Genomic DNA, 57671 nt, shown 5'->3' on the forward strand with positions numbered 1-57671 from the left:
ACAACGCCAGGGCGATCTCAGCGCCGATCCGGCCTGGGAGAAAGACTTCCTCAAAGAGCTGGAGCGTCTCGAGTCCGATGATCTCCCGCGCTTCGAACAGCGCTTCCGGGAGATGCTCCGCGACCAAACCCACAAACATCTGGGAAGGTTGCGGCGGCTCATCCGGGATGCGGCGGCAAAGACTCGCAACTCGATTCAGATGATTAACAACTCACTGGCGGAGGTGGAATTCTACCCAGGCACGCATCTCACCATCGAGGTGCGCGAAGCGCAGCCAGCGATCACCCGCGACTTTGTGCAGCTTCTCGATGCCGCAATGGAGGGCATGATCAACGACGCCGACCAGGAGGAAAGCGAAAACCGCTTCCACAAACTGCGCGCGGTGATTGACGCGGTGACGGTCTCCGACAACACCTCGCCGCGCGAGCGCCAGCTGCGGCTGGACACCCGCGAACATGTGAAGTTCCTGGGTGTCGAGTACAGCCCCGACGGGGTGCGCGGCGCGGTCTACGACTCAGCCGAGGGTCTGTCCGGTGGCCAGGCCCAGAAGCTCTCCTCGTTCTGTCTCGCGGCGGCCTTGCGTTACCGGCTCACCGGCACCGGGATGTCCGCCTCCCAGGCACGCAACTCGACGGTACAGCTGGACGGGGAGATCTACCCGCGCTTTGGCACCATCGTGCTCGACGAGGCCTTCGACCGAGCCGACACCGAGTTCACCCGCGCCGCCATGGGAGCTTTCCGCCAGTTCGGGTTCCACATGATCTTGGCCACCCCGGAGAAGCTACTGCAGACGGTGCAGGACTATATCGGGGGAGTGCTCATGGTGGAGTGCCCCGACCGGAAGCGCTCTCGGACGAGTTCCCTGACCATCGAAGAGGATCCCATTGAAAACCCCTGAGCAGGTGCGCGCTCGCGCCGCAACGTTTTACGCGCGCAACCACCGCGCGTGGCTCGATGGCGATTTCTCCGGGCTGACTATCAATCTCCAGCCGCCGACGGGCAGGGCCGCAGAGCGTGACGACGGCCTTTCGGTGCGCTCCTGGATCGACGAGTGGACCCGCAGCGCCATCCCCGCCGAATGGGAAGACAAGAAACTCGGCTACCTGGGCACCTACTCACTGCCCGCGCGCGTGGTGCTCTCCGACGCGGCAGTGGCCGCAGAAGCGGCAGGGAGGTCCTCGCACTGGCGTCGCGTCAACGAATTACTGTCTTTGTTCTGCCACGAGCTGGGGGAAGAAGTTCGAGCCGGCCTTGCCGCAAAGCTCGCATACTGGGAGGGCTGGGACAACGTGGTCGCCGCGCAGTTCATCGATGTGGTGCGCTGGCTACGCACTCACCATGTCGCCAAGCACTACGCACGCGAGCTGCCGATTTTCGGTATCGACTCCAAGTGGATCGAAACTCGCCGCGCGGTGATCTCCGCGGTGGTCGGCGAAATTAGCTTCCGTGAGGCACCGTCGATGGTGGAGCTGCGCATCCTGGATCCCACGGACAACTTCTGCGGGATGCGTCACTGGTCGTGCCCCGTCTCCGCGCTCTCCGACGTGCCCGGTGCGCGGGTGTTGATCGTCGAAAACCGCCAGACCTTTCTCGCGCTGCCCAACCTGCCGAACACGATCGCGGTGTACGGCGGCGGGCTACGGGCGCACTCCCTCGTGCGCGATATCCCCTGGCTGGCGACGAAAGAGTTACTGTACTGGGGAGACTTGGACTCGCACGGCTTCTATATTCTCGAGCTGGTCCGTCGGCACGTCTCGCCCGTGCAGTCAGTCCTCATGGACCTAGACACCGCCCGCCGCCATCTGGACCTCGCGGTCGAGGAACCCCAGCCCAGCAGGTTTGTGCCACACCTCTTAACCCCCTCCGAGACGATGGCCCTGGAGTTCCTGCGCAGCCACTCCACTAGCGGATGCATGCGGATCGAGCAGGAGCGGATCGTGTTCGACCACGTGGAGAAAAGACTCAGGGAGATTGGCTAGTGTGGGCTTCGTCAACCTCTCCGGAGGTTAGCCGTCCCGCCCTCACGGCACTTGTCGGCGCCCACCGCTAGCCGCAAACCCGTCCGACAGCGTCAGAACCTCGACCGCCCGCCAGGCGCGGGTGCACTCGTCCAGCCTCACAGAGACCGACACAAATGGTGAGGATGTGAAGATTTAGCGGGTCGTATTTTCCAATTGCCGGATTAGATAAGGTTGCGGGTGACTCACTCCATCCTGGAATAGCCCTGTTCGATTTCCGAAATCTGTTCGTTGCGATTCGTCTGTCCACGGCCCCGCAGCGGCTTATAGGGCGGGTAAGAGAGGGGGTCAGGAACACGTCTCGCGACGCATCGGCTCGTTCCGCTGAGGTTGCGATGCTCCTATATTGTGTCAAGAGCTTTTCAGAAATTTTTCGTAGGCCGATGCTAATTCCGTCAATGGACGTTTTCCAGTCTCGATGTCACTGATCCTCGCCGGGGCACACCCCAAATGCTTCGCTACAACCACCTGGGTGAGATGCTTCGCGATACGCAGTTCTTTCAACTCATCCCGACGAAGATCCCTGGGCTGTGACGTACTGCGCCTGGTGCATATGACCCGGTAGATCTCCCGGACGATCGCGCGCTTCAGGCAGCGAATAATCTCCCTTTTCGACAACCCCTCCTCGGTACGCCGGGCGACGTACTCCCTGGTGCGCTGGTCACACTTCATCCTCACCATAGCGATTCGGTACAACGCTGAGTTCGCCCGCCGGTCACCACCACGATTGAGCCGGTGCCGGTTGGTTCGCCCAGAGCTTGCCGGCAGTGGAGCCACTCCACATAAGTGCGCCAGCGCTGCTTCGGAGTGGATGCGCTCCGGATTATCGCCGATGCTGATCAGCAGATCAGCGGAAACAAGAGCCCCACATCCCACGATGTTGCTGACATGGGGATTGATCACTGACACCAGGGCAGCGATCCGGGTTTCCAGCTCATCGCACTGCACCCGCAATGCGCGGTAGGTCGTGGCCAGAATCTTCAGGCTGGTCAGCACACCATTTCGCGGATCAGTAACATCCGACGACGGTCGGCAGTACACCAACGCGTTGACCAGAGCGTGGTTGGTCATCGTGGCGTAGCGGGTGCGGATGTCATCAGGGGCTGTGACCAGCAACGACTTCATCGTTGTGATGAGTTTCGCGGTGGTGGACACCAGCTGTTTCCGGGTGATCTGTAACGCTCGTAACGACTCCACCGGGCCCGTAGAATCTTTAGGCGTGCTCAGCCCTTCCCCGGTCAGGACCTGTCGCGCGGCGGCAAGGGCATCCACCGGATCTGATTTCCCGTCCCGGCGTCGAATGCTGCGGGCCGGGCGCAGGACTTCAACGACCGTGTAACCACGGTCTATGAGGTGCCGGGTTAATCCGGCACCGAAGGAGTTGGTTCCTTCTACTCCGACGGCGCAGACACCGTGCTTGCTGAGGAACTCGGCGAGGTGCGTGTAACCGGGCCTGGTGGTGGGGAAGGTTTCGGTGGCCAGGTGCCGGCCGGTTGGGGTCACCGCGGCGACGGTGTGGGTGTCGGTGTGGGTGTCGACCCCGGCGACGGGGCTTGCGGAGAGGTCGATGTCTGTGGTCATGGCTGTCAACGCTTTCGCATAGGGAAGTGATGAAGGTAGCCGCTGATCCGAGGGTTCGAGCAGACGAGGGTGTCCGATTCTTTGTGTGCGGGGGCTTGGTTTACAAGTAGTCCGCGAATCGGTCGGGGTATGCCACGGCTAGTTGGTTGATGGCTTGTTTCCACCCGGTGGCTTTCGCTCCTTCAATATAGCCGCTGCATTCGATGGCGCGCTTCGCTTTCTTCGCTCGCTGGGCAGCGCGCTTGTCCTCGATGTTGCAGATCATCAGCCACAGCGTTTTCAGCGCCGCAGTATCGTTCGGGAACTGGCCGCGGTTGCGGGTGGCTTTCCGCAGCTCAGCATTCAGCGATTCGATCGAATTCGTGGTGTAGAGTACCCGCCGTGCCGCAGGCGGGAACTGCAAAAACGGCACAAACCGGTCCCAGGCGTCGCGCCAGACTTTGACCGATTGCGGATACTTCCGTCCCAGCTCGGACGCCTCGAACGCGTCCAGGGCGGCGCGGGCGGTGTCCTCATTCGGCGCGGTGTAGACCTCCCGCAACGCGCTGGATACGGGTTTGCGGTCTTGGTAAGACACCCACCTATTTGCCGCCCGGATCAGATGCACGATGCAGGTCTGCACCATGGAATTCGGCCAGGTTGCCTCCACGGCGTCCGGCAGGCCTTTGAGCCCGTCGCAACAGACGATGAACACGTCTTGGACCCCACGGTTGGCAAGGTCAGCGCACACGGATGCCCAAAAACTGGCGCCTTCATTGTCTGCGATCCACAATCCCAGGATGTGCTTGATGCCGTCCATGTCGACGCCTACCGCCATGTAGCAAGACTTGTTGACCACGCGGTGGCCATCGCGGATTTTTACGCGTAGCGCGTCGAGGAAGATCACCGGGTAGAACTCGTCCAACTGGCGGTTCTGCCACAGCATCACCTCATCAAGCACCGCGTCAGTAATCGTGCTGATGGTATCCGGGCTCATGTCCACCCCGAGGGTGGTGGCGAGGTGGTGCTGAATATCGCGCACGGTCATCCCACCGGCGTACAGCGAGATGATCATGTCGTCGAGCTCGGTCAAACGGCGCGACCCCTTCGGCACCATCTGCGGGGTGAACGTGCCGGCACGATCCCTGGGCATGGTGACCTCTAGTCGGCCGTAGCCGGAATCGACGGTCTTGGTGTACGACCCGTTGCGGTGATTGCTCTCCTGTGCGGTTTCCAACCGGGCTTTCGCCTTACGGTCGGCATGGCCGTAGCCCAAATGTGCATCCATCTCCGCCTGCAGACCGGCGTTGATCGATGCCTGCAACAGGCCTTTGACCAGATCGCTTGCATCATCTGCAGAGGTCGACAGTTCGCTGATCAAGCTGGCGAGCTCAGGATTTTCCATCAGCTTCTCGCTGATCTCATTGACCCTTGCCGGGTCGTGGCCTTTCTTCGGTGACACCTTAGTCATTATCGGTGAAACTCCTTCTAGATCAGAGCCTCACACACAAACTTCCTGACACCCTCGAGCAGACAGGACACTGATGGGACTACTACTATGGCACCTGCCGGGGTGGTCACGGTGAGAGGTCACGCTCCTATGAGGTCATGACCGAATCGCCGGATCGCGGTGCGGGGCGAGAACCAGCCCGGAAGACAGATCGCAACGAAGGCACACAATCAGATTGTGGCCAGTCCGTTAGTGGGTCATTCCGGATGGTTCTTGTCCCGCACTCCCATTATCAGTGTCCTTTAGCGTGGTGTATCTGTGACTGCCGGTGAGGGGCCTCATGAATGCGTGAGGCGACCACCGCAGTACCTTTCGAATCCGTAACCACACTTCCTCGAAAGGGAAACCACGATGGCCGCTGGACCCTATTCTATCGACCCCACCACCTACCTCGACGAATTGCTCGCCCAAGCATCCCCCGATCTCATGCGAGAAATGCTTCAAGGCTTCATCAACCAGATCCTCTCCACCCAGGCCGACCAAGTCTGCGGCGCCGACTACGCCACCGTCAGTGATGCGCGCACCAACGTCCGCAACGGCTACCGCCACCGCGACCTCGACACCAGAGTCGGCACCATCGACGTCGCCGTGCCCAAACTCAGAACCGGCTCGTTCTTCCCGGACTGGCTGCTCGAACGACGCACCCGGGCCGAACGGGCCCTGACCACCGTGATCGCCACCTGCTACCTCAAAGGCGTCTCCACCCGCAGGATGAACGACCTCGTCGCCACCCTGGGGATCAACAATCTCTCGAAATCGCAGGTCTCAGAGATGGCCAAAGATCTCGATCAGATGGTGGAGGACTTCCGCACCCGACCCCTGGATACCGGCCCCTACATCTATGTTTCCTGCGACGCGTTGACCATGAAGGTGCGTGAGGGCGGACGGGTCGTGAAAACCTCCGTGCTGCTGGCCACCGGCGTGAACGCGGAAGGCTACCGCGAACTACTCGGCATGCAGGTCGCCACATCCGAGTCCGTGGCCTCCTGGACCGGTTTCTTCCGCGACCTGAAAGCCCGCGGCCTAAACGACGTCTACCTGGTCACCAGCGACGCACACTTGGGCATCCAGCACGCCATCGGCGAGGTCCTGCCGAACGCCTCCTGGCAACGGTGTCGCACGCATTTCGCGAAGAACCTCTCGTCGATGGTGCCGAAGACCCAGTGGCCGACTGTGTCGGCGATGTTCCATACGATTTTCCAGCAACCCGACTCGCAAGCGGTGTGGAAACAGGCCCACGACGTGGTGGAATTCTGCCAGCAGAAATTCCCGCACGTGGCCGACTACCTGGAGGAATCACTCGACGAGCTGCTGGCGTTCACGAACACGCCAAGGACGGTGTGGACGAAGGTCTGGTCGAACAACCCCACTTCAGCGGTTGAACCGGGAGATCCGCCGGCGCACCGACGTCGTGGGGATCTTCCCGAACCGAGATGCCGTCGTGCGCCTGGTCGGGGCGGTGCTGGCTGAGCAGCACGAGTGAGAAGGATCCAGCAGAAGCGCTACATGTCGCTGACGGCCCTGGACCAGACGAAGACCATGATGAACGCCAACGTCATCGACGCCGGCGAAGCCACTCAGGAGGTCGCATGAGCCAGTCGCAACACCGGGCTCGTGCCGGTCCCTGAGATCGTCATGCTGCCTGTTTTATCGAAAGGGCAGATACACCACTCGCGTGGACTTGACCCATTTAGCTCACGATGCACGATGCTAGGGGTGACCCAATCGATGGCAGCGGTGGGAACCAGCGCAGACAACGCGCTAGCGGAGTCGTTCAACGCGACATTGAAACGCGAGGTGCTGCAAAACCGGAAATGCTTCGACTCACTGCTGCACGCCAGACGGGACGTCTTCGCGTGGTGTGTGCGCTACAACCAGAAGCGCAGACACTCATGGTGCGATTATCTGTCGCCCCTCGAGTTCGAAAACCGCACCTGCGGTAAACTCACCTTGACCGCATAAGTTCAATTCCCTGTGTCCACTTTCCAGGGGTCGGGCCCCTACCCGCAGTCCATTGCTGCCACCGCTAATAAATACGGCCTAGCCGATACTCACGCAGCACCCCATTAGGGATACAGCACGACCTCGACATACGATTCGACGTTGTTCCTCGAGACCCGCAAACGCGATCACGGCCTAGGAGACCCTATTCTTACGGCGTTGGCCACTGCGACACCCGTGGCTGCCGTCGGTTACCGTCAGGATTATGGAACCGCCCAGCTACCAGGGGTGATCGGCACGAAGTGGGGATGGTCTGACGACCGCACCTCCCTGCACGCCAGCGCCTCGTACGGCGAAGATTTCTCGGTTTCAGCCCATACCTTCGGGCCCGCCGCCCAGCTCACCGCCGACGTGCTCGGCGCCTTTGCACACCAGAACCCGGCGCTGCACCGCGCGATCGACGATACTGCCACCGCGGTGCACCAGGCGGTTGATACGGTCACCAGCTCTGCCGCGCCCGGTGATGTGCACCGCGCAATTGACGACGCCGCCTGGCGCGCGCACGAGATCGTGCCTTAGCGCTGTTTCGCTTCGACTCAACCCAAAAGACTCCTCACACGTTCTTCTGGGAGCGCACGTTGCTCGCGATTTCTTGCGCCACCCGCTTCGCGTACGGCCCTACCCCGGTGATAGTGGCTGAGCCGGGGCCCACCCAATCGCCGTAGCCGACGAGGTAAAGGCCGCGCGGGGCGGCGTCGACAAGCAAGCGCACCGGCCCCAATGCTGGCCGAAAACCGGTGCACCAGATGAGGTGGTCGGCGTCTACCTGATCGAGTGAATCAAAAATCGGCGTTGCTCGAAGCAGGCCCGAATCGCGGGCGTCGCGCACCTGGGGGAGGACCACGATGTCGCCCAGGTCGGAATCGGCGCCGGGGTCCTCCTCGCCGCGCAGAATCGCCAGCATGCGCTCGCGGTTTCGCGTAAACAGAACTCGCCCATCAACGTCATCGGGCATCCATCGCGGCTCATGGCGGGTGTACCAGGTGACCTCTGCGACGGTTGAGAGTTCCGCCGCAATTTGCGCCCCCGAATTGGCCGCACCGACAACGGCGACTCGACTACCGCGGAAGGGATCTGGCCCGGGGTAATTCGCCGAATGCCACTGCATTCCGCTGAAAGCGCCAGGGTAATGGGGAACAAATGGCGCCGACCACGTCCCCGTTGCAGCGACTACATTATCGGCTGTCCATTCCCCCGCATCGGACCGCACATGGAAAAGGCCATCGTAGTCAACGCGGGTGACGCGCACCGGCCGAACGACGGGAATTTCGTAGCGGCGCTCGTATTCCGACAAGTACTTCACGACGTGATCCGCAGGCGGAAACCCCGTGTAGTGGGGCATCGGCCACCCGGGCAGATTGGAAAAGTCTGACATGGAAAACAACGTCATCGATGGCCACACGTGGCGCCAGGCCCCTCCTGGCGCGGGCTGGTCATCCACGACGATGTAGTCCACACCCGCGCGACGCAAGTAAAACGCGGTAGCGAGCCCGGCCTGGCCACCGCCGATCACAACGGCCTCATGGTGCGCACGTTCACCCAATGTCCAGCACCCCCCGGAGCTCCCGGAACACCTCAGGGCGCACAGTATGAAACACGCTGCGGCCCTGTTGGTGACGGGAAAGCAAGCCCGCATCGGTGAGCTTTTTCAAATGGTGCGACACCGTTGGCTGGCTCAGGTCCAGGATATCCGCGAGTTCGCCGACCGTAGTGGGCCCGCAACCCTCGCCGGCGAGGTGGGACAAGATCTGGAGGCGCACCGGCTCGGCGAGCACCTTGAACAGCAAGGCGTACCGTGCCGCGTCGTGGTCGGAAAAGCGCCCCGTAGAAAGGGGGCAGCAGGTGGTGGTGGCGTCGGCAAGCACGGGTGAAGGCATAGGTACAGCATATATTGACGGCAATCTATATTGGAAGTATATTTCCATCGATAGATGTCAATATGACCCGAAAGCGAGACATGTCACTCCTCGATCGCCTCCTCCCCCTATGGATCCTGCTCGCCATGATCACAGGCCTTCTGCTTGGCCGCCTCATTCCCGGCCTCGACACCTTCCTCGATTCAATGAGCGTCGGCGGAATCTCTTTGCCCATCGCACTGGGACTTCTCATCATGATGTACCCGCCACTGGCCAAAGTGCGCTACGACAAGACGAAGGAAATCGCCGCTAACAAGCGCCTCATGGCGATCTCCCTAGTGCTGAACTGGATCGTCGGTCCCGCGCTGATGTTTGCGCTGGCCTGGATCTTCCTTCCCGACGCCCCCGAACTGCGCACCGGCCTGATCATCGTCGGCCTCGCGCGGTGTATCGCCATGGTGCTGGTGTGGACCGACCTGTCGTGCTCCGATAGGGAAGCCACCGCAGTCCTAGTGGCGATCAACTCACTCTTCCAGGTCCTCATGTTCGGTGTTCTCGGGTGGTTTTACCTGCAGATTCTTCCGTCCTGGCTCGGACTGTCCACCACGACGGTGAACTTCTCCTTCTGGGCGATTGTCGGTTCAGTCCTCGTCTTCCTCGGCATCCCGCTGGTCCTAGGCGCGCTCTCGCGCGTGGTGGGGGAGCGGCTGCGCGGGCGAGCGTGGTACGAGAACACATTCGTGCCGGCGATCTCACCCCTCGCACTTGTGGGTCTGCTCTACACAGTCGTACTGCTGTTTTCCCTGCAGGGGGAGCAGATCACCTCCCAACCGCTCACCATCGCGCGCATGGCCCTGCCCCTCCTGATCTACTTCGTGGGCATGTTCTTCATCGCCCTGTTTGTGTCCAAGGCCGCGGGGCTGAACTACGCGCAATCCGGTGCCGTTTCCTTCACCGCCGCGGGCAACAACTTTGAGCTGGCCATCGCGGTCTCCATCGGCACCTTCGGCGCCGCCTCAGGTGAGGCGCTCGCCGGTACGATTGGACCCATGATCGAGATCCCGGTCCTCGTCGGACTCGTCTACACCATGCTCTGGCTTGGACCCCGCCTCTTTCCCAACGATCCCACTCTGCCCGAAAGGACCACCGCATGACATCCATACTGTTCGTCTGCGTCGGCAACGGCGGCAAATCTCAGATGGCGGCAGCACTCGCCGAGAAGTACGCCGCTGGCAGCCTGGACATCCACTCCGCCGGCACCAAGCCCGGCACCAAACTCAATTCGGAATCCGTCGAGGCTATCTCCGAGGTCGGTGCGGACATGTCCCAAGGCACTCCGAAACCCATCGACCCTGAGCTGCTATCCACCGTCGACCGGGTGGTTATCCTCGGCGAGGACGCGCAGCTAAACATGCCTGACGACGCCCAAGGCGCGCTCGAGCGCTGGGTCACCGACGAGCCTTCCCAGCGCGGCATCGAGGGAATGGAACGCATGCGACTAGTACGCGACGACATCGACGCGCGCGTGCGGGGTTTGCTTACTGAGCTTGGTGTTGGGGCGGAATAGGGGTTTGGAGAGGGTCAACAACCTGCCCAGGAAAGGTTCCCAGCCTTTCTGAGAACATCTACCTCCTAGTTAGAGACGCATCGGCGAGGGGAAATGAGAAGTACTGGTACTCGCGGTTCATCCAAGTGCGCGAGTCACACTCTGGGAGACTGCGGAGGCGGGGTTCGGTAGCCTGGAATTTATCGTCGCAGGTAGCGGAAAACGTTTTTAAGGGAGAGAAACCGTGGAGGCTGACACCAAACCGCTTAAGAGGATCATGTCCGTCGAAGGGAGGTACGTGATCCCCACTTTTCAGCGTGATTATGAATGGACAAAGGACGGGCAGTGGGAGCTCCTCTTTGAGGATCTTGACTCTTTAGCCGGCCGACTAGGATCCGCCAGGGCAGAAGCAGAAGCCACCGGTTCTTCACGAGCCAGGGCAGAAAAAAGTGTTGCCCCCCACTTTCTGGGTGCGGTGGTGTGTGACCAGCTTCCCTCTCCGACCGGTGGTCTCACTCTGTCAGCGGTTATTGATGGACAGCAGCGCCTGACGACTCTGCAGTTGCTTCTACGCGGGGTGCTCGACGTTCTACAGGAGACAGGATCTTCACGACTGCGGCAGGTCAAGCGCCTACTTGAAAATCCTGAAGATGTTATTGATCACGACCATGAGCGCTACAAGCTATGGCCCCGGCGAAAAGACCGCGACGTTTGGCCGGTGGCCATGTCTGATACCGTGCCGGCCTACGGCCCTGAGGACCATCTATATCTGCAAGCCCGCCAGTATTTTGCGGATTCCGTGCGTAACGCGTTAGTGGATGACCACGGGAGGGATCGTACTGATGATTTTGTTGATGCCTTACTTGATTTATTTAAGCTGGTGGTCATTGATTTGGACGATAATGACGACGCCCAGGTCATTTTCGAGGTTCTCAACGGTCGCCAAACTCCGCTATCCGCTTCGGATCTGGTTAAGAACCTCTTGTTCCTGCGCGGAGAATTAGCCGATGAACAGGAGCTTGACGAGCTCTATGACGCTTATTGGGCCGAGTTTGATGAGCCGTGGTGGAAGGGGAAGATTGGTGTCGGCCACGCAGCTCGTGCCCGACGCGATGTCCTTCTGTCCGTATGGCTAACTGCTGCTTCTGGGAAAGAAGCAAATGTGGGCCACCTTTATGGCGAGATCCGTCAGTTTCTGGCTGGGGGCAACTATAAAACTAAGGACATCTTGATGGAGCTGTCTGAGTACAGACAGGCCTACAAAGCCATCTACGGAGTCGCCGACGCGGGTTCGACCCGTCTGGCCCAGTCCTATCGCAACCTGGTGGCTCTCAAGCTACTGACCGCGGTCCCTCTGTTGGCATGGATGCGGACACTGCCCGCAAGCAGGTTGTCCCTCGCGGACCACGAAAAGACTGTTGGGGCGGTGGAGTCCTGGGTAGTACGGCGAATGATGCGGGGAGACAATACCCGTGGTTATGGCGCAGCTTTCCAAGGCGTGCTTAAAAATGCACAAGCTGCTGCGTGTGATCCAGAAGCTGATATCGCTGCTACCGTCGTTGCGACTCTAATGGCGAGCCCCAACTCATTGGCCTGGCCTTCCGATGCCGAGATCACGTCAGCTTTCACTCAGGATCGTTTTTATGATCGGTTCACCCAGGAGCGTATCCGTCTCATACTAGGTGCCATTGACATGCAGATGCGTTCCGAAAACCCGAAGACGGAACCAGCTGTATTCGACTATTCACGGTTGCAGATTGAACACCTTATGCCCCAAAGCTGGAAGACGCACTGGCCATTGCCATCGAGTGTGAATGAGAATTCCGCCCGGCGGGATCTCGCCACCGCTGAACGCGCGCTGGCGGTGGACCGTATCGGCAACCTAACGTTAGTCACCTCCGCGTTCAACCAGGGTGTTTCAAATCTCGGGTGGGAGCAGAAGCGCCCTGAATTAGCTGCTCAATCCGCCCTACAGTTGAACATTCCTATTGCCGCTGCCCAGCACTGGGATGAGGCGACGATCACTGCGCGAGGGGCTGACTTGGCGGAAATCGTCTGTAGGATTTGGCCCCGCTAGGACGGGGAGAAGCCAATTCAGCGTTGGGTAAAGGCGCGCCAGAACTGCCACTTGGTTTATCCCATTTGAGCCGCCACGAACGCCCCCCATGTTTCACGTGAACCATATGCTTGGAGTGACCGGCGGAACGCCCCCGCCAAGCCCACCACTCGGAGGATTTCACCATGAAGTTTGACCGGTTACCCCTCGCAGCCAGTGCAGCACTCGCAGCCCTCGCGCTCACGGCTTGTGGCCCCATTGACACCCGAGACCCGGCGACGCACACAGTGACGTCCAGCGTCACCATGACAACCGCGACCTCCACGACCGCGGCCACCCAGCCGAGCCCCACCACCTCAGCCCGCACCCCGAAGCCCGCCGCGCCGCCGATCACCGAGCTTCAGACGGACATCGGCGGAAAGATCACCGTGAACGGGGAGCCAGCCGTGGTCTGCGTATTCGGGGACGGCTTCGGCATCAACACCGTCGCAGCTGGGTCCAATACCTCCTGCGAATTCGCCACGGCCACCCTCAACGCTGCTACCTCCAGTCTCAACGCCACCTACGACAACGTCAGGGACATCCTGCCCGCGACTGTCACCGCGCACAGCCCCGTCACCGGGCAGGACTACCGGATGCAGTGTGCCGTCGACCAAGACAAAGTCATCACCTGCCGCGGCGGCGACAATGCCGCGGTGTTCATGTACTAGCCTTTGCGACGCACCGCGGCAGCGTTAATCCCCGCCACCGCCACCAATAGCAGCGCGTCAACGCCAAACCCAAGGACCGGAGTGACGCCGTAGAGAGGCAGCAGTGTTAGCGGTGTCAGCGCGTTACCGAAGAATCGGAACGCCTGAACGGTGGAGAGGAGCTGCCCGCCAGCGGGTGAGGCAAGCACCAACATGTTCACGGCAACCTGCGCGCCCTGCGCCGCGAGCACCGCGACGCCCCACAGCACCGCCAGCACCAGCATGGACGGACTGAACGCGATACCCAACACGGCCGCAGCCGCAACGAGGAGTGAGACGACCATGACGGGGCGCGGGCCGAAGCGGTCAGCCAGCCCGCCCACAGGCCGCGCCAACACGAACGCGGTCAGTCCGCCGGCCATCACAATGAAGCCACGTGTGAGAGGTGGGGCGTCGAGAAGCGAACCAGCGTGAAGCGCGATCATGAAAGACAGCCCGATCACACCCGTCCCTACGGCGAGCAGCGTGAGGCAGGCACGGATGACGGGCCACCCCAGTACCCGGGAGACGTTGCTGCCGCCCGGCGCGGGCACGGCGGGTAGGCCCACGAGCACGATGATGACCGCGAAGACCAGCAGCACGACGTACATCCAACGCCACGAACCGAGCGTGACGGTCGCGCCCCCGACGAGCGGGGCGGAAAACAGCCCGAAGGATTGCATCGCCGCGTACGTGCCCAGCGCCTTACCCAGCTGCTCCGGCGGGGTGATGTGGCGCAGGATGAGCTGCAGCAGGGGAGCGGTGAACGCGTTCGCGATACCCGCGGAGATATAGGCCGCGAGGAACAGCCACCACACCGGGGAGAACACCAGAACCACCGAGGCGCAGGCGATGACGACGTACGCGGTGCGCACCACCCGCGTGGGCTGGAGGTTTCTCACTATGTAGGTGAAAAAGAGCTTAGTCACGGCGAACGGCAGCATGTACGCCGTCATCGTCAGCGAGGCCAGGTGCAGGGAGATGCCGAAGTCGGAGGCGAACTCAGGCAGGACCACCGACAGTGACTGGCCGGCGAACGGCCCCAGAAAGCCGCCGATCATGATGCAGAGGTAGCGCAGTCGGTGAAGATTCGGCATGGGCAAGATTATGCCCCGCTGGCCGATTTCGCCCGCCGCGTAATCGGCCAGCAGAGAAGCTTAGGCGAAAGCCCCGATCCCGGTCATCTTCTCACCGAGGATCAACGTGTGCATCTCGTCGGTTCCCTCGTAGGTGCGCACGGATTCAAGATTCGCCGCGTGGCGCAGCGGGGAGTAGTCGTGGACGATGCCGTTGCCGCCGAAGATGGTCCTCGCCTCGCGGCAGATGTCGATGGCGGTGCGGCAGTTGGCTAGCTTGGCCACCGAAATCATGGGAATTTCCAGCGTCCCGGCGTCCTTGGCGCGCCCCACGTGGAGAGCGAGCAGCTGCCCCTGGTTCAGCGCCACGGCCATCTCCACCAGCTTCTTCTGCGTCAACTGGAACGAGGAGATCGGCCGGCCGAACTGGGTGCGCTCACCGGCGTACGCGACCGCCTGCTCAAGGCTGTCGCGCGCGGCACCCAGCACGCCCCAGCCGATGCCGTAGCGGGCCTCGTTAAGGCACATGAGCGGGACCTTTAATCCGAAGCACCCAGCCAGGAGGTTCTCCTCGGGCACGAGGACGTTCTCGAGCACGATGTGCGACTGCGTGGACACGCGCATGGACAGCTTGTTGTCGATCGGCTGCGGGTTGAACCCCTGCGCGCCCTTGGGCACGAGGAATCCCGCGACCGTTTCCTCCCGGTCCGGCCTCGCCGCGTCTTCGTGGCCGGCCTCGATCAGGTCAGCGGTGCTCACCTTCGCCCACACCACAGTGATGTCGGCGAGGTGGGCGAGCCCGATCCAGCGCTTCTCACCGTTGAGCAACCAGCCCTCGCCCTTCTTCAGCTCGGCTCGGGTGATCATGGACGCGGGATCGGACCCAGCGGTCGGCTCGGTCAGACCAAAGGCGCCGATCAGCTCACCCGCGGCCATCTGCGGCAGGTACTTCTGCTTCTGCTCCTCGGTACCGTGCTTGTGAATAGAGGTCATCGCCAGCGAACCAAGCACAGACAAGATGGTACGCAGCCCCGAATCGGCGGCCTCAACCTCCATCATGGCCAAGCCGTATTCCACCGCGCTGCGCCCCGGGCAGCCGTAGCCCTCGAGGCGCGCGCCGATCATGCCCATCTCCGCGAAACGGGGGACGAGCTCGAGGGGGACGTAAGCGTCCTCGAACCACTGGCCCACGTGCGGTTTGACATTTGACTCGATAAAGCTGGCGATGTCGTCGCGCCACTCGATCTCCTGGGCCGAGAGCAACGAGTCGAAGTTGATGAGGTCAGAAGCGTACGTGTTATCTGCCACGATGTCTCTCCTTAGCGAACCGTAAGTTTCTGACCCCACGATACGCCGTATTCTTGCCACCCCTAGTAGCTGCTCGAACCACCCCCGCCTGAGAAGCCAGAGCTAAACGACGTGTTCGTGCCCGACGAGGAGGAGGATTGAGCGGCCTGGACGTTGGACGAGTGCCAGCTGCTCATAACCACGAAGGGCACGTACCCGGAGTAGTAGTAGTTGGAGTCGTACAGGGCGGGGCGCTGCAGCTCGTTGTGCTCCTCGACGTCGCTGAACTTTGTGCGCTTCACGACCTCGAGGAGCGTGCGGTAGTCGCCCAGCACGCGCACGAAGGAATCCATGAAGTCGGGCGCGGTGGGGTTGCGGTCGAGCTCGTTGACCCGGGCCTCGAGCTGGGCGATCTCGGCCTCGATCTCCGCATCGTCGATCTCAAGCCTGGCCTGCATCAGGTCCTCGCGGATGGCGGTCAGGTCCGAGCGGCGCGCCGCAGCGTCGCCGTTTTCCACCTTGAACATGCGGTTGATGTTGTCCTCGGCGTTGTTGGTGTGGCGCACGGCCTCGGCGGCGTCGGCAAGCTGCTCCTTGTTCGCCAGGACCTGCTTGTCGTCGCCGATGTCGATGCTGCCGATCCCGCCCGCGCCGGACACCGCGTCGTGCATATTCAGGAAGCGGTCCCGCACCTCGGCCCACTGTTTGCGCATCTCATTGTCGGCAAAAGCGCTGGTCAGGGAGTTAGCACGCACGTCGATCTCGTTGAGTCGCTGGGCGAGCTGCGAGTACTCGCGGGTGACCAGCTCGTAGTCCTCGCGGCCCTGTGCAAGCGTATTCCTGCGGCTGTTGGTCATGGCGACGGCAATCGATCCCACTGCCAAAGAGAGCCCGCCAGCGGCGGCGCCAGCGCCGATACCGGACATGACACGATCTCCCTGCGCGTCGTTGAGCTCGTACTGCTGGATATCATGCGCATCCATCGCGGCCCGAGCGCCGGCGAGCAACGCCCCCGGGATGTTGTTGTCGCGCATCCCGGGCTTGATCTCCTCGTTGACGGCCTCGAGCCGCTCTCCCTCTTTCAGGTGGAGCTGCTCTAAAACGTCCAACCCGGCAAATGTGAACACTTTGCGGTTCTGCGTCCCGGCACCGATGATGAGCACCCCGTCCGCGAAGTGATCTGCACCGATCTCATCGGGGTAGTTGTCGCGCATGAAGTTCTCAACGGTGTCGTTGATGTTTTCGTCGCTCTCGTTGAACACTATCCAGTGCAGGGTGCGCACGGTGTCGGGGGCGTCGAGAAGCTGAGCGTCGCGCGTTAGCCGCGCTTCGTCGTCGGGGGTAAGGAGGTCGTGGGGGTCGTCGATAACAACAGTGGGCGCGCCGACGGTGTTGACCACCACCGCCTCGGGGGAGGGGACATTTATCTGGCTCATGGTGGCACCCGCCGCACCCAACCCAAGCAGCGCGGAGACCGCCACGACGGCACCGATTTGACCGAAGTTCGCCATGGCGCTGATTTTACTAGAACGGCTCCGCTACAACCCGCCCAATAACGACCATGCCTGGCTCGATAATCTCGGTCAGGTTCGCTTCGACGGTCTCTGGAGAGTCGCCGGTGAGGAACCACCCCGACCAGGCCTCCTTGCCGGGGGAGTAGAAGCGGTCACCCTTGCCGATGATGTTCAGCGTTGCGTCGCGCAGCCAGAGCGGTCCGACGAGGGAGGAATGCTCAGTGCCCTCAAGCAGCGCGAGCTCCGGTTGGTAGGCGATGACGTGGGAGCGCGTGATCAGGGCGTCGAAAAGCGAATGCACGTGGGGGACAGCCGCCTCGGTGCCGAGGTAGACGACGGTGATGAGCGAGAGCTCCGCCGTGCCGACTCCGTCGCGCGTGCTCAGGCTGGTCAGGCCGCCCAGGGCGGAGGGGAAGCGGGTGGTGGCGAGGTTGTCGTCGATGAAGAAGGCCTCGATGCGGTCGTCGCGGTCGATGCCGTGGAAGTCGACCAGCGCGTTGAGCTCGTAGAGCCCCATCGAGGCGGGGTCGCGGAGGTTGCCATAGGCGGCCTCGGTGCGCAGGTCCCAGAGGATGAAGTCGTCGTCGATCGGGTGCGGGCGCGGGGAGAACGCGAGGATCTCGGCCCCGCTGGCCTCCGTGCTGGCGCGCCACGCCTCGTATGCGGCGCCGAGGTCCTCATCGTGCGCGATGAAGTGCGTGGTGACGATCTCGGCGGCCATGGTCCAGAGGATAGCGCCGCCGGCGATGTTTCACGTGAAACATCGCAATCCCTACCTCTAGGCAGGCCCCTCAGGCGCCGCTTTCCGTCCCCCGAGCGCGTGTACGCTGGCGCGTGTCAACCACCCACACAAGGAGAACGCCATGAACACAATCACCACCACCGACGGTGAACGCCTCGCCGTGTACGCCTACGGCGATAGCAGCCGCACGCCCCTCGTCCTCGTGCACGGTTATCCCGACGACCACTCCGTATGGCAGCGGGTTATTCCGCACCTCACCGACGACTTTTACGTCGTTGCTTACGACGTCCGCGGGGCGGGCGAGTCCACGACTCCCGCCTCCAGCGATGCCTACACGCTCAGCCAGCTCAGCCACGACCTCGCGACGTTTATCGACGAGGTTCTCGAGGGCCGCCCCTTCCACCTCGTCGGCCACGATTGGGGCTCGATTCAGAGCTGGGAATCCGTGACCTCGCAGGAATTCGAAGGCAAGATCCTCAGCTACACGTCGATTTCTGGGCCGAACCTTGATTACTCGGCGCTGGTGATGCGCCAAAGGGCGTCCCGCCCGCTCGATCTTGCGCGGGCGTTCGCGCCGCAGTGGTACGTCGGTGTGCTCTACGTCCCGTTTCTTCCGACGCTGCTGTGGAACTCGATTACGCCGGAGAAGTGGCAGAAGCGCGTTGCGGCGGAGGAGAACGACGACACGATCCCCGTCAACCCGAACGTCTCCGACAACGGCCGCAACGGGTCCCACCTCTACCGCGCCAACTTTGGCAGCCGCTTCTCCTCGCCCCAACCCCGTAAGCCCATCTGCCCCGTGCAGGCCATCGTGGCCGTGGACGACAAGATCGTCCACCCGTCGCTGATCAACGAAATGCGCCGCTGGAGCGACGACTACACCCAGACCTACGTCGACGGTGGGCACTGGGCCGCACTGGGCAACCCCGAGGGAGTCGCCGAAGCAATCGCGTCCTTCGCCAAAAAGGTGTAGCGCCGCTGGCGATGTTTCACGTGAAACATCGCGTGTAGGTTAGGGGGACACCCGCCACTAAGGATCGTTCGGCGCGTACCCGCCGATGGAGGAGAACCACACATGGCTACCGTCAGCTTTGACAACGCAACGCGCGTCTACCCGGGGGCGGACACACCCTCGGTCGACGCGCTCAACCTCGATATCGCGGACGGGGAGTTCCTTGTCCTCGTCGGCCCGTCCGGCTCGGGCAAGTCCACGGCCCTGCGCATGCTCGCCGGCTTGGAGGAGACCAACAGCGGCCGCATCCTGATCGGCGGCCGCGACGTCACCGCCCTGGAGCCGAGGGACCGCGACATCGCCATGGTGTTTCAGAACTACGCGCTCTACCCGCACATGTCCGTGCGCGAGAACATGGGCTTCGCGCTCAAGCTCGCCGGCATGGACAAGAATCAGATGAACGAGCGCGTCGAAGAGGCCGCCCGCACCCTCGACCTGACCGAGTACCTCGACCGCAAGCCGAAGGCGCTCTCCGGCGGCCAGCGCCAGCGCGTGGCCATGGGCCGCGCAATCGTCCGCGAGCCGCAGGTCTTCCTCATGGACGAGCCGCTGTCCAACCTCGACGCTAAGCTGCGCGTGCAAACCCGCACCCAGATCGCCAGCCTGCAGCGCCGCATGGGCGTAACCACCGTCTACGTCACGCACGACCAAACCGAAGCCCTGACCATGGGCGACCGCATCGCCGTGCTCAACTTCGGCGTCCTACAGCAGGTAGGCACCCCGCGCGAGCTTTACGATGCCCCCCGCAACGTCTTCGTCGCCGGCTTCATCGGCTCCCCGGCCATGAACCTGGCCACCTTCACCGTCGATCGAGCCTCCCGCACCGCCCGCGCCGGCGCCGCGAGCATCCCGCTTGACGACGCCCACCTCAACGCCGCCGAAGACAGCATCGTCCTGGGGTTCCGCCCCGAGGCCCTCGAGCTCGTCGGCGCCAGCGAGGCCGGCACCCTGCCGATCCGGATCGACTTCGTCGAGGAGCTCGGCTCCGATTCCTACCTCTACGGCCACCTCGACGGCGGCGGCTGGGTCCCCGTGGGCCAGGCCGACGACTCCACCGGCAGCATCGTCGTGCGCACCCCGCCGCGCAGCGACGTGCGCGAGGGCGAACTCATCCACGCGCGCGTCACCCCGGGCGGTCTGCACGCGTTCAGCGCGTCAACGGGGGAGCGCATCTAAGCCCGGCTCTCCACAGCGGTGGGGGCGTCGTCAAGCTTGTAGCCCTCGATGCGACCGGCCGCGAAGCGGTTGAGGATCATCGCGATCGCGCCGTCGCCCGTGACGTTCGCCGCGGTGCCGAAGGAGTCGACCACGATGTACGCGGCGATCATCAGCGAGATCGCGGATTCGTCGAAACCGAGGTTGGCCTGCAGGAGGCCGACCGCCGCCATGATCGCGCCGCCCGGCACGCCCGGCGCGGCGACCATCATGATGCCGAGCAGCAGGAGGAAGCCGAGGATCTGCGCGGGCGCGACATCCATTTGCCCCATGTAGACGATCGCGAGCGCGTACAGGGTGATCTTCATCATCGACCCCGACAGGTGGATCGTCGCGCACAGCGGGACGACGAAGCCGGCGACGTTCTCGTCCACCTTGTTCTTCAGCGCAGAGGCGTAGGTCACCGGGATCGTCGCGGCGGACGAGGACGTGCCCAGTGCCGTGAAGTAGGCCGGCAGCATGTTACCCAGCGCGGTCAGCGGGTTGCGGCCGGCCACGACGCCCGCGACGACGTAGAGCAGAAAGATGATCACGAGGGTCATCACCACGGACAGCAGCAGGACGGTCCCGAAGGCGGCCATGGTGGAGCCGAGGTTGTCGTTCATGCCCAGGTTCAGGAAGGTGCCGAAGATGTAGATCGGCAGCAGCGGGATCACGAACGAGGTGACCACCTTCATAATCACCGCCTGCAGCTCGTCGAGCACGCGGTACATGGTGGTGGATTTCACCGAGGTCATGGCGATGCCGATGACGAACGCGAGCAGAAGCGCCGACATGACGGCCAGCGGCGCGGGCATCTCCACCTCGAAGTAGGGCGCGAGGCCGCCGGCCTCGGGGTCGGCGACGTCGGTGTTCAGCGTGCGGCCGCCGAGCAGAGTGGGGTAGAGTGCCGTGGCCGTCGCCCACGCGATGAGGCCCGAGACGATGGTGGACACGTAGGCGATCCCGGCGGTAACGCCAAGCCACTTGCCCGCGCCGCGGCCCAGGCCCGCGATCGCCGGGGCGATGAGCGCGAAGATGAGCACGGGCACGAAGAAGCCGAGGAAGTTGGCAAACAGTCCGTTGAAGGTGACAAAGACGCGAGCCAGCCACTCGGGGAAGAAGAGGCTGCACACAATGCCCAGGAGGATCGCGATGACGATCCAGAGCAGCAGCGAGCTGAGGATTTTTGTTTTCATGCATGATATTCTTGCTGATTACTTTGGTGCACCACAACTATCCGCGCCACGGGCGGGGATCTATGCTGGGTGTATGACAGCAAACTTGGTCGTTGGCATCATTTATCTCGTTCTCGCCGTGGTACTCGTCGTCGTCGGCGCGGTGGCGACGGCGGGCAAGCTGCCCGGCAATTCCATCTTCGGGCTGCGCATCGCCGCGGTGCGTAAGGACAAATCAATCTGGGACCAGGCGCACAAGGTCTCCGGCCCCTTCGTCCTGTTCGCCGGGGTGGCCCTCGCGTTCGGCGCGGCGTTCGCGTTCATCGCCTCCGGATGGCTGTGGGTCGCGCCCGTTATAGCCCTCATCATCGCGGTGATCGCCCTGTCCGTCGCGGGAAACTTCGGCGCGAGAGCCGCCACGCTAATCGACGCCGCCCGCAACGACACCGCACCCCAAGAGCAGCCCGCGCCGCAGGTCAACCTCGATGCGCTGCGCAACGCCGCGTCCAAGGCGGACGAGGGCAAGGGCGCCTAGAAGCGGTTGCACCGTCTCACAGCTTGGACTAACATTCCATTGCATGACATCAACGATCTCCTCCACCCAGTGGTGGTGGCGCGCGTAACCGGCGTGCCAGATGCGTAGATGTACCCTTTCGGCCCGCCGGCTTGGATAACCCAAGCACCGCGGGTCTTTTGCTACCAGTACCCTCGGTGCAGAGAACTCGAACCAAGGATGAACTGATGAGCAACCCCCCACCCAAGGTGGCGCGCGTGGACGTCAAGTACCATGCCAACGCCTCAGCCCTCTTCGCCTACCTCGACGGCACAACAGCGACCGATTCGGTGCTTTTAGAGTCCGCTGATATCTCCACCAAGTCGGGGTTGCAGTCCGTGGCGGTGCTGCGGGCGTCGTTACGCGTGACCTGCGACGGCTCCCGCGTCCACGCCGAGCCCCTGACCGCCTCGGGCGAGGTGCTGGCCGCGCGGCTGCGCAAGCAGCTTGCTGAGTTTTACGTCGGAGACGGCGTGTTCGACTTTCCCACCTCCGACGCCGCTGACGAGCGCGAGCGGCTCACCGCCGTGTCCAACGCGGAGGTGCTGCGCGCGCTGTCTACTGACGCGGGCTACCGCCACGGCGACTTCCCCTTCCTCGCCGGGGGGATGGCGTTCGACTACCTGGAGACCTTCGAGCGGTTGCCCGAGGTCGCGGACTCCACCAACGCGTACCCCGACTACCAGTTCGTCGTCGCGGAGACGCTGTTGCGCATCGACCACGAGTCCGGCACCGCTTACCTCACGGGCATCACCCACGACGGTTCCGCCCCGCAGCTCGGCGAGCTGGCTGAGCGCATCCGCGTGGCCGACCCCGACGACGAGCACGCCTACGAGCCGGCGGAGCACCCGGGGGCGACGATCACCGTGACAGCGGATATTACGGACGAGCAGTTTCGTGCGGACGTCGACAAGCTCAAAGGCGATATTTACAACGGCGACATCTACCAGGTCGTTCCCGCCAGGACGTTCAGCACCACCTGCGTCGACGCGTTTGCCGCGTACCGCGCGCTGCGCGAGACCAACCCCTCGCCGTACATGTTCTACGTGCGCGGCACCGGCCGAAACGGCGAGCCCTACGAGCTCTTCGGCGCCTCGCCCGAATCCAACCTGCAGTTCAACGCGGTGACCAGGGAGATCCAGCTTTACCCGATCGCGGGCACCCGGCCGCGCGGGCTCAACCCCGACGGTAGCGTCAACCACGAGCTTGACACGCGCATGGAGCTGCAGCTGCGCACCGACGCCAAGGAGGTCGCGGAGCACACCATGCTCGTCGACCTGGCGCGCAACGACCTCGCCCGCGTCGCCGAGCCCGGCAGCCGCCGCGTGGCGGACCTGCTGCAGGTCGACCGCTACTCGCGCGTGATGCACCTCGTCTCGCGCGTCACTGCGACGCTGGCCGACGACCTCGACGCGCTCGACGCGTACCGCGCGTGCATGAACATGGGCACCCTGACCGGCGCCCCGAAGCTGCGCGCCACGGAGCTGCTGCGCCAGCTCGAGGGCGCCCGGCGCGGGTCCTACGGCGGGGCGATTGGCTACCTCACCGGCAGCGGCGACATGGATAACTGTATTGTCATCCGCAGTGCCTACGTCTCGGGCGGCGTCGCGGCGGTGCAGGCCGGCGCGGGCGTTGTGCGCGACTCGAACCCGCAGGCCGAGGCCGACGAGACCCTGCACAAGGCGTACGCGGTACTCAACGCCATCGCGCTTGCGGCGGGAGCCACATTGGAGGTAGTGAAATGAGCGGGGTCGTTCTCCTCGATAACCAGGACTCCTTTGTCTACAACCTGGTTGACGCGATGCGCCAGTTCGACGCCACCGTCTACCGCAACACTGTGCCCGCCGAGCTCATCCTCGCCACCGAGCCGGACCTCATCGTGCTCTCGCCAGGCCCCGGCTACCCGGTTGAGGCCGGTTCCATGATGGACCTCATCGCCGCCGCCCAGGGCCGCATCCCGATCCTCGGCATCTGCCTCGGCTTCCAGGCCCTCGTCGAGCACTTCGGCGGCCACGTGCAGCCTTGCGGGCCCGTCCACGGTCAGCAAATTGGCATGCAGCTCGACGAGGCAGGCATCGCCAGCGGGCTTTTCGACGGCCTCACCAGCGACGATACCCCCGGAACCCCGGGGCGCACCGTGCCGGTGGCGCGCTACCACTCGCTCGGCACCGTCGACCTCCCCGACGGCCTGCACTCCCTGGCGCGGACGCAGACCCGGCTTGGCGACGTCGTCATGGCCGCGCGCAGCGACGATCGCATGTCGATTGGTTTGCAGTTCCACCCCGAATCCATCCTCACCCCCGCAGGTCCGATCATGATTGAGCGCTGCGTGGCCGAACTTATGAAAGGACGCTAGAAACATGGCCAGCGACAAATCCCTCGAAATCCTGCGGCGGTTCCTCGACAACAAAGCCCCCACCCTCGACGAGGCGATCGAGGCGTTTACTCCCCTGACCATCGGCGATTACGACGACGTGCACATCGCAGCGCTTCTGGCCACGGTGCGCACGCGTGGCGAGACCTTCGCGGATGTCGCCGGGGCGGCGCGCGCCTTCCTCGCGGCGGGCCGGCCGTTCCCCGTCACCGGCAAGGGCATCATGGACTCCGCCGGCACGGGTGGCGACGGGGCGAACACGATCAACATCTCCACCGCGGCGTCGTTAACCGCCGCGGCTGGGGGAGTGAAGATGATCAAGTGCGGCAACCGCTCGGTGTCCTCGAAGTCCGGCTCGGCGGACGTGCTGGAGGCGCTCAACATCCCGCTAGACCTCGACCCGGAGCGCGCGGTGCGCCAGTTCGAAGCATCGAACTTCACCTTCCTGTTCGCGCCCGCGTACAACCCGGCGATCGCGCACGTCCAGCCGGTGCGCAAGTCCCTCGGAGTGTCCACGCTGTTCAACACGATGGGCCCGCTGCTCAGCCCGGCTCGCCCAGAGTTCCAAATAATGGGTATCGCTAAACCGTCGATGGGCCCCATCATTGCGGAGACCATGAAGGAACTGGGCAGGTCACGCGCCCTTGTGGTCCACGGCGCGGGTACCGACGAGATCGCCGTCCACGGTGAAACCGAGGTGTGGGAGCTGCGCGACGGAGAGATCACGAACTTCCGCATCAGCCCCGCCGAACTCGGCGTGTCCACCCACGCGCTCGAGGACCTGCGCGGCGGCGACGGGGTAGAGAACGCCCGGTTCATGCGCGCGACCTTCGCCGGGCGAGGCCCCGCGGCGCACCGTGACGCGGTGGCGGTGAACGCCGGCGCGATGTTCTACCTCGCCGGCATTTCCAACACGATGCGCGAGGGCACCGAGCGCGCTCTGAGCATGCTTACCGACGGCTCCGTGGAAACGTGGCAGCGGACTCACGAGGAGGCCGATTACCGTGACTAAATTACCCACCGTTCTCGAGGGGATTGTCCAGCAGCGTTTTCGTCACCTTGACGAAATTAAAGCGCGTCTCAGTGGCGTCGACCTGAGCGCACTGCCGCGCTCCACGCGCTCCCTGTACGACTCGCTCGCCCGCGAGGGCACGCAGTTCATCATGGAGTGCAAATCCTCCTCGCCGTCTCTCGGGATGATCCGCGAGCACTACGAGCCCGGTGAGATCGCCTCCATCTACTCGCGCTACGCCGCCGGCATCTCCGTGCTCTGCGAACCGGACAAGTTCGGGGGAGACTACGACCACCTGGCCACGGTCGCCTCGATCACCCACCTGCCGGTGCTGTGCAAGGACTTCATCGTCGACGAGATCCAGGTGTACGCCGCGCGCTACTTCGGTGCCGACGCGATCCTGCTCATGCTGAGCGTGCTTGACGACGCGCAGTACCGCGCTCTCTCAGACCTCGCCGCGCGCCTGGGCATGGACGTGCTCACCGAGGTCATCGACGAAGAGGAAGCCGAGCGCGCCAGCCGCCTCGGCGCCAAGATTTTCGGTGTCAACCACCGCAACCTGCACGACCTGTCGATCGACCTTGAGCGTTCCGCACGCCTCGCGCCGCTCGCGCCGGAGGGCGCCCTGATCGTTTCCGAGTCCGGCATCCGCGACGTCGCAACCGTGCGCCGGCTGGGCGGGCACTCGGACGCGTTCCTCGTCGGGTCCCAGCTCACCAGCCAGCCCGACGTGGATTGGGCAGCGCGGATGCTGGTCTACGGCCCGAACAAGGTGTGCGGCCTCAACACCTCCTCGGCCGCCCAGGCCGCCCGCGCGGCCGGCGCGGTCTACGGCGGGCTCATCTTCGAGGACGCCTCCCCGCGCAATGTTTCACGTGAAACATCCGCAGAAATCATGGCGCACGAGCCGCACCTGAAGTACGTGGCCGTCTCCCGCCGCGCCCAGGGCTGGGCCGAGCTCACCGTCGACGGCATCCACGCCGTCCAGGTCCACGCCTCCTACCAGGGCAGCATCGAGGCGGAGCTCGAGCTTGTCGACGCCATCCGTGCCGAGGTCGGCGATGGGGTAGAGGTCTGGCGCGCGGTCTCCATGACCACCCCTGAGGGCGCCCAGGTGGCAACGGCGCTGCTGGGGAGCGTCGATAATCTCGTGCTCGATGCCCACGACGGCGGCACGGGCGAATCCTTCGATTGGGCGGAGATCCCCGAAGAGGTCAAGAACCACGCGCTGCTCGCCGGCGGGATCGGGCCCGATAACGTCGCCGATGCGCTGAGTGCCGGTTGCCTCGGCGTGGACCTCAACTCCGGCGTTGAGTACCCCAGCACGGCGGGGCAGTGGGCCGGGCACAAGGACGCAGGCGCTTTGCGACGCGCGTTTACCACCATCCGAAACTTCCATACGTAAGGAACTGACCATGACGCAGACCAACAAGGACGGCGGACGCACCATCCTGCCCGCCTACTACGGCGAGTTCGGCGGCCAGTACGTGCCCGAATCGCTGCTGCCCGCCCTCGACGAGCTTGAGCGCGCCTTCGTCGCCGCGTTCAACGACGAGGAGTTCATGGCCGAGTACCGCGCGCTGCTGCGCGACTACCTCGGCCGGCCCACCCCGCTCACCGAGTGCCGCAACCTGCCGCTCGACGGCGCGAACGCGCGGATCTTCCTTAAGCGCGAAGACCTCGTCCACGGCGGTGCCCACAAGACCAACCAGGTCATCGGCCAGGCACTGCTGGCGAAAAAGATGGGCAAGACCCGCATCATCGCCGAGACCGGGGCGGGGCAGCACGGCACCGCGACAGCCCTTGCCTGCGCGCTGCTCGACCTAGATTGTGTCGTCTACATGGGTGTCGAGGACATGGCCCGCCAGGAGCCGAACGTCTACCGCATGCGCCTGATGGGTGCGGAGGTCGTCGGCGTGGACTCGGGCTCCGGCACGCTGAAAGACGCCGTCAACGAGGCGCTGCGCGACTGGACGGCCACCTTCCACGATTCGCACTACCTGCTGGGCACCGCCGCGGGCCCGCACCCGTTCCCGAAGATGGTCAAGGAGTTCCACCGCGTCATCTCCACCGAGGCGCGCGCCCAGATGCTCGAGCGCGTCGGCGCGCTGCCCGACGTCGTCGTCGCGTGCGTCGGTGGCGGGTCCAACGCCATCGGCATGTTCGCGGACTTCATTGACGATGAGGGCGTGGAGCTCATCGGCACCGAGCCGGGCGGCGAGGGCGTCGGCGTGGGCAAGCACGGCGCGGCCATCGCCGCCGGCACGATCGGTATCCTCCACGGCACGAAGTCCTACCTGATGCGCAACACCGACGGGCAGGTGGAGGAGTCCTACTCCATCTCCGCGGGCCTGGATTACCCCGCCGTCGGCCCGGAGCACGCCTACCTCGCCAAAACGGGCCGCGCCACGTACGTGCCCGTCACCGACGGCGACGCGCTCAAGGCGTTCCAGCTCTTAAGCAAGTACGAGGGCATCATCCCGGCGCTGGAGTCCTCGCACGCCTTCGCCTACGCTCTCGGGCGCGCCGCCGAGGCCCCGGCCGAAGGCGAGCCGCTGAACATCCTGGTGTCGCTCTCGGGCCGCGGGGACAAGGACATCGCGCACGTGCGCAACAACCTAGAGCAGCACCCCGAGTTCCGCATCGACACCGCAAGGGAGCAGTAAAAGATGAGCCGCTACACCACCACGTTCGCCGCGCTCAAGCAAAAGAACGAGGGCGCCTTCGTCCCGTTTATCATGCTGTGCGACCCCACGCCCGCAGACTCCATCGAGATCATCGTCGCCGCCGTCGAGGCCGGCGCCGACGCGCTCGAGCTGGGCGTTCCCTTCTCCGACCCGGGCGCCGACGGCCCCGCGATCCAGCGCGCCCATGTCCGCGCCCTCGACGGCGGTTCCACCGTGCAGGACGCCCTCGACGTCGTGCGCGAGATCCGCGCGCGCTACCCAGAGCTGCCCATCGGCATGCTCATCTACGCCAACGTCGCCTACGTCCGCGGCCTGGACCGCTTCTACCGCGAGTTCGCCGAGGCGGGAGCGGACAGCATCTTGCTTCCCGACGTCCCCGTGCGCGAGGGCCGCCCCTTCGACGCGGCGGCCGCAGAGGCCGGGATCGAGACCATCTACATCGCCCCCGCCAAGGCCTCGCCGGCAACGCTCGAGGGGGTGGCGCAGCACTCAAAGGGCTACATCTACGCCATCTCACGCGACGGTGTGACCGGCACCGAGCGCGAATCCTCCGTCGACGGGCTGCGCGAGGTCGTGGAGAACATCATCAGCTACGGTGGCGCCGACGTCCTCCTCGGGTTCGGCATCTCCTCGCCCGAGCACGTCCGCGCGGCCATCGAGGCGGGTGCCGCGGGCGCGATCTCAGGCTCGGCGCTGACGCGCATTATCGACGCCCACACCGAGGGCGAGCACCCCAATCCGGGGCGGATCACCGACATGGACGCGCTGAAAAAGGAGCTCGCCTCATTCGTCGCGGCGATGAAACGGGCTACGATTCACTCATGACCTGCTCTCGACGCCTCTTCCTCCTCGGCACCGCGACCACCTTCGCTGGCGCCTTCCTCGCCGCGTGCGGCCAGGAGCCAACCGACGACGTGGCCAAGACCGCTGTCCCGGTCGGCGGCTCCGTGATCCTGGACAAGTTCATCATCGCCCAACCCACCGCGGGCAACTACGTGGCGTACTCCTCGACCTGCCCGCACGAGTTCAAGAAGATCACCGTCGCTCAGGGCGACACCGTGCGCTGCACGGCGCATGGCTCGACCTTCAGCATCGCCGACGGCTCCGTCGTCTCCGGGCCCGCGGTGCGCGGGCTGCGCGAGGTTGCCCTGGAGGATCAGGAGGAGCGCCTCGTCGCCTCCGACCCGCAGTCCTAGACTGTCGGCATGTTCTCCTTCCTTAAAGACCCCCTGATCCAGGGAATCATCCTCGCCTCGCTGCTGGCGTTCTTACTCCCGGCGAGCGGAACCTTCGCCGACGTCTTCGACGTACTAACGAAGCTCGCGATCGCCTTCTTGTTCTTCCTCTACGGCGCGCGGTTGTCGACCTCCGAGGCGATGCGGGGGTTGACGCACTGGCGCCTGCACCTGATCATCCTGGCCTTCACCTTCGTGGTGTACCCGCTGATCGGCCTCGCCGTCCGGCCCACCACGGCGTTTGTCAGCGAGGGCATGTACCAGGGCATCCTCTACGCCATGCTCGTGCCGTCGACGGTGCAGTCCTCGGTGGCGCTGACGGGGATCGCGCGCGGCAACGTCTCCGGCGCTGTCGTCGCGGCGAGCGTGTCCAGCCTCGTGGGTGTCGTCGCCACGCCGCTGCTGGTGATGCTGCTGATGGGCACGGGGGAGGGGATTGCGGTGAACGCCGGGGTGTTCATCGACATCGCGCTCCAGCTGCTCCTGCCGTTCGTCCTGGGCCAGCTCGCGCACAACTTCGCGCCCGCTGTGCGCGCTTTTGCGGCGAAGAAAGCCACCAAGCAGGTGGACCGAATCTCCATCTGGATGGTGGTCTACGCGGCGTTCTCCAAGGCCATGGTCGCCGGTGTGTGGAGCGAGGTCTCGGGGTGGGAGATCCTCTTCCTCGTCGTCTTCTCGCTCGTCCTCGTAGGCGCCATGCTGTGGCTGACGAGGGCGGTGCCTCGGGCGCTGAAGTTCAGCTACGAGGACACCGTCGCCATCCAGATGTGCGGCACGCAGAAGTCCCTGGCCGCCGGCCTTCCCATGGCCTCGGTGATCTTCGGCGGCGCCGCGCTGGGCCTGCTCATCGTGCCGCTGATGATTTACCACATGATCCAGCTCATGATCTGTTCCTCGCTGGCGGCCCGCTACGCAGCCGCATAGGAGAAGGTTTCACGTGAAACACTACGTCCGCCTCGCGTACACCGTCCCGGAGCTCGGCGGCGAGCTGCTCACTGTCGCGGAGCTGGAGGAAATCTCCGCGACGCAGTGCACGATGCTGCGCATGATCGAGTTCGACCCGGCGGAGGCGATCACGGGCGTGTACGTCGACGGCCGCGTCATCGGCCAGGCGAACACCCCCATGGACACCGTCGGCCACCCCGACACCTACAACGCCTACGACGGCGTGCGCTCGACGCGCATCTCCCAGCCCGAGTTCGAGGGGCTGTGGCAAGAGGCGCTACAGATACTCCGGCCGTAGTTTCACATGGAACATCGCCTTAGTTGTCGTCGAGGTTCGCAGGGAAGGTCGCGTACAGCGGCAGAGGCATTGCTTGACGACGCATCACGTCGCCCCACAAATCCGCCGCCGCGGGAGCAACGACGTCCGAGGGGAGCGCGGGCGCGATGAACCAGTCGCCTCGCTCAATCTCCTCGTCGAGCTGGCCCGGAGCCCACTCCGCGTAGCCCAGGAAAAGCCGCATGGAGTCGACCGCCGGCGCCACCTCTTGCGGTTCGGCGCGCAGGTCCACCTGGGCGAGGCGGTTGGCCAGGCGCGTGAGCACCGGCTGGTCGTCGATAAGCACACCGCTGCTGGTGACGCCGATACCGACGACGGACGTCGCACCGACGGGGCCGCCGCGATACATCGCCTGCGGTGCGGCGACGAGGTCAACCCACTCCGGCATCGCGTTGTGCACCGCGATCTCGCTGCGGGAATTCAGGATCACCCCGAGGGTGGAGTCGAGACCGTGGTCGACGATGAGCACGACCCTGCGGGCGAACTCCGGCGAGAGCATCCCGGGCGCGGCGAGAAGCAGCATGCCGGGAGCGGGCTCGCCGCGCTCCAACCCGTTAAATAGGCGGTCAGCGTAGAAGAATTCAGGCATTTTCGCGCTCCCACCAGGCCTTCAGCTCGGCGACGGCCTCGTCGTGTTCCAGTGTGCCGCGCTCTAAGCGCAGCTCCTTCATAAAATTCCACGCCTTGCCCACGTCCGGGCCCGGCGGCAGGCCGAGGATGGACATGATCTCGTTGCCGTCGAGGTCGGGGCGCACGCGCGCCAAATCCTCCTTCGCGGCGATCTCCTCGATGCGCTCCTCCAAGTGATCGTAGGTGCGCTGCAGGCGCTTGGCCTTCTTCGCGTTGCGCGTGGTCGAATCCGCGCGCACCAGCTTGTGCAGCTTGGGCAACAGCTCGCCGGCGTCGGTGACGTAGCGGCGCACTGCGGAATCCGTCCACTGCCCCTCGCCGAAGCCGTGGAACCGCATGTGCAGGTAGACGAGCTGGCCGACGTCCTCGATGACGTGCTTGGGGTACTTTAAAGCGCGCATCCGCTTGCGCGTCATCTTCGCCCCGACGACCTCGTGGTGATGAAACGACACCCCTCCGCCCTCCTTGACGGCGCGGGTGGCGGGCTTGCCGATGTCGTGCATCAGCGCCGCCCAGCGCAGCTCCAAGTCTGGACCGGAATCCTCCAGCTCGGTCGCCTGGCGCAGCACGGTCAGCGAGTGGCGGTAGACGTCCTTGTGCTGCATGTGCTCGTCCGTCTCCAGCTGCAGCGCCGGCACCTCCGGCAGGATATGCTGGGCAATGCCGGTCTCGACGAGCAGGTCGATGCCCTCCCAGGGCAGCGCGCCGAGCATCAGCTTGTCCAGCTCGGCCTGCACGCGCTCGACGGTGATGCGGTTAATCTCTCCCGCCATCTCGCGCATCGCGTCGAAGACGCGATCAGCAACGGAGAACCCGAGCTGGGAGACGAACCGGGCGGCGCGCAGCATGCGCAGGGGATCGTCGCGGAAGGAGACCTCCGGGGCCTGGGGCGTGTCCAGGACTCGGTGCAAAATGTCGTCGAGGCCGCCCACGGGGTCGTGGAACGTGGGGGAGAGGGAGCCGTCGACAAGCGAAAGCTCGATGGCCATCGCGTTGCAGGCGAAATCGCGTCGCACCAGGTCGCCCTCGAGCGTGTCGCCGAAGGTGACCTCGGGGTTGCGCGTCACGCCGTCGTACAGGTCCGAACGAAACGTGGTGATCTCGACCTGCTGGCCGCGCTTGATGCTCGAGACCGTGCCGAACTCGATGCCGGTGTCCCAGGTCTTCTCGCCCCAGATGCCGAGGATCTCCGCGATCACCTCCGGGCGGGCCGAGGTGGTGAAGTCGAGGTCGTTGCCCAACCGCCCGAGCATGGCATCGCGCACCGGCCCACCGACGAGGTAGAGCGACTCGTCGCGCTGCGCGAACAGCGCCGCCAACGGCTCAAGGAACCCAGATAGCTCACCGACCGCCGCCTGCGCCCGAGCCAGCAGCGCCGCGGCGGCGTGCGGGTCGTCGGGAGAGGGCAGTCCGAAAAGCGGTGGGCGGTTCACATCAGTTGTCACCCGCCCAACGATACCCGGCACGCACACGCACCTATAAATACCGAAAACCCCGTGCAGGCGGATACGATAAAGCGGATGACTGACAACTCCCGCGCCACGCCGGGCCAAGGCCCGAAGGAGGCCGGCTCCGGCGGTGGCGGTGACCACGGCTCACGCCCGCGCAAACGGCGCCGGCGTGGCTCCCGCCCTGCCTCAAGCGCAACGGGCAAGTCGGAGAATACGTCTGCTGAGGGCGGCGACAAGTCCCAGCCCACCCGCTCGAACCGGCGCAGGCGGGGCAAGTCCCAGAAGCAGCAGCCCCAGAAGTCTCAAAAATCCCAGAAGGGCCAGTCCAGCAGGCGGCGCAACCAGCGCCCCAACACCACCCGGTATAGGCAGAACCAGCGCTACCCGCAGCGCTCTGACTCAACGATTGAGACGCGCGACGAGACGTCGGCAGGCGGCCTCGTGGTCTCCGGCATGGCCGAGGCCGTGCGCCCCGGCGGCGAGGTTGACCTCTCGCGCATCTACGTCGCGCTGATCGGCCGGCTCGACCGCCGCGGCAGGCTGCTGTGGTCCATGCCGAAGGGCCACGTCGAAAATGGCGAGCACCAGTGGGCCACCGCCGAGCGCGAGGTGTGGGAGGAAACCGGCATCAAGGGCGAGGCCTTCGAGGAACTCGGCGTGATTGACTACTGGTTCGTCTCGGAGGGCGTGCGCATCCACAAGACAGTGCACCACAACCTCCTGCGTTTCGTCGACGGCATCCTCAACGACGAGGACCCCGAGGTCACCGAGGTCACCTGGGTGCCCATGAGCGAGCTGATCGAGCACCTCGCCTACGCCGACGAGCGCAAGCTGGCCCGAATCGCCTACGACCGAATGCCGGACCTGGCCAGAAAGGAAGCCGACGCCGGAAGGGCAACCCCGCGATGAGGCGCCTGAACGCCATGGCGCTCGCGGCCAGCGTCGTCGCCTGCGCCAACCCACCGCTTGGCACCGCGCAGCAGCCCACGATGCCCATCCCGCTGCACCCGACCAACCCCGCCGTCTCCGAAGCGTGGGTCAACCCTGCCGTCCGGCCCGGGGAGGGCGAAAAAGCGCAAATTTCGCTTCTCGACGCCCCCACCACGCTCAACACCCACGAGCCACTCGCCGTGACCCTGCTCGTGACCAACACCTCCAGCGAGCGTCTCGACGGCCTCACCGTCACCCCCCGGCGCGGCCCGGCAACCGGCTCCGTTCTGGACCAGCGGATCGCCACCGTGGCCAGCCCGCTCGACTACGAGGTCGCTGGCCCGGAGGTGGGCGTCGATACGCAGCTGCGACCAGGGGAAAGCACCAAGCTGAAGCTGACTTTTAGCGAGTCCGTGCTGCCCCTGCCGGGCGTGTCCACCTACCCGCTGATGTTCGTGCTCAGCGCCGCCAGCGGCGAGCTGCTCGACACCGAACGCTTCCACCTGTCCATCCGTGGCACCCCGGACGGCGTCCAACCCGCGGGCCTAAGCGCGCTGTTTCCGCTGTCCGCGCCCGTCGACATCGTCCCCGGCGAGACCGGCGCCGCGCCCGGCGAACCGCCATTGATCCTCGCCAGCGAGCAGCTTGCCGACCAGCTCGCGCCGGACGGGCGCTTGAGCTCGCTTCTCGACGTCTACACCAACGCCACCGCCAACCCGTCCGTCGCCGGTGCCACCTGCCTTGCCGTCGACCCCGCCGTGGTCCACACCGTCGCCCGCATGGCCGAGGGTTACACCGTCGCCAGCGATCGCCCGGACCTCGTCGAGCCGCCGCAGCGCCTGCGCGATTCGTGGGGAGGCTCCACCAAGGACGCGCTGGGGGAGCCGGGGCGCGGCGCTGACGACGCGCGGGCCTGGCTGCAGCACATCACAGAGATCGCCGCGACGCAGTGCATCATCGCGTTGCCGTGGGCTAATACCGACCTCAACGCCGTGGCGCGCACCGGCGACGTCTGGCTGATGCGCGAGGCCATCGAGCGCGGGCCCGCCACCCTCGCCGACCTATTAGGCACCGCGGGGGTGACCAACGCCGTTATCCCGCCCGCTGGGTACCTCGTGCCCGGTGCGCCCGCCGCGCTCGGCTGGGCCGACCACTCGCGCTCCACCATCGCCACCGAGGGCATGCAGGGGTCCTGGGAGCGAGCCCAAAGCGCCGATGCTGTCCAGGGCTCTGGGCCGGTGGGTGCGGACGCGCTGCCCTCGCTAGACCGCGGCGACGTTCCCTCCATCGCCGCCGCAGGCGCGCCCGAGCCGGCGCGACCCGTGCGCGTGCTCGTCAGCGACAACACCGTAAACGCCCCGGACCGCTTCGCCTGGACCGCCCCCGGGGTCATGGCCGTGACCTACCAGGACTCGCTGGCCACCGTGCTCGCCACCGTGGGCGAGCACCCCGAGACCACCGGGTATTCCGCCCCGAACCTGCGCTTCGACTACACACAGGACTCCGTCAAGGCGCGCTCCGTCAACGCCGCGAGCGCGGTGCACCTCGCCGCCCAGGCCGCGTGGACGCCCCAGGAGCAGCCGGAGGGCCAACCCGTGCTTGTCAACCCCCCGGCCACCTGGGACGACGCCGCCGCGGCCGATATCATGGGCGCCGTCAAGGATGTCCTGGACACCAAGGTGGCGCGCCCGCTCACGTTCGAGGACTACCTCACCACCCCTGACGAGGTCCCCGCGGCTGACTCGGTCGGCACACCTTTCGCCGACCCGACCGTGTTTAGCGACACCGAGATCCTCACCGCCAGCCAGCAGGGCCGCTTCATCAACGAACTGTCCAGCCTGCTCGTCGCCGACCCAGCGATTGCGCTGTCGCGCTACGGGTTCACGCTTCCGCTGCGGCGCGACCTGCTCATCGCCCTGACTATGAGCGGGCGCCGCTCCTACACGTTCTACCCGGTCGCCGAGGAAGCCACCCGCCGCCGCCTTGCGGGCAGCCGCGACACACTCAACGCGCTGCGCTCCGCGATCGCCCTGATTCCCCCGGGCAATGTCTACACCCGCACCTCGCCCTCGTCGCCGCTGGTAATCGTCGCGCGCAACGGCCTGCCGCTGCCGGTAGACACCACCATCCGCTACCACGGCCCCGACGGCGCGCGGCTCAACGTGCCCTCGACCTTGCGCATCCCCGCCTACGGCTCGCTGACCGTATCCATGACGGCGGACCTGCCGGAACAAAGCGGCGGCACGGACCTGCGCCTCTTCCTCGCCTCACCCCAGGGTGGGCAGATCTCCGAGCCCGTCGACATCACGGTGCGTACCTCCGGCGTCGCTCTGCGCGGCGGGGTCATCCTCACCGCGCTCGCCGGCGCGCTCGCTCTGATGCTCCTGATCACCGTCGGCAGGCGACGCAGGCACCCACCGCCGCACGAACTTCACAACCCCAGGCCCTAACGCACCACCTTGAACAGGAGAACACCCCCAGTGACTCAGCAGGACCCGACCCAGCACCAGTCTGGACTGCGCCGGCGCATTGTCACCCCGGCGCCACCAGCGCCCGTGCCAGCGCCTCGGTCGGCCTCGCCCGCGCAGAGCACAGACACCCTGGACCGAGACCGCTCGGCGCTCACCATCAGCCCCTCCGGCGAAGCGCTTGACGTCCCGCGCGCGCCCAAGGTCGCGGAATCAACCGCCGACGGGGAGCAGGCGCAGTCCTCTTCAAACGACGTGGTGCGCTCCACCGGGTCGATGGCGATTGCCACCCTTTTGTCACGCATCACGGGCTTTATCCGCACCGTGCTCATCGGCGCAGCGCTCGGTGCGCCGGTGGCCTCGGCGTTCAACACCGCGAACACCCTGCCCAACTTGATTACCGAGATCGTTCTGGGTTCGGTGCTCACCGCGCTCGTCGTCCCGGTGCTGGTGCGCGCGGAAAAAGAAGACCCCGATAGGGGAGCGCGGTTCATCCGCCAGCTGTTTACCCTCGCGCTGACCCTGCTCACCGTTGTCACCATCGCGGCGGTCGCGGCCGCGCCGTGGCTGACGCGCACCATGCTTGAGGACGACGGCAAAGTCAACGTCGTCCAGTCCACCTCGTTCGCCTACCTGCTTCTGCCGCAGATCTTCTTCTACGGCATGTTCGCGCTGTTCATGGCCATCTTGAACACCAAGGAGCACTTCCGCCCCGGCGCGTGGGCCCCGGTGGCCAACAACATTGTCTCCATCGTGGTGCTGGCACTCTACATGGCTGTGCCTGGGGCGTTGGACCCGGCCACGCCGGCGTCGGTAAGCAATCCGCACGTGATGCTGCTGGGCGTGGGCACGACCCTCGGCGTGGTCGTGCAATGCGCGATCATGCTGCCCGCGATACGCAGGCTCGGCATTGACCTGCGGCCGCTGTGGGGCATCGACGAACGGCTCAAGTCCTTCGGCGGCATGGCCGCGGCGATCATCGCGTACGTCGCCGTCAGTCAGCTCGGCTACGTAGTCACCACCCGCATCGCGTCTGCCGCCGACAGTGCCGCGCCGTTTATCTACCAGCAGCACTGGATGCTGCTGCAGGTGCCCTACGGCGTGATCGGGGTGACCCTGCTGACCGCGATCATGCCCAGGCTGTCGCGCAACGCCGCCGACGGCGACGACCGCGCCGTGGTGCGGGATCTGACCCTGGCCACCAAGCTCACCTTCATCGCGCTGATCCCCATCATCGTGTTCATGACCGCGCTGGGGCCCGACATCGGCCACGGCCTGTTCGCCTACCGCGACTTCAACGTCGAACACGCCCGCATCCTCGGCCTGGCGATCAGCTTCTCCGCCTTCACGCTCATCCCGTACGCGCTGGTCATGCTGCACCTGCGCGTATTCTACGCGCGCGAGGAGGCGTGGACGCCGACGTTTATCATCGCCGGCATCACCGCGACGAAGGTCGTGCTCTCGCTCGTCGCGCCGATGATCGCGGTGAGCACCTCCTCGGTGGTGATCCTGCTCGCGGCGGCCAACGGCTTCGGCTTCATCGCCGGTGCGGTGATCGGCGCGTTTCTGCTGCGGCGCAAGCTGGGCACGCTCGAGATGGCCTCGGTGATCCGCACCTCCTCCTGGGCGCTGGGCTCGGCGATCGTCGGCATCGCGGTCGTGCTCGGCCTCAAGCTGCTGTTCAAGGAGGTCCTCGGCATCAATGTGCCCGTGCTTCTGGGCTCGGCGTTCGGCAGCACCGGGCTGGAGTCGATCGGCTACCTCATCGAAATCGCGCTCCAGGGCGTGCTCTTCCTCGTCATCACCGGCCTGGTCCTGTCGCGTTCGGGGCTGCCCGAGGTGCAAAACCTCGGCCGCGCCCTGACCCGCGTGCCGGGCCTGGGCCGCTTCATCCGCCCCGACGAGGACAAAGCACTCGAGGTCGGCGAGGTCGACCCACGCGACGTCTCCGCCCAGTTCCTCGCCACCGACTCCTTCAACGCCTCCCCAGTCCCGCCGCCGATGTCCGCCGGTGTGGTGCGCGGCCCGCGGCTCGTGCCGGGCGCTGCCGTGTCCGACGGGCGCTTCCGCCTGCTGCGCGACCACGGCTCGACCCAGTCCGCGCGCTTCTGGCAGGCCCGCGAGCTGGCAACGGGGCGGATGGTGGCGCTGACCTTCGTCGACACCTCCGGCACCGCCCCGATGGCTCCACCGACCCCGCGCGAGGCCGCCATCAACGCCGCGGGCGTGGTGCGCCGCACCCGCAAGCTGGCCAAGCTCAAACACCCCGCGGTGGCGGACAACATCCAGATCCTGTCCTACCGCTCGGGCGCGCTCGTCGTGGCGGACTGGATCACCGGCTCCAGCGTCAAGGCTGTCGTTGAGGCCGGCCAGACCCTGCACACCGAGGCCGTCGCCCACGCCCTCGCCCCGCTCTCGAGCGCGCTCGGCGCCGCCCACGAGGCTGGTGTGCCGCTCGGTTTGGACAACCGCAACCGCCTGCGCGTCTCCTCCGACGGCGTGGTGCGCCTGGCGTTCCCCGCCGTTCTCCCCGACGCCTCGCCGGAGGAAGACGCGGACTCCTTTGCCTCCGCGCTGACGCTTTTGTCCAGCAACGTCAACTCCTCCGGCTTAGAGGAAGTCACCGCCACCGCCCGCTCGCTTGCCGACGCCCCCACCACCGCCCCGGACGACTTCCGCGCCATGGCCCAGACGCTGGCGAAGCTGAGCCACTCTCCGGGTGATGAGGACGTGGCTGACACTGATACCGCACAAGAGGAGCCGGGTGCGGAGCCCGTCGTGGAACCCGCGCCCGAGCCCCAGGTAGAGCCAGCTGCCCTGAGCGGCGGCTTCGGCCGCCGTGACTACCGCCCGATTACGCTGCTTGTGATCTTGTTCTCGGTAATCACCGCGATCGTGCTCATCGCCGCGCTGACGGCGTACGTCGTGCGCACCATCGGCGGCGACGGCGCCAACACCCCGATTGCCCAGCAGACGACGTCAGCGCCCTCGGCAACGAGCGAGCTCGGCGGCCTCGACGTAGTCATCCGTGACCTCAACACCGAGCTCACGGGCACCAGCTCCGCCGCCGAGGCGGAGCTGGCCTTCGACGGCGACACCTCGACGGTGTGGACAGGATCTCGCGGCTCCGGGCTCGTCGCCACGGCGCAGCCTGGCTTGACCTTCGTGCTCACCCAGGTCATTGTCGCGGGCCCCACCGCGGGCTCTGATTACGAGGTCTATGGAATTCCCGCCGACGCACCTGATTCTCCCGATAGCGAGCGCATCAAGCTCACCACCGGGCGCTTCCAGCAGGGCCGAAACACCATCGAGATCGACGCTGACCAGCGGCTGCGCGGGGTGGTCATGCTGTTCCCGAACTCGGGCGCCCCATCCGCCCCGGAAGAGATCGCGCTGCGCGAAATTTCCCTGGTGGGCAAGACCTACTTCTAGCCCAGCGGGGCGCAGTGTCACTGAAATGTACCTCGATGCGCTGTGCGGGCGGCGCGCATCGGCCACACTAGGCAGGGCAGGTATTACGGGGGACTTTTTTCGGGGGGTAAGTCATGGAGCTTTCAGATCAGCAGTTGGTCGAGGCCTACAAAGCGGGGGATCCACAGGCGTTCGCGGCAATTGTGCGCAGGCATAAGCCGCGGCTTGCTTACATTGCGCGTCGATACGCGCGCAACGAGCAGGACACGCAGGACATTTTGCAGGAGGCGCTGTTCAAGGCGTCGCGGAACATGCACACGTATCGCTCCGAGGCGACGCTGTCGACGTGGTTGCACCGGCTGGTGATGAACTCCGGCTACGACTACATGGCCGCGGGGCAAAAGCGGATGCGCGACGTCAGCATCGACGACACCGAGCGCGTCTCGGCCGACGCGAACCCCATGCTCGCGCACGATCCCACGCCCGCGGTCGACCGCGCCATCGTGATGCGCCAGGCCATTGAGGCCCTGCCCGCGGCCCAGCGCACCGCTCTTTTGCTTATCGACGTCGCCGGCCTCACCGTAGAAAACGCCGCCCGCGAAATGGGCGTCAAACCTGGCACGGTGAAATCGCGACGCTCCCGAGCTCGCGACGCCGTGCTCAAGGCCGTCAACGAGCGCGACACCACGGCGGTCTAACCGCTTAGCACACGTGTGTCACTATAGTGTGCGCACATCCACGCCCGAACCATTGCACACGAATGCCTGTGCGATTATAATGTCAGGTGTTGAAAGGGGTGCGCACATGGATGCGACGCACACGGGGGATGACCATTTCTTCCGCACACAACGACCAAACGACACGTTGGCACGCCTGGGCCAACACAAACGCGACATCGAATACGAGATCTTCTCCACCTGGGCCGAGACGGCACATGTGGTCGACGACTTCGAAGTAGAGATCACCCACATCCAACACGCGATCGGGGAGAGCAAAGCAGCAGTCGAAAAAGCCATCTTCGCCTACCGACGCCTGATCGACCTGCCCGGGCTGCGCCAGATTCAACACACCACACGACTGTTAGACATCAAACGCCTTGCCAGCATTGATACCGCCATTGCGGAACTTGGCCCCGACGTCGACACCGAGGTCTACGCCCACATTGACGCGTACCTAGTGGAGGTGTTTACCGCCACGAAACCCAACCAACCGTTGCTGACACCGAAAGCAATCGTGCACCGGCTTAGACGGCTCATCGCCCAGCTCGACAACACCGTGGGCTACGACGCGGCTAAACGCAAACGCCGCACCCGCCCACAAGACGCGTTCGTCATCCACGACTATGAGCTCGGTGCACGCTCCGGCACCACAATTGAGTGAAGTGCCCCGGGTTTTGTTCCTAGGCATTTGCCTTGATTTCCATTATTTCTCGACTGGGGTGGTGTTCCCAAAATTCGGCTTCGACTTCAGCCGGGGTGCGGTAGTCCAAGCTCTGGTGGAGCCGTGATTCGTTCCACCAGTTAACCCACTCGAACGTGGCGATTTCCACGTCGACCACGTCGGCCCACGAGCGCCTATGGATCAGTTCGTTCTTGTAGGAGCCGTTGACATTCTCAGCCAAAGCATTGTCGTAGGAATCACCAACAGTGCCGGTAGACGCAGTAATTCCGTGCTCAGCCAGGCGCTCGTTGTAGACGATGCTCACATATTGTGAGCCGTGGTCTGAATGGTGAATCAAGCCCGTTGTTTCCTTGGCGCACACGATCGCCTGATTGAGCGCCTGCAGCGGCAAGGCTTCGGTGCGCATCGAATCCGACAGCGCCCACCCGACAATCCTCCGGGAGAATACATCGGTCACGAACGCGGTGTACACGAACCCTTTCCTGGTGCGCACATAAGTAATGTCCGCCACCCACAGCCGATTAGGGCCAGGAGCCCTAAACTCACGATTTACCAAGTCTGGGCGAAGATCCGGGCCCTTGGGCTTACGCGTCGTGATTGGTGCTCTGCCTTTGCCCTTGCCGGACAGACCAGCGCTGCGCATCAGCCGGGCTGTTTGCTCGCGTCCAATGTCAATGCCCTGGCGTTGCAGCACGCGCCACATCTTCCGCACGCCGTAGACGCCGTAATTTTCAGCATGAACGTCGCGAATATGCTCCACGAGAGCAGCGTCGCGAAGACTGCGGGAGCTTAAGCCCCGGGCTTTAGACTGGCGGTACCCACGCGAAGTAAGGAAGCCGCCTTCACGGTGGATGTTTAACGTCTGGCAGATGAACTCGACTGAGAAACGATTCCGATACTCATCAATGAACCGGATCATTTCCGACGTTTCGGGTCGAGTTCCGACGCGAAAAAAGCCGAAGCGGCCTTCAACAACTCGTTGGTGTCCCGCAGCTCTTGATTTTCTCGACGCAGCTTGGCGACCTCTGCCACAAGGTCCTCAGGCAACCGTTCAGTAACGCGTCCCTCACGTCGAGCGGCCTGCGTCCATTGCCTCGCTGTGTGCCACGAAACGCCCAGTTTGGGTGCCACGATCTTGCATGCTTCCTGCGTCGAAATATTCTCCGCCAGAATGCGATCTTCTACCAAGCGGACGACTCGGTCCTTCGCCTCCTGATCAAACTTCTTCGGCATGTTCGAAGATTTTCCCATCTACTCAAACGGAACAAAACCTGGGGCACTTCAGAGTGCGACAACACCACCCACGCCCTGATCCGGCAATACCGCACACACGTGGCACAAGAGAACAACATCACCGAAGACGAAGCAGCACGCCTGATCCTCACCGGTGAACTCACCGCACAACCCACGGTGACTATTTTCGGGTTCGCACCCCTGGGCCCCGATGGTGACATCGTCGACGGTGCATCAGTGTTTTTCCCCGGTACGGGGTGGACCGATGCTGAGGGCAGTGCTGTGGCCGAACAGTACGCCTCGCGCATCGTGGACCTTGGTGATGTTGCCGGCCACGAGATCGACGGCTATGTTCCCTCGGCCCGGATCAAAGCGTTCGCTATTGCCCGCGACGGCACCTGCGTCTGGCCGGGCTGTACCCGCGATGCACAGCACTGCCAGCTTGATCACCGCGTCCCCTACGCCGACGGGGGAAGCACAACCCCAGCGAATTTGTTCTCGTTGTGTCAACGTCACCACAACGTGAAAACCGATCGTCGTGCCTACTACATTCCCGACCCCACCACCGGCGACATCGTGTGGCTATTTGCTGACGGCACGTATGCGTTGAGCGAGCCCGATGGGTTTATCACCACCCAGCTTGGGGCGGACAACCCCCGGTGGAACCACAGCCTCGACCAGCGACGTGTCCTGCGTGACCGGGTCGCGACGTTTCTGGCGAAAGGGCACACAATCCTCGACAACTACGACACCACCGGCAACTACAACACCTGCATCGAAGCCCTGACACGCCTCGAGCAGGAATACCGCATGACCTTCCCCCACAAACCCGACACCAACCCAGACGCCAACTCCGGGTAAGAAACCACCACCACACTCCTGCGCCACTGATCAAAGTCGCTCCCGTCGAGGCGGGCAGTAGACTGGCATCCGAGATATCCGCGAATGCTGAAAAGAGATCTACCGCTATGACCAACCCAGGCTTCAACTTCGTCGTGCCCTCCGCCGGCGACGCACCTGCCGAGGACACCACCGCCCAGCCAACGACAACGCAGGCCGTGCCGGGCGAGGTGCGCGACCTCATCGTCGTCGGCTCTGGGCCGGCCGGTTACACCGCCGCGCTCTACGCCGCGCGCGCCGAGCTCAAGCCGCTCGTCTTCGAGGGCTACGAGTTCGGCGGCGAGCTGATGAACACCACCGAGGTGGAGAACTACCCTGGGTTCCAAAACGGCATCATGGGCCCGGAACTGATGATGGAGATGCGCTCGCAGGCCGAGCGCTTCGGCGCCGAGCTCACCCCCGAGCTCGTCGACCGCGTTGACCTTAGCGGCGACGTGAAGAAGGTGTACGTCGGCGAGACGGAGTACCGCGCCCGCGCGGTCATCCTGGCCACCGGCGCAGCACCCCGCCACCTCGGAGTGCCGGGGGAGACCGAGCTGACCGGGCACGGCGTGTCCACCTGCGCCACCTGCGACGGGTTCTTCTTCAAAGACCAGCACATCGCCGTTGTCGGCGGTGGCGACTCCGCGATGGAGGAGGCAAACTTCCTCACCCGCTTCGGTTCGAAGGTGTCCCTGATCCACCGCTCGGAGAACTTCCGCGCCTCGCAGATCATGCTCGAGCGCGCCCGCGCCAACGAGAAGATCGAGTTTGTCACCCACACCATCGTCGAAGAAGTGATGGAGAACGCCGGCAAGGTTGCCGGGCTCAAAATCAAGAACGTGCAGACCGGCGAAAGCTCCGTGCTTGATGCCACCGCAATGTTCGTCGCCATCGGCCACGACCCGCGCTCCGGATTCCTCGAAGGCCAGGTCGCCACGGACGAGGCGGGCTACGTTGAGGTGCGCCAGCCGTCGACAGTGACGTCGCTGCCGGGTGTGTTTGCCTGTGGCGATCTGGTGGACAACTACTACCGCCAGGCGATTACGGCGGCTGGCTCGGGCTGCCGTGCGGCCATCGACGCTGAACACTACTTGGCCGGTCTAGAATGACGGGTATGAATACGCCGATTGACGTCACCCAGTCCACCTTCAAGTCCGAGGTCGTGGACTCCGAGACCCCGGTTGTCGTGGACTTCTGGGCCGAGTGGTGCGGGCCGTGCAAGAAGCTTAGCCCGATCCTCGAGCAGATAGCTGAGGAGATGAGCGGCCAGGTCAAGGTGGCCAAGGTCGACGTGGATGCCGAGCGCACGCTCGGCGCGATGTTCCAGGTGATGTCTCTTCCGACCGTGATGATCTTCAAGGACGGCGCCGCCGTCGACACCCTGATCGGCGCGCAGCCGAAGAGCGAGATCGTTTCGCGGATACATCAACACATCTAGGCCACCCGCTAGGTAATATAAGCTTTTTGTTGTCCCATACTCGATGAGCTCCCCGAAGGAAGGCGCGAAGTGACTGACGTTTACCGTGTTGGCGATTCGAGCGCGCGCGTCGCTGAGGTGCGGTCGACTCTCGCACGACTCGGCATGCTCGACGGTTACGACGGCAAGGTCGGGGAGTGGAACTCGCGCCAGTTTTCGCACCAAGAGCTGCTTTTCGACGCCCAACTGGCGGAGTCCCTCAAAGCCTTCCAGCAGTCCCGCGGCATCGTGCCCACCGGTGAAATCGACACCGTGACCCTGCGCGAGCTGCGCGAGGCCTCCTACACCCTCGGGGCGCGCGTGCTGTCGTTCCAGCCGAACCAGATCATGGTCGGCGACGACGTGCGCCAGCTACAGGAACAGCTCCAGGAGCTCGGCTTTTACTCCCACCGAGTGGACGGCCACTTTAACAAGCAGACGCACAAGGCGCTGGTGAACTACCAAATTAACTCCGGCTTGGAAGGCGACGGCGTCTGCGGCTCCGACACCCTGCACGCGCTGAGCCTTCTGGGCCGGCGCATCACGGGTGGGTCCGCCCACGCGATCCGCGAGCGCGAGCGGGTGCGCCAGGCCGGCCCCCGCCTGTCCGGCAAGCGCGTCGTCATCGACCCGAGCGTGCACTGCTCAGCGCACGGCACCTCGGTCCGGGGTCCCTACGGTGACATCAGCGAGGAGGAGATCCTCTGGGATCTTGCCCAAAGGGTAGAGGGGCGCATGGTCGCCGCTGGTATGGAAACCATCTTCTCGCGCCCGCGCGGGGATAACCCTTCGGCGAAGGAGCGCGCGGAGCTGGCCAACAGCTTCAACGCCGACCTGATCATCTCGCTGCAGCTCGATCGCTACCACAACGAGCTGGCCAACGGGGTGGCCACCTTCTACTTCGGCTCTCAATCCGGCGCGTCCTCGCTCACGGGTGAGACCCTTTCCGGTTACATCCAGCGCGAGATCGCGGCGCGCACTGACCTGCGCAACTGCTACAACCACGGGCGCACGTGGGACCTGCTGCGCCTGTCGAAAATGCCGGCGGTCGAGGTCGTGGCTGGCTACGTGACCAACCCGCACGACGTGAAGATCGTCGCGAACCCGCGCGAGCGAGACTGCATCGCCGAGGCGATCGTCGTCGCCGTCAAGCGTCTCTACCTGCTCGAAGAGGACGACAAGCCGACCGGCACCTACTCTTTCACCGAGCTTTTGCGCCACGAACACGCCATGTAAGGCGCTTAGCCACCGACCGGAACCTCGGCAAGCAGCTCTGCAATTTCCGCGGCACTGAGTAAATCGTGGGCGGGCGGCAGGTCCAGACGCAGCCGGGGGATCACCGGGTGGTCGCGGACCACTGTGAACCCCGCGGACTCGAGGACGGGGACCTCGACAATCCCGATGAGCGCCGCCTCGCGGATGATCCCGCGGCACAGGTCCGACGTCGGTTGAGCGCCGGGGCACAGACCGAACACCTCGAGCGCCGCAGCGCCGCGCTCGGTGGCGGCGATGATGACGGCGTCGAGAAGTACGGATTCCCAACCGCGACCCCGCGAGGCGGTGTCAGTGTGCAGGCTGGTGACCAGCCACGCGTCGCGGCTCGGCGGGGCTGTCGGCATCCGCACCGCGCCAGGAGCGTCGGCGACGGGGCAAAACAGCACCGTCGCGAACGCTCCCACCGTCGAGGTTGCCTCGGCGATGCTGAACCCCACCGTGGACTGGCGCAGGGCGCGCTGCACGAGCCAGGCGCCCTTGTCGGCCTCCGACTGCGCCCCCGTGTACGCGCTGTGCAGTGGGTCGAGCTCCCAGAAGGTCGAGGTCGCCGTGTGGCGGTGGATGCGCTCGAGGCTGTGGTAGGTCAGAGCCACCAGGCTGGCTTTGGGCGCCGCCACGTCTGCCCGCTAGCGGTCCTGGATGAGCGACAGGATGCGCTCCAGGTCGTCGCGGTCGCCGAACTCGACGACGATCTTGCCCTTGCGCTTGCCCATGGTCACGGAGACTTTGGTGTCCCATTCGTCGGCAAGCCGCTCGGCCGCGTGGGAGAGGAACTCCGGCTGGGGGGCGGGCTCGCGCTTGGGTTTGTCTTCCGCGGCTCCGTGCCTATTCAACAGGGTCACGGCTTCCTCCGTCGCGCGCACGCTCAAGCCCTCGGCCACGACCCGGTCGGCGAGCTTCTCCTGCTGCTCCGCGCCGGCCTTGACACCAAGCAACGCGCGCGCGTGCCCGGCGCTGAGCACGCCGGCGGCGACGCGGCGCTGCACCGTGACGGGAAGGTTCAGGAGGCGAATAGAGTTGGTGATGCGCGGCCGGGAGCGTCCGAGGCGATCGGCCAGTTGCTCCTGCGTCACCCCGAACTCCTGCAGAAGCTGCTGGTAGGCGGCCGCCTCCTCCAGCGGGTTGAGCTGAACGCGGTGGATGTTTTCCAAGAGCGCGTCGCGAAGCATGTCGGCGTCGTTCGTTTCGCGCACGATCGCGGGGATGTGCTTCAGACCCGCCTTTGACGACGCCCGCCAGCGGCGCTCGCCCATGATCAGCTCGTAGCCCTGATCGCTTTCGCGGACGACGATGGGCTGCAGCAGCCCGAACTCCTTGATCGAGTGCACCAGCTCGGCGAGCTCGTCTTCATCGAAGACCTGGCGCGGCTGCTTCGGGTTAGGGAAGATCTCACCGACAGGAATTTCCTGGTAGCGCGCCCCCATGCCGATGGGCTGCTTCGGCCGCTCGGCCTGGGGCACGACCGTCGGGGCGCCCGGGATGCCGCCCAGGATGACGTCGGCGGCGCCGTCGCCAAGCCGGCCGGTCTTGCCCGTCTTATCGGCGGATTCGGTGCTAGATGGGATCAGCGCGGCGAGACCGCGACCCAGCCCGCCCTTGCGTTCCTGTGCCATGTGCTTAGTCTCCATCCTGTCCGGTATTTTGGGCCTTGTCGAACTGTGCCGCCACCTCGGGGCTCACGCCAATGGGGCCGGTGGTGGGGTGCGGCTGGAAGTCCCCGCGGGTAGCCAGCTCGCGCGCCGCGTCGAAGTAGGCGAGAGCCCCGCGGGAACCCGGGTCGTAGTCGATCACTGTCTGCCCGTACCCCGGCGCCTCGGACACCTTCACGGAGCGCGGGATGACGTTGCGTAGTACTACTTCGCCGAACTGGGAACGCACCTCGCCGGCGACCTCCTCGGACAGCCGCGTGCGGGCGTCGAACATGGTGAGCAGGATAGCGGAAATGTGCAGGTTGTTGTTCAGGTGTTCGCGGATCATCCCGATGTTGCCCAGAAGCTGGCCCACGCCCTCAAGCGCGTAGTACTCGCACTGGATGGGGATGAGAACCTCATCAACAGCGGTCATCGCGTTGATGGTGAGCAGGCCAAGGGACGGCGGGCAGTCGATGAAGACGTAGTCGAACCCGTTGTCCTGAATTAACCCGCGACGGATCGCGTCGCGCAGGCGGTACTCACGGCGCACCAGGCTGACCATCTCAATCTCCGCGCCAGCCAGGTCGATGGTGGCCGGGATGCAGAACAGGTTGTCGTTGCCGGGCGAAGGTGCCATTGCCTCGTCCGCCTGGGCCTCGCCGATGAGCAGCTCGTAGGTCGAGGTCGTTCCGGCACGGTGCTCCACGCCCAGCGCGGTCGACGCGTTGCCCTGGGGGTCGAGGTCGATCACGAGCACTTTTAGGCCCTGGCGCGCGAGCGCTGCGGCGAGGTTCACCGAGGTCGTGGTTTTGCCCACGCCGCCCTTCTGGTTGGCCACGGTGAACACGCGCGGCTGCTCGGGGCGCAACAGGGTGGTGCGGCCCGACACCACCTGGGCAGCGCGACGCGCCGCCGCCGCGATGGGAGTGTCATCCCACTGCTGGTCGTCGTTGTGATCTTCTATCATGGCCGCGCCTTCCCGGTTCATATCCCTGCCAACTCTAGCGCGTGCGCGGGATCCTGATCAGCGTTGTGGGTTGCTCGAGCAAACCATCGCCAACCGTGAAAATCTCGGCCTTGCCGCCCTTGGCGCGCCGGATCTCCTCGGCGTCGCGCTCGAGCTCTTCCGCCACGGATTCGCCCTTCATCGCGATCATCGCCCCACCCGGTTTGACCAGGGGAAGCGACCAGCCAGCCAGCTTGCCCAAGGGAGCGACGGCGCGCGAGGTGACGACATCGAAAAGCGAGCTGCTCTGCTCCTCCGCGCGGCCGCGCACCACGGTGACGTTGCTCAGGCCGAGCTCGTCGACGACCTCGGTAAGGTAGGTCGAGCGCTTTAGCAGCGGCTCAATGAGTGTGACGCTGAGGTCCGGGCGGGCGATCGCGAGCGGGATGCCGGGCAGGCCCGCGCCGGAGCCGATGTCGGCGACGTCCAGGCCCTCATCGAACGCCTCCGAGATCACCGCGCAGTTGAGCAGGTGGCGCGACCACAGGCGGTCGACCTCCTTCGGCCCGATGAAGCCGCGCGCGGCGGCGACGGTGGCCAACGACTCGTGGTAGGCCTTCGCGATCGGGAGGCGATCGCCGAAAACGGCCTGCGCGGTGGGATCTGGGTTGGGCTGCGACATGTTACCGACTCTAGTAAACGGCCCCGACATGCACTAAACCGCCGTCCCAACGGGCGGCGGTTTAGTAAGAGGCGATCTAGCTTTCGTTCTTGCGCTGCTTCTTGGTGCGCTTGTCCACCTTGCGGGCGGCAACCTGGGGAGCGGAGGCGCGCTTGGCGTCGCGCTTGGCCTGCTCCTCGATCGCCTCCTCCTTATCCATTTTGTCGAACACGATGCGGGTCTGGAAGAAGGTCCACACGTTGTTGGCCAGCATGTAGAACAGAAGGCCCACGTGCCAGAGGAAGCCGGAGGCCAAGATCATGATCGGGAAGACCCAGAGCATCATTTTGTTCATGATCTGCATCTGCTGCTGCATCATCTCCGCCTGCTCACCGACGGGGGCGGCGACCTTGCCGGACAGCCGGCGCTCGTTCTGGCGCTCAATGGACAGCCGGGCGTTGAGGTGCGTAAACACTGCCGAGATGATCACCAGCGGCATACAGACCATGATGATGTCGAGGCGGGTGAAGTCCAAGCCCGTGAACGCCGAGAACGCGTCGGCCGGCATAGACATGTACGCCGAGAGCGGCACACCGAAGAAGTCGGCGTCGAGGAAGGAGCGGACGTCTTCCGGGGAAAAGATATAGTTCGCCGTGTTGCGGTTTTGCTCGACGCTCATCCCGAGCTGGCCGGGGCCGGTGCCCGTTCGGTTAAAGGAGCGCAGCACGTGGAACAGGCCGATGAACACCGGCATCTGCACGAGCGGGACGATGCAGGAGGCCAGCGGGTTGGTGCCCATCTCCTTGTAGAGCTTCTGGGTCTCCTGCGCCATCTTCTGCTGGTCGCCTTTATACTTGGCGCGCAGTTCCTGCAGCTTGGGCTGCATTTCTTGCATGCGACGCATGGAGCGCATCTGGTTGACCATCGGCTTGACCAGCAGCACGCGGATGGTGAAGGTGAGGAAGATGATCGACAGGATCCAGGCGATGCCGGAGTCAGGCGAAAAGATAAAACCGAAGATTTTGTGCCAGAACCACAGCACCGCTGAGATTGGCCAGTAAACGAAATTCAGCACTTGAGGACGTAACTCCTAGCTTGTCGCGGGTTCGGCCGGCTCGACGCTGCCCGGCACGGGGTCATATCCACCTGGGTGCCACGGCCCGCACTTGCACACGCGGGCGCCAGCCATCAGGCTTCCCTTCACTGCCCCGTGGCGGGAAACTGCTTCCAGCGCGTAAGCGCTGCACACAGGCACGAAGCGGCAGGTTCCCCCCATCTTAAGGGGCGAGACGTATTTTTGGTAAAGGCGCACCACTTTCACCAGCGCTTTGGCCGGCGCGGACGGGGCCTGGGGAATCTCCCCGCCGAGGAAGTTGTAGTAGGCCACTTACTTCCCCTTGGCGCGAAGCTTCTTTAGCGCGGCCGCCAGCGCCTGCTCGTAGTCGCGGGCCAGCTCGGCGCTCGACGCGGCCGCCGCGGGCGGCAGGGCGCGCACGACAACGTCGGTATCGCGCGCGAGCGTATCGACGCCCGCCGCAACCACGTGCCGCAACTTACGAGAGACACTGTGGCGGGTAACAGCGTTGCCTACCGCCTTAGACACGATCAGCCCGAACCGGGGCCCGCCGGAGAAGGCGAGTTCGGTTCGGGCTGCGACGTGCACCACCAAGGTGCGCGAGCCTGCTCGGGTGCGCGCTGCCATCGTGCGGCGAAACTGCGCCGGCGATGCCAGCTTGTGCGCTTTCGGGAGCACGGGCGTGGTGGTGTGCGGGGCGCTGTTACGCCGTGAGGTTGGAGCGGCCCTTGCGGCGGCGCGCGGAAACGATGGCGCGGCCGGCGCGGGTGCGCATGCGGGCGCGGAAGCCGTGCTTACGAGCGCGGCGGCGGTTATTCGGCTGGAAAGTCCGCTTAGACACGGAAAACTCCTTGAGTTAGGTGCGACGGCCAGCGGCGGCGCTTCCCCGGTGCCGGGACTGCACAACCTCCCGGGGCAGAGGCCGTCCCGGCGAGAATGGTGTAGCTGAGATGCGGCAGTGGCTTCGCGTTAAAAGGCGGAGTCGTTATCGCGTGCCCCACCCGCGCTGACTCACCACGATTTTCGTGGTGGCCCGGTGCACTGCTCGGGTGGTGCTCTCAAGCACATCGGTGTGAAACCAATGTGACAGACCATGCCAGACTACGTGACTTTTCGGGGTAGGTACAAATCGCCGCGCGGCGCGGTTTCGCGGGCGTTTAACGGGTGCCCCCGAAATTACACAACTGTGTTTTTGCGCAGTTCACGGCGCGAATCGCCGACGCATCCTGCGGGGCAGATGGCAGAGCGTTATCGACATGTGTCTAATTATCGTTATCCACAGAAACAGGGTTCGCGAAAGTTTGGACACGCAGCGCGTCGACGGGGTAACAATGGTTCCCTAGACAAGCAAACTCACAGCTATACACATAGCGACTGTGGATAAGTCTTAACAACCAGTTGAGACTTTTCGCTTTGGGCGTATTAAACCCCATGTGAAAGGGCATATTTTATGCTCGCATTCTATCCACAGCTCCGCTCCACACCTGTGGATAGAACCCGGTTGGGGAACTATCCACAGGTGTGGATAAAGTTGTGGAACATAAGGTAGTGGGCGCCCCACAGGCGTTCCGGGGGTGTGGAAGACTCCGCCGGCACGCTCCACAGGCGCAACACGACATCGGCAACAAGGAACCAAAGGCAACCGTGGCAGACCAGCAACTCGCAGCGCTCTGGAGCGACATCGTCTCGGAGCTTCTCACACTCTCCGAGCGCCCCAACTCGAACGTTCCCACGCTCACGCACCAGCAACGCGCCTACTTGCAACTGGTCACGCCCGTCATGCTTGTCGACGGCTACGTCATCCTCGCCGCACCGCACCCCACCGCGAAAGCCGTGATAGAAAACTCCTTGGGCACCCACATCACCGCGCTGTTGTCCCGAAAGCTCAACACGACGTGCACCCTGGCCGTGTCCATCCAGCAGCCCGCGCCCGCGGAGGTCCCCAGCGAGCAGCCGCGCCCGCTCGATGACAAGCCGGAGCAGACGTCCGTGCCGGACTGGTTTTCCACCTCGAGCCGGCCACCCGCGTTTACCGAGGACTCCACCCCGGCGGCGGTCGGGGAGCAAATCCCCATGGGCCTCGACGAGCTAGCGCGTCTGCACTCCCAGCAGCAGGCGGAGGGCAAGGGCGCGTCAGGGGGGCCTCGACAAGCAAGCGCTCACCCCACGGTGCCGCAGCGACTCCCGCGAGAAACGCCCGCGCACAACCCGGACCGCGAGGCGAGCCTGAACCCGAAGTACACCTTCGAAAACTTCGTCATCGGCTCGTCGAACCGGTTTGCCAACGGCGCCGCGGTCGCGGTCGCGGAAAACCCCGCGCGCGCCTACAACCCGCTGTTCATCTGGGGCGGATCCGGGCTGGGCAAGACGCACCTGTTGCACGCCGCGGGAAACTACGCCAAGCTGCTGCAACCGAACCTGCGTATCAGCTACGTGTCGTCGGAGGAATTCACCAACGACTACATCAACTCGGTGCGCGACGACCGCCAGGAATCGTTTAAGCGCCGCTACCGGAACCTGGACATCCTGATGGTCGACGACATCCAGTTTTTGGAGGGCAAGGAAGGAACGCAGGAGGAGTTTTTCCACACGTTTAATGCCCTGCACCAGCAGAACAAGCAGATCATTTTGTCGTCCGATCGCCCGCCGCGGCAGCTGACCACGCTTGAGGACAGGCTGCGCACCCGCTTCGAGGGCGGGCTGATCACCGACGTGCAGCCGCCGGACCTAGAGACCCGAATTGCAATTTTGCTGAAGAAGGCCGCCGCCGACGGCACCCACGTCGACCACGCCGTGCTCGAGCTCATCGCCTCGCAATTCGAGTCCTCCATCCGCGAGCTCGAAGGCGCCCTGATCAGGGTTTCCGCCTACTCCTCGCTGATCAACGAGCCAATTACGCTCGAGGTCGCCCAGGTCGCGCTGCGCGACCTGCTGCCCAACGGCGGCGAAGTGACAATCAGCGCGGCGGCGATCAAGGACGCAGCCGCTGAGTACTTTGATATAACGCTGGACCAGCTCACCGGCGCCGGCAAGACCAGGCAGGTCGCGCACGCGCGCCAGCTCGCGATGTACCTCTGCCGGGAGCTGACCGATCTCTCCCTGCCCAAGATTGGCGACGAGTTCGGCGGCAAGGACCACACGACCGTGATGTACGCCGACCGCAAGATTCGCAAGGAAATGACCGAAAACCGCGGCACGTACGACGAGATCCAGGTGCTGACCCAAATGATCAAGAACCAGGCGCGCACGCGCTAGGAACGTGAGCCGGGGTTTGTCCACAGACTTTCTCACAGCTGTGTAATTTCACCGATGTAACTTCGTGATATTAGACACACGTGAGCCAGGTCACCAGAAGTTAGGCCATGTGGATAACCCCCGAAAACGTGTGAAATCCCAGTGTGCAACGGGTGCAAACGTGTGGATGCTTTGCCCGCCCGAAAGGTTATCCACAAGGACCGCTTGTTGTCCACATCTTCTCCACAGCGATTGGCACAACCCGTTTTCCCGCCACGACCGGCGCGGACGGGCCCCGATCCACAGAGTGCACAGAACTTACTGCTACTACCAAACATTTCCTTTTGTAATTACTAGGGAGAAATGGGGATGTGGACAGCGCATCGTGGACGGAGTTTCTAAGACCAGGGTTTTAATGACAAAGAATGGGTGCCCGCCTAAGGTAGAGCGAAGTTACATGTAATTCGGGGGCCAACGCGCTAAGGAGTGCTGCCATGGATGACAATTCGATGGACGCCACCGCTGGCAACGCCAGCACGAATGTGTCATTTCGCGTCCAAAAGGAAGATCTCTCCGACGCCGTGGCCTGGGTCGCGCGCAGCTTGCCGACGAAGAACACGCAGCCGGTGCTGCGCGCCGTGGTGATCACCGCCGACGATTCAGGATTGAAATTCGCCGGATTCGACTACGAAGTTTCCTCCCGCGTCCGCATCGGCGCCGAGGTGTCCCAGCCCGGACGCGTGGCTGTCGCGGGCAAGCTCATGGCTGACATTGTCGCCAACATGCCGGCCAAGCCGATGGAGGTCTCCACCGACGGCTCGAAGATGCTGCTCCAGGGCGGCTCCGCCCGCTTCGAGCTGCCGCTGATGCCTCTCGACGACTACCCGCAGCTGCCGACGCTTCCCGAGGTCACAGGCCGGATCTCCCCGTCGGCATTTGTCGGGGCGGTCACCCAGGTGGCCTCGGCGGCCGGACGCGACGACACCCTGCCCATGCTCACCGGCGTGCACATGGAAATCACGGGCAACGCCGTGCAGCTCACGGCGACCGACCGCTTCCGCCTCGCTATTCGACGCCTCCAGTGGGAGCCCGCCTCCGACGATGTTGAAGCGAAGCTGCTGGTTCCGGCGAAAACCCTGTTGGACAACGCCCGCACCTTGGACACCCACGTTGAAGAACCCGTCGAGATCGCGGTCGGCGCCGCTGGCAACGTCGGAGGCGATGGCCTTTTCGGCCTGCACTCCGGCAACCGGGAAACCACAACCCGCATGCTCGATGCTGACTTCCCAAACATCCAGCCGCTGCTGCCGAAGACCCACACGTCGATGGCGAGCGTTGAAATCGCCCCGCTCGTCGAGGCGATCCGCCGCGTCAGCCTAGTCGCGGACCGCAACGCGCAGGTGCGCATGCACTTCCGCCACGGCGAGGTCACCCTGCATGCCTCCGGCGCGGATTCGGGCGAGGCGAGCGAAACTGTCGACGCCGCGTTCTCCGGCGCCGACGAGCTGCTCATCGCATTTAACTCCGGTTACCTCAAGGACGGCCTGGCCGTGATCGGCACCAACCGGGTCGTCTTCGGATTTACCGAGGCCTCGCGCCCGGCGATCATGATCCCGGAGCCCGAGGAGCTTCCGGAGGCAGAGGCCGACGGTACGTTCCCGACCCCGTCGACGGACTTCACCTACCTGCTGATGCCCGTGCGCCTGCCGGGTTAGGCCCGTGTACGTACGCGATCTCGACCTGCGCGACTTTCGCTCCTGGCCTGAACTCACCCTCACCCTTGAGCCGGGGGCGACGGTGTTTTCTGGGCGCAACGGCCACGGCAAAACGAATATCGTTGAGGCGCTGCACTACACCAGCACGCTCGGCAGCCATCGGGTGTCAACGGACGCCCCGCTAATCCGCTCCGGGTGCGGGGATGCCCGCGTGTCCGTCACCACCGTCAACGACGGCCGGGAGCTGACAACCCACCTGTTGATCAAGGTCAACGGAGCCAACCAGGCCCAAATCAACCGCACCAGGCTGAAATCGGCGCGAGAGGTGCTCGGTGTGTTGCGCACCGTGATGTTTTCGCCCGAAGACCTCAAGCTGGTAGCGGGCGAGCCTGCGGAGCGGCGCCGGTTCCTCGACGAGCTCGCGGCATCGCGCGCCCCGCGCCTCGGCGGGGCGAAGGCGGATTACGACAAGGTGCTGCGACAGCGCAACGCCTTGCTGCGCAGCTCCTCTCACGAGCTGCGCCGCGGCTACAGCGACGACACCGGCGCGAGCGCCCTGGCCACCCTGGACGTGTGGGATCTCCAGCTCGCGCGGCTCGGCGCGGAAGTCACCGCGGGCAGGCTTGAGCTTCTCGACGTCCTCACCCCGCACATCGCCGAGTCCTACGCGGCGGTCGCGCCCGAATCGCGCCCCGCATCCGTGTCCTATTCCTCTACCGTCGACGACGCGGTGCGCGCTCTTTCCGGCGAGCCCAGCCGCGAGCCGGGCGTTATCGAGGCCGCGATGCTCACCGAACTCGCGCGGCGGCGCAGGGAGGAAATCGAGCGCGCCACCACGCTTGTTGGCCCGCACCGCGACGACATGGTGCTCATGCTCGGAGACACCCCGGCCAAGGGTTACGCCAGCCACGGCGAGACCTGGTCCTACGCGCTTTCGCTGCACCTGGCCGAGTACGCGCTGCTCGCCTCCGAGGGCTCGCACCCCGTGCTTATCCTCGACGACGTGTTCGCCGAGCTGGATGCGCTTCGCCGCCAGCGCCTCGTCGCCGTGGCGCAAAGCGCCGAGCAGGTGTTGATCACCGCGGCGGTGGGTGACGATTTGCCCGACAACCTCGCCGACGCGGTGTCGGCCCGCTACCTTGTCACCATGAATGACGGGGTCTCAACACTGGAGGCCAGCGATGGCTGACCTCGTGAGCTCCACCTTTGAAACCCTGCGCGCCGCGGCTCGGCAGCGGGGCGGCAGTGTTCCTGACCTGCGGCGCCAGGGTCGGTCGGAGGTTCCGCGGCGGGCGCGCGTGGTGTCGTTGAGTGACGGCGTGGAGGGGGCGTCCATACGCGTGCCGGGCCTGAAACTGGACGACGCCGAGCGGAAAACCTGGTCAGGACCGGGAAGGCCCACCGGGCCGGACGGCCGGGCGCTGCCGCGCGGTGTACCGGTCAAGGGGTTCGGCTCGCTGGTTCGCACGGAGATCAAAAAGCGCGCCTGGACGGAGAAGATGGCGTTCGGCTGGGTGATGGGCAACTGGGCGGGCCTCGTCGGCGAGAAGATCGCCCAGCACACCGAAGTGCAAATGATCAAAGATGGCGAGGTGTTCATCAGCTGCGACCAGACGGCCTGGGCGACGGAGCTGAAGTACATGCAGGCCACGGTGCTGTCTGCGATTGCGGACAAGATCGGGCCCGGGGTGATTACGAAGCTGCACGTCTACCCGCCGAAAACCAAAAGTTGGCGCAAGGGACCGCTGCACGTCAAGGGCCGCGGTCCGCGCGACACGTACGGGTAAAAGGGGCGCACCCCGAAATTCGCGCGTGAAACGCCCTCTCGCAGGATTGGCTGGTGCGGGCAATTACCCCTACAGGGTGTAGGATTGGACGGGTTAAAACCCCCTTAGCGCGACAGGAGACTCCCACATCGTGGCTACCAACGAACCGCACTATGATGCGTCATCGATCACCATTCTCGAGGGGCTTGAAGCTGTACGCAAGCGCCCCGGAATGTACATCGGCTCCACCGGCGCACGCGGCCTCCACCACCTTGTTTGGGAAGTGGTGGACAACTCCGTCGACGAAGCCATGGCTGGTTACGCCGACCGCGTCGACGTTACCTTGCTTGCCGACGGCGGCATCCAGGTCGTCGACAACGGCCGCGGCATTCCGGTGGAGATGCACCCCTCCGGCGCGCCCACCGTCCAGGTCGTGATGACCCAGCTCCACGCCGGCGGCAAGTTCGACTCCGAGTCCTACGCCGTCTCCGGCGGCCTGCACGGCGTCGGCATCTCCGTGGTCAACGCGCTGTCCACCCGCGTCGAGGCCGACATCAAGCGCGACGGCAAGCACTGGTACCAAAACTTCAACGGTGCAGTCCCCGACGAGCTCGAGGAGGGCGGCAACGCCCGTGGCACCGGCACCACCATTCGCTTCTGGCCTGACGCTGAGATTTTCGAGACCGTCGAGTTCGATTACGACACCATCTCGCGTCGCCTGCAGGAAATGGCGTTTCTGAACAAGGGCCTGACGATCACGCTAAAGGACGAGCGTGTCACCGAGGAAGAGCTCGAGCTTGAGGCGATCGTCGAGGAAGGCGACACCGCAGCGCTTGTCGACGGCGATTCTTTTGACGACACCGTTGTCGAGGAATCCGGCAGCGACGAGGTCGCCCCGGCCGTGCAGAAGAAGCGCGAGAAGAAGGTCACCTACCACTACCCGAACGGGTTGATGGACTACGTCGACTACCTCAACAAGTCGAAGACCCCGATCCACCCCTCCGTGATCGGGTTCGAGGCCAAGGGCACTGACCACGAGGCGGAGGTGGCGATGCAGTGGAACAACGGCTTCAAGGAGTCCGTCC

The 57671-nt window shown here is 64.6% G+C and carries 53 protein-coding genes and 2 pseudogenes (2 of these 55 running past the window's edge); 35 read left to right on the forward strand and 20 right to left on the reverse strand.

Going from position 1 to position 57671, the window contains the following annotated elements; all coding sequences use genetic code 11:
* Together RIU96_RS01880 and RIU96_RS01885 are read left to right on the forward strand one after the other, a co-directional pair.
* Window positions 1-898, forward strand: partial view of an ATP-binding protein gene (locus tag RIU96_RS01880; RefSeq protein WP_144690487.1) — the end only. The gene continues 2453 nt to the left of window position 1, outside the view; only the last 898 of its 3351 coding nucleotides appear in the window; the start codon falls outside the window, past its left edge; it ends in the stop codon at window positions 896-898.
* Window positions 885-1979, forward strand: coding sequence for a Wadjet anti-phage system protein JetD domain-containing protein (locus RIU96_RS01885; RefSeq protein ID WP_311205074.1), 1095 nt, complete (start codon window positions 885-887; stop codon window positions 1977-1979). Before RIU96_RS01880 ends, RIU96_RS01885 begins: the two co-directional genes overlap by 14 nt.
* Before the next feature lie 390 nt (window positions 1980-2369).
* Here RIU96_RS01885 and RIU96_RS01890 read toward each other — a convergent pair whose 3' ends face one another.
* On the reverse strand, window positions 2370-3599 hold the full coding sequence (locus tag RIU96_RS01890) for an IS110 family RNA-guided transposase (protein WP_144741714.1): 1230 nt from the start codon (window positions 3597-3599) through the stop codon (window positions 2370-2372).
* A 100-nt stretch (window positions 3600-3699) separates the two neighbouring features.
* Window positions 3700-5049, reverse strand: a complete 1350-nt coding sequence (locus RIU96_RS01895; RefSeq protein WP_144317273.1) for an IS256 family transposase — start codon at window positions 5047-5049, stop codon at window positions 3700-3702.
* Between the two features lie 390 nt (window positions 5050-5439).
* Here RIU96_RS01895 and RIU96_RS01900 point away from each other — a divergent pair.
* The 3 genes and pseudogenes from RIU96_RS01900 to RIU96_RS01910 form a co-directional block, all read left to right on the forward strand.
* Window positions 5440-6562: pseudogene (locus RIU96_RS01900) on the forward strand (IS256 family transposase); the annotation flags it as partial.
* 227 nt (window positions 6563-6789) lie between these two features.
* A pseudogene (locus RIU96_RS01905) lies at window positions 6790-7050 on the forward strand (integrase core domain-containing protein); the annotation flags it as partial.
* A 198-nt stretch (window positions 7051-7248) separates the two neighbouring features.
* Window positions 7249-7608: a hypothetical protein gene (locus RIU96_RS01910; protein WP_181730032.1), complete on the forward strand. Its 360-nt coding sequence runs from the start codon at window positions 7249-7251 to the stop codon at window positions 7606-7608.
* A gap of 34 nt (window positions 7609-7642) precedes the next feature.
* Here the strand turns inward: RIU96_RS01910 and RIU96_RS01915 are convergent, their stop codons facing one another.
* Window positions 7643-8632 (reverse strand): ArsO family NAD(P)H-dependent flavin-containing monooxygenase, encoded by a 990-nt coding sequence (locus RIU96_RS01915; protein WP_136649178.1) that lies wholly within the window; start codon window positions 8630-8632, stop codon window positions 7643-7645.
* Complete coding sequence (locus tag RIU96_RS01920) at window positions 8625-8966, reverse strand: ArsR/SmtB family transcription factor (protein ID WP_006841301.1); 342 nt, start codon at window positions 8964-8966, stop codon at window positions 8625-8627. The genes RIU96_RS01915 and RIU96_RS01920 overlap by 8 nt, the downstream gene beginning before the upstream one ends.
* Before the next feature lie 80 nt (window positions 8967-9046).
* Between RIU96_RS01920 and arsB the strand changes: the two genes are divergently transcribed.
* The 4 genes from arsB (at window position 9047) to RIU96_RS01940 (ending at window position 13257) form a co-directional block, all read left to right on the forward strand.
* A complete protein-coding gene (gene arsB, locus RIU96_RS01925) occupies window positions 9047-10099 on the forward strand; it encodes an ACR3 family arsenite efflux transporter (RefSeq protein WP_311205075.1) in 1053 nt (350 codons plus the stop codon).
* Window positions 10096-10512: an arsenate-mycothiol transferase ArsC gene (locus RIU96_RS01930; protein ID WP_144317654.1), complete on the forward strand. Its 417-nt coding sequence runs from the start codon at window positions 10096-10098 to the stop codon at window positions 10510-10512. Before arsB ends, RIU96_RS01930 begins: the two co-directional genes overlap by 4 nt.
* 223 nt (window positions 10513-10735) lie before the next feature.
* Window positions 10736-12568 carry a DUF262 domain-containing protein gene (locus RIU96_RS01935; protein WP_311205076.1) on the forward strand — a complete coding sequence of 611 codons (1833 nt, stop codon included), beginning with the start codon at window positions 10736-10738 and terminating at the stop codon, window positions 12566-12568.
* 164 nt (window positions 12569-12732) lie between these two features.
* Window positions 12733-13257, forward strand: coding sequence for a hypothetical protein (locus RIU96_RS01940; protein ID WP_311205077.1), 525 nt, complete (start codon window positions 12733-12735; stop codon window positions 13255-13257).
* On the opposite strand, the gene RIU96_RS01945 is transcribed toward RIU96_RS01940, so the two are convergent.
* The 4 genes from RIU96_RS01945 to RIU96_RS01960 form a co-directional block, all read right to left on the reverse strand.
* Complete coding sequence (locus RIU96_RS01945; RefSeq protein WP_311205078.1) at window positions 13254-14372, reverse strand: MFS transporter; 1119 nt, start codon at window positions 14370-14372, stop codon at window positions 13254-13256. The two genes, RIU96_RS01940 and RIU96_RS01945, sit on opposite strands and share 4 nt — an antisense overlap.
* Before the next feature lie 60 nt (window positions 14373-14432).
* Window positions 14433-15659, reverse strand: coding sequence for an acyl-CoA dehydrogenase family protein (locus tag RIU96_RS01950; protein ID WP_144317650.1), 1227 nt, complete (start codon window positions 15657-15659; stop codon window positions 14433-14435).
* A gap of 62 nt (window positions 15660-15721) precedes the next feature.
* Complete coding sequence (locus RIU96_RS01955; RefSeq protein WP_144317649.1) at window positions 15722-17149, reverse strand: DUF5129 domain-containing protein; 1428 nt, start codon at window positions 17147-17149, stop codon at window positions 15722-15724.
* A gap of 13 nt (window positions 17150-17162) precedes the next feature.
* Entirely contained in the window at window positions 17163-17873 is a 711-nt protein-coding gene (locus RIU96_RS01960; protein ID WP_144773687.1) for a hypothetical protein, read from the reverse strand.
* Window positions 17874-18015: 142 nt separating this feature from the next.
* On the opposite strand from RIU96_RS01960, the gene RIU96_RS01965 reads away from it, so the two are divergent.
* Window positions 18016-18867 carry an alpha/beta fold hydrolase gene (locus RIU96_RS01965; protein WP_136652607.1) on the forward strand — a complete coding sequence of 284 codons (852 nt, stop codon included), beginning with the start codon at window positions 18016-18018 and terminating at the stop codon, window positions 18865-18867.
* A gap of 102 nt (window positions 18868-18969) precedes the next feature.
* Complete coding sequence (locus tag RIU96_RS01970) at window positions 18970-20082, forward strand: ABC transporter ATP-binding protein (RefSeq protein WP_311205079.1); 1113 nt, start codon at window positions 18970-18972, stop codon at window positions 20080-20082.
* On the opposite strand, the gene RIU96_RS01975 is transcribed toward RIU96_RS01970, so the two are convergent.
* On the reverse strand, window positions 20079-21299 hold the full coding sequence (locus RIU96_RS01975; RefSeq protein WP_144823642.1) for a dicarboxylate/amino acid:cation symporter: 1221 nt from the start codon (window positions 21297-21299) through the stop codon (window positions 20079-20081). The genes RIU96_RS01970 and RIU96_RS01975 overlap by 4 nt on opposite strands.
* Window positions 21300-21372: 73 nt before the next feature.
* Here RIU96_RS01975 and RIU96_RS01980 point away from each other — a divergent pair, with 73 nt between their 5' ends.
* From RIU96_RS01980 to RIU96_RS02025, 10 genes are all read left to right on the forward strand, one after another.
* Window positions 21373-21813, forward strand: a complete 441-nt coding sequence (locus RIU96_RS01980) for an SdpI family protein (RefSeq protein ID WP_136652610.1) — start codon at window positions 21373-21375, stop codon at window positions 21811-21813.
* A gap of 206 nt (window positions 21814-22019) precedes the next feature.
* Window positions 22020-23576 (forward strand): anthranilate synthase component 1, encoded by a 1557-nt coding sequence (locus tag RIU96_RS01985; RefSeq protein WP_144317644.1) that lies wholly within the window; start codon window positions 22020-22022, stop codon window positions 23574-23576.
* Window positions 23573-24187, forward strand: coding sequence for a glutamine amidotransferase-related protein (locus tag RIU96_RS01990; RefSeq protein WP_144317643.1), 615 nt, complete (start codon window positions 23573-23575; stop codon window positions 24185-24187). The genes RIU96_RS01985 and RIU96_RS01990 overlap by 4 nt, the downstream gene beginning before the upstream one ends.
* Window positions 24188-24191: 4 nt before the next feature.
* Window positions 24192-25217, forward strand: a complete 1026-nt coding sequence (gene trpD, locus RIU96_RS01995) for an anthranilate phosphoribosyltransferase (protein ID WP_144317642.1) — start codon at window positions 24192-24194, stop codon at window positions 25215-25217.
* Window positions 25204-26622, forward strand: a complete 1419-nt coding sequence (gene trpCF / locus RIU96_RS02000; protein ID WP_144690815.1) for a bifunctional indole-3-glycerol-phosphate synthase TrpC/phosphoribosylanthranilate isomerase TrpF — start codon at window positions 25204-25206, stop codon at window positions 26620-26622. The genes trpD and trpCF overlap by 14 nt, the downstream gene beginning before the upstream one ends.
* A 10-nt stretch (window positions 26623-26632) precedes the next feature.
* The gene (gene trpB, locus RIU96_RS02005; RefSeq protein ID WP_259916972.1) at window positions 26633-27883 is read left to right on the forward strand and encodes a tryptophan synthase subunit beta; all 1251 of its coding nucleotides are present in this window, start codon (window positions 26633-26635) and stop codon (window positions 27881-27883) included.
* Between the two features lie 3 nt (window positions 27884-27886).
* Window positions 27887-28729: a tryptophan synthase subunit alpha gene (gene trpA / locus RIU96_RS02010; protein WP_259916969.1), complete on the forward strand. Its 843-nt coding sequence runs from the start codon at window positions 27887-27889 to the stop codon at window positions 28727-28729.
* Window positions 28726-29100, forward strand: coding sequence for a Rieske (2Fe-2S) protein (locus RIU96_RS02015; RefSeq protein WP_136652617.1), 375 nt, complete (start codon window positions 28726-28728; stop codon window positions 29098-29100). Before trpA ends, RIU96_RS02015 begins: the two co-directional genes overlap by 4 nt.
* Before the next feature lie 9 nt (window positions 29101-29109).
* Window positions 29110-30063: a bile acid:sodium symporter family protein gene (locus RIU96_RS02020; RefSeq protein WP_144317638.1), complete on the forward strand. Its 954-nt coding sequence runs from the start codon at window positions 29110-29112 to the stop codon at window positions 30061-30063.
* A gap of 13 nt (window positions 30064-30076) precedes the next feature.
* A complete protein-coding gene (locus RIU96_RS02025) occupies window positions 30077-30382 on the forward strand; it encodes a hypothetical protein (RefSeq protein ID WP_259916967.1) in 306 nt (101 codons plus the stop codon).
* 19 nt (window positions 30383-30401) lie between these two features.
* Here RIU96_RS02025 and RIU96_RS02030 read toward each other — a convergent pair whose 3' ends face one another.
* Both RIU96_RS02030 and RIU96_RS02035 read right to left on the reverse strand, forming a co-directional pair.
* Window positions 30402-31010 carry a YqgE/AlgH family protein gene (locus RIU96_RS02030; protein WP_136652620.1) on the reverse strand — a complete coding sequence of 203 codons (609 nt, stop codon included), beginning with the start codon at window positions 31008-31010 and terminating at the stop codon, window positions 30402-30404.
* Window positions 31003-32484: a CCA tRNA nucleotidyltransferase gene (locus tag RIU96_RS02035; RefSeq protein ID WP_211346263.1), complete on the reverse strand. Its 1482-nt coding sequence runs from the start codon at window positions 32482-32484 to the stop codon at window positions 31003-31005. The genes RIU96_RS02030 and RIU96_RS02035 overlap by 8 nt, the downstream gene beginning before the upstream one ends.
* Before the next feature lie 87 nt (window positions 32485-32571).
* On the opposite strand from RIU96_RS02035, the gene RIU96_RS02040 reads away from it, so the two are divergent.
* The 5 genes from RIU96_RS02040 (at window position 32572) to RIU96_RS02060 (ending at window position 40691) form a co-directional block, all read left to right on the forward strand.
* The gene (locus tag RIU96_RS02040; protein WP_144317637.1) at window positions 32572-33411 is read left to right on the forward strand and encodes an NUDIX hydrolase; all 840 of its coding nucleotides are present in this window, start codon (window positions 32572-32574) and stop codon (window positions 33409-33411) included.
* Window positions 33408-35882, forward strand: a complete 2475-nt coding sequence (locus tag RIU96_RS02045; protein WP_259884889.1) for a hypothetical protein — start codon at window positions 33408-33410, stop codon at window positions 35880-35882. The genes RIU96_RS02040 and RIU96_RS02045 overlap by 4 nt, the downstream gene beginning before the upstream one ends.
* A 30-nt stretch (window positions 35883-35912) precedes the next feature.
* A complete protein-coding gene (locus tag RIU96_RS02050) occupies window positions 35913-39332 on the forward strand; it encodes a murein biosynthesis integral membrane protein MurJ (protein WP_311205080.1) in 3420 nt (1139 codons plus the stop codon).
* Window positions 39333-39445: 113 nt separating this feature from the next.
* Complete coding sequence (locus RIU96_RS02055; protein ID WP_136652624.1) at window positions 39446-40009, forward strand: sigma-70 family RNA polymerase sigma factor; 564 nt, start codon at window positions 39446-39448, stop codon at window positions 40007-40009.
* 106 nt (window positions 40010-40115) lie between these two features.
* The gene (locus tag RIU96_RS02060; protein WP_311205081.1) at window positions 40116-40691 is read left to right on the forward strand and encodes a hypothetical protein; all 576 of its coding nucleotides are present in this window, start codon (window positions 40116-40118) and stop codon (window positions 40689-40691) included.
* 19 nt (window positions 40692-40710) lie between these two features.
* Here RIU96_RS02060 and RIU96_RS02065 read toward each other — a convergent pair.
* Window positions 40711-41945 (reverse strand): IS3 family transposase gene (locus RIU96_RS02065; RefSeq protein ID WP_144741768.1). Its coding sequence is split into 2 segments (ribosomal slippage): window positions 40711-41657 and window positions 41657-41945, totalling 1236 coding nucleotides; the frame shifts between segments, so codons are not numbered across the junction.
* Between the two features lie 99 nt (window positions 41946-42044).
* Between RIU96_RS02065 and RIU96_RS02070 the strand changes: the two genes are divergently transcribed.
* The 4 genes from RIU96_RS02070 to RIU96_RS02085 all read left to right on the forward strand — a co-directional run bounded on the left by RIU96_RS02070 (window position 42045) and on the right by RIU96_RS02085 (window position 45519).
* Window positions 42045-42806 (forward strand): HNH endonuclease signature motif containing protein, encoded by a 762-nt coding sequence (locus tag RIU96_RS02070; protein WP_311205082.1) that lies wholly within the window; start codon window positions 42045-42047, stop codon window positions 42804-42806.
* Between the two features lie 107 nt (window positions 42807-42913).
* On the forward strand, window positions 42914-43936 hold the full coding sequence (gene trxB, locus RIU96_RS02075) for a thioredoxin-disulfide reductase (protein WP_220184819.1): 1023 nt from the start codon (window positions 42914-42916) through the stop codon (window positions 43934-43936).
* A gap of 5 nt (window positions 43937-43941) precedes the next feature.
* Entirely contained in the window at window positions 43942-44265 is a 324-nt protein-coding gene (gene trxA / locus RIU96_RS02080) for a thioredoxin (protein ID WP_136652522.1), read from the forward strand.
* 69 nt (window positions 44266-44334) lie between these two features.
* Complete coding sequence (locus RIU96_RS02085; protein WP_136652521.1) at window positions 44335-45519, forward strand: N-acetylmuramoyl-L-alanine amidase; 1185 nt, start codon at window positions 44335-44337, stop codon at window positions 45517-45519.
* A 5-nt stretch (window positions 45520-45524) separates the two neighbouring features.
* Here RIU96_RS02085 and RIU96_RS02090 read toward each other — a convergent pair whose 3' ends face one another.
* The 8 genes from RIU96_RS02090 to rpmH form a co-directional block, all read right to left on the reverse strand.
* Window positions 45525-46175, reverse strand: a complete 651-nt coding sequence (locus tag RIU96_RS02090; protein ID WP_259791358.1) for a hypothetical protein — start codon at window positions 46173-46175, stop codon at window positions 45525-45527.
* A gap of 9 nt (window positions 46176-46184) precedes the next feature.
* Window positions 46185-47171 (reverse strand): ParB/RepB/Spo0J family partition protein, encoded by a 987-nt coding sequence (locus RIU96_RS02095; RefSeq protein WP_259787992.1) that lies wholly within the window; start codon window positions 47169-47171, stop codon window positions 46185-46187.
* 4 nt (window positions 47172-47175) lie between these two features.
* Window positions 47176-48156 (reverse strand): ParA family protein, encoded by a 981-nt coding sequence (locus RIU96_RS02100; RefSeq protein WP_136652519.1) that lies wholly within the window; start codon window positions 48154-48156, stop codon window positions 47176-47178.
* Between the two features lie 34 nt (window positions 48157-48190).
* Window positions 48191-48817 carry a 16S rRNA (guanine(527)-N(7))-methyltransferase RsmG gene (rsmG, locus tag RIU96_RS02105; protein ID WP_144317632.1) on the reverse strand — a complete coding sequence of 209 codons (627 nt, stop codon included), beginning with the start codon at window positions 48815-48817 and terminating at the stop codon, window positions 48191-48193.
* 76 nt (window positions 48818-48893) lie between these two features.
* Window positions 48894-49871 (reverse strand): membrane protein insertase YidC, encoded by a 978-nt coding sequence (yidC, locus tag RIU96_RS02110; protein ID WP_144317631.1) that lies wholly within the window; start codon window positions 49869-49871, stop codon window positions 48894-48896.
* 15 nt (window positions 49872-49886) lie between these two features.
* Window positions 49887-50183 (reverse strand): membrane protein insertion efficiency factor YidD, encoded by a 297-nt coding sequence (gene yidD / locus RIU96_RS02115; protein WP_211346248.1) that lies wholly within the window; start codon window positions 50181-50183, stop codon window positions 49887-49889.
* Window positions 50184-50549, reverse strand: coding sequence for a ribonuclease P protein component (gene rnpA / locus RIU96_RS02120; RefSeq protein WP_136652516.1), 366 nt, complete (start codon window positions 50547-50549; stop codon window positions 50184-50186).
* A 25-nt stretch (window positions 50550-50574) separates the two neighbouring features.
* Window positions 50575-50712 (reverse strand): 50S ribosomal protein L34, encoded by a 138-nt coding sequence (gene rpmH, locus RIU96_RS02125; RefSeq protein ID WP_136652515.1) that lies wholly within the window; start codon window positions 50710-50712, stop codon window positions 50575-50577.
* An 803-nt stretch (window positions 50713-51515) separates the two neighbouring features.
* Between rpmH and dnaA the strand changes: the two genes are divergently transcribed.
* The 5 genes from dnaA to gyrB form a co-directional block, all read left to right on the forward strand.
* A complete protein-coding gene (gene dnaA / locus RIU96_RS02130; protein ID WP_144780046.1) occupies window positions 51516-53126 on the forward strand; it encodes a chromosomal replication initiator protein DnaA in 1611 nt (536 codons plus the stop codon).
* 473 nt (window positions 53127-53599) lie between these two features.
* Window positions 53600-54820, forward strand: coding sequence for a DNA polymerase III subunit beta (gene dnaN, locus RIU96_RS02135; RefSeq protein WP_144740972.1), 1221 nt, complete (start codon window positions 53600-53602; stop codon window positions 54818-54820).
* Between the two features lie 4 nt (window positions 54821-54824).
* Window positions 54825-56009, forward strand: coding sequence for a DNA replication/repair protein RecF (gene recF / locus RIU96_RS02140; protein WP_136652512.1), 1185 nt, complete (start codon window positions 54825-54827; stop codon window positions 56007-56009).
* Window positions 56002-56607, forward strand: a complete 606-nt coding sequence (locus RIU96_RS02145; RefSeq protein ID WP_136652511.1) for a DciA family protein — start codon at window positions 56002-56004, stop codon at window positions 56605-56607. The genes recF and RIU96_RS02145 overlap by 8 nt, the downstream gene beginning before the upstream one ends.
* Before the next feature lie 130 nt (window positions 56608-56737).
* Window positions 56738-57671 carry the 5' portion of a DNA topoisomerase (ATP-hydrolyzing) subunit B gene (gene gyrB, locus RIU96_RS02150; RefSeq protein WP_136652510.1) on the forward strand. It continues 1124 nt past the right edge of the window, so the window shows 934 of its 2058 coding nt (coding positions 1-934); its start codon is at window positions 56738-56740; its stop codon lies off the right edge, out of view.

This window comes from Corynebacterium sp. Z-1 (genome assembly GCF_031844665.1).
Classification (GTDB): Bacteria; Actinomycetota; Actinomycetes; order Mycobacteriales; family Mycobacteriaceae; genus Corynebacterium; species Corynebacterium sanguinis.

Coding starts and splice junctions, on each gene's coding strand:
- RIU96_RS02030 (WP_136652620.1), bottom strand. CDS start 31,010: ATGCCTGAATTCTTCTACGCTGACCGCCTATTTAACGGGTTGGAGCGC.
- trpD (WP_144317642.1), top strand. CDS start 24,192: ATGGCCAGCGACAAATCCCTCGAAATCCTGCGGCGGTTCCTCGACAAC.
- dnaN (WP_144740972.1), top strand. CDS start 53,600: ATGGATGACAATTCGATGGACGCCACCGCTGGCAACGCCAGCACGAAT.
- RIU96_RS02020 (WP_144317638.1), top strand. CDS start 29,110: ATGTTCTCCTTCCTTAAAGACCCCCTGATCCAGGGAATCATCCTCGCC.
- RIU96_RS01920 (WP_006841301.1), bottom strand. CDS start 8,966: ATGCCTTCACCCGTGCTTGCCGACGCCACCACCACCTGCTGCCCCCTT.
- RIU96_RS01895 (WP_144317273.1), bottom strand. CDS start 5,049: ATGACTAAGGTGTCACCGAAGAAAGGCCACGACCCGGCAAGGGTCAAT.
- RIU96_RS02145 (WP_136652511.1), top strand. CDS start 56,002: ATGGCTGACCTCGTGAGCTCCACCTTTGAAACCCTGCGCGCCGCGGCT.
- RIU96_RS01960 (WP_144773687.1), bottom strand. CDS start 17,873: ATGGCCGCCGAGATCGTCACCACGCACTTCATCGCGCACGATGAGGAC.
- RIU96_RS01965 (WP_136652607.1), top strand. CDS start 18,016: ATGAACACAATCACCACCACCGACGGTGAACGCCTCGCCGTGTACGCC.
- RIU96_RS02060 (WP_311205081.1), top strand. CDS start 40,116: ATGGATGCGACGCACACGGGGGATGACCATTTCTTCCGCACACAACGA.
- trpB (WP_259916972.1), top strand. CDS start 26,633: ATGACGCAGACCAACAAGGACGGCGGACGCACCATCCTGCCCGCCTAC.
- RIU96_RS01930 (WP_144317654.1), top strand. CDS start 10,096: ATGACATCCATACTGTTCGTCTGCGTCGGCAACGGCGGCAAATCTCAG.
- RIU96_RS02100 (WP_136652519.1), bottom strand. CDS start 48,156: ATGATAGAAGATCACAACGACGACCAGCAGTGGGATGACACTCCCATC.
- RIU96_RS01985 (WP_144317644.1), top strand. CDS start 22,020: ATGAGCAACCCCCCACCCAAGGTGGCGCGCGTGGACGTCAAGTACCAT.
- RIU96_RS02040 (WP_144317637.1), top strand. CDS start 32,572: ATGACTGACAACTCCCGCGCCACGCCGGGCCAAGGCCCGAAGGAGGCC.
- RIU96_RS01890 (WP_144741714.1), bottom strand. CDS start 3,599: ATGACCACAGACATCGACCTCTCCGCAAGCCCCGTCGCCGGGGTCGAC.
- RIU96_RS02055 (WP_136652624.1), top strand. CDS start 39,446: ATGGAGCTTTCAGATCAGCAGTTGGTCGAGGCCTACAAAGCGGGGGAT.
- trpA (WP_259916969.1), top strand. CDS start 27,887: ATGAGCCGCTACACCACCACGTTCGCCGCGCTCAAGCAAAAGAACGAG.
- trxA (WP_136652522.1), top strand. CDS start 43,942: ATGAATACGCCGATTGACGTCACCCAGTCCACCTTCAAGTCCGAGGTC.
- RIU96_RS02015 (WP_136652617.1), top strand. CDS start 28,726: ATGACCTGCTCTCGACGCCTCTTCCTCCTCGGCACCGCGACCACCTTC.
- RIU96_RS01990 (WP_144317643.1), top strand. CDS start 23,573: ATGAGCGGGGTCGTTCTCCTCGATAACCAGGACTCCTTTGTCTACAAC.
- arsB (WP_311205075.1), top strand. CDS start 9,047: ATGTCACTCCTCGATCGCCTCCTCCCCCTATGGATCCTGCTCGCCATG.
- RIU96_RS01975 (WP_144823642.1), bottom strand. CDS start 21,299: ATGAAAACAAAAATCCTCAGCTCGCTGCTGCTCTGGATCGTCATCGCG.
- RIU96_RS02045 (WP_259884889.1), top strand. CDS start 33,408: ATGAGGCGCCTGAACGCCATGGCGCTCGCGGCCAGCGTCGTCGCCTGC.
- RIU96_RS01970 (WP_311205079.1), top strand. CDS start 18,970: ATGGCTACCGTCAGCTTTGACAACGCAACGCGCGTCTACCCGGGGGCG.
- rsmG (WP_144317632.1), bottom strand. CDS start 48,817: ATGTCGCAGCCCAACCCAGATCCCACCGCGCAGGCCGTTTTCGGCGAT.
- RIU96_RS01955 (WP_144317649.1), bottom strand. CDS start 17,149: ATGGCGAACTTCGGTCAAATCGGTGCCGTCGTGGCGGTCTCCGCGCTG.
- RIU96_RS01940 (WP_311205077.1), top strand. CDS start 12,733: ATGAAGTTTGACCGGTTACCCCTCGCAGCCAGTGCAGCACTCGCAGCC.
- RIU96_RS02095 (WP_259787992.1), bottom strand. CDS start 47,171: ATGGCACAGGAACGCAAGGGCGGGCTGGGTCGCGGTCTCGCCGCGCTG.
- trxB (WP_220184819.1), top strand. CDS start 42,914: ATGACCAACCCAGGCTTCAACTTCGTCGTGCCCTCCGCCGGCGACGCA.
- RIU96_RS01980 (WP_136652610.1), top strand. CDS start 21,373: ATGACAGCAAACTTGGTCGTTGGCATCATTTATCTCGTTCTCGCCGTG.
- RIU96_RS01945 (WP_311205078.1), bottom strand. CDS start 14,372: ATGCCGAATCTTCACCGACTGCGCTACCTCTGCATCATGATCGGCGGC.